Origin of the sequence: Pseudomonas sp. PSB11 (genome assembly GCF_014596605.1) — a bacterium.
Lineage (GTDB): Bacteria > Pseudomonadota > Gammaproteobacteria > Pseudomonadales > Pseudomonadaceae > Aquipseudomonas > Aquipseudomonas umsongensis.
In genome coordinates, this window is sequence record NZ_NOIO01000015.1 from 112753 (window position 1) to 153751 (window position 40999).

Genomic DNA, 40999 nt, shown 5'->3' on the forward strand with positions numbered 1-40999 from the left:
GGAAGGCATCGAGATCGTGACCCGTCCAGGCACGCCGAAAGAGAAGCGTTTCTCCGGCCAGGCTTACCTGCTGACCTACGGCCTGCCGCAGTTCTTCTTCCACGTCACCACCGCCTACGCGCTGCTGCGTCATAACGGTGTGGAAGTGGGCAAGCGCGACTACATGGGCGCGTTCTAAACCGTCCAGCTGCAAAAAAAGCCCGCCCAGGTTTGCGCCTGGGCGGGCTTTTTCGTGGGCGATCATTTTTCATGCTCACCACCGGACCTGGGGAGCGGGCTTGCTCGCGAAGGCGGTGTGTCAGGCAACGTTTATGTTGAAGCTGACGGCCCCTTCGCGAGCAAGCCCGCTCCCACAGAATCTGCAGCGTTACGCCAATCTTTGGGCTTTCTGTTCTTCGCCCAGGCAAGCAGCCGCGGTGAACAGCACATCAGTGGACGAGTTCAGCGCAGTCTCGGCCGAGTCCTGCAGCACGCCAATGATGAAGCCGACCGCCACCACCTGCATGGCAATTTCGCTCGGGATGCCAAACAGACTGCACGCCAGCGGGATCAGTAGCAACGAACCACCGGCCACGCCCGAGGCGCCACAGGCGCAGATTGCCGCAACAACGCTCAGCAGGATGGCGGTCGGGATGTCCACGGCGATGCCCAGGGTGTGCACGGCCGCCAGGGTCAGCACGGTGATGGTGATCGCCGCGCCGGCCATGTTGATGGTGGCGCCGAGCGGGATCGACACCGAATAGGTGTCTTCGTGCAAGCCCAGGCGCTTGCTCAGTTCCAGGTTGACCGGAATGTTCGCCGCCGAGCTGCGGGTGAAGAACGCGGTTATGCCGCTTTCGCGCAGGCAGGTCAGCACCAGCGGATACGGGTTGCGGCGCAGTTTCCAGAACACGATGAGCGGGTTCATCACCAGCGCCACGAACAGCATGCAGCCCAGCAACACGGCCAGCAGGTGCGCATAGCCGATCAAGGCGCCGAAACCGGAGGTGGCCAGGGTCGAGGCCACCAGGCCGAAGATCCCCAGCGGCGCGAAGCAGATCACCAGGCGCACGATCACGGTCACACCATTGGACAGGTCCCCAAGCACTTCACGGGTGGTGTCGCCCGCATGGCGAATGGCGATGCCCATGCCGATGGCCCACGCCAGGATGCCGATGAAGTTGGCGTTCATCAAGGCGCTGACCGGATTGTCGACCACGCTCAGCAGCAAGCTTTGCAGCACTTCACCAATCCCGCCCGGCGCGGTCACTGCAACGTCATGGGTCGACAGCACCAGGCTGGACGGGAACATCATGCTGGCAACCACCGCGACCACGGCGGCAGCGAAAGTCCCCAGCAGATACAAGAACAGAATCGGCCGGATATGGGTTTCCTGGCCGTGCTTATGGTTGGCGATCGATGCCATGACCAATACGAACACCAGAATCGGCGCGACCGCTTTGAGCGCGCTGACGAAGACTTTGCCGATGAACGCCGTGGATTTCGCCGCTTCAGGCGCGAACGAGGCCAGGGCGATACCGGCGATCAGGCCGATCACGATTTGCGTGACCAGGCTCAGGCGTTTCAAGGGTTGCAATATAGAAGGGGCTGAAGCAGTCATAAAACGGCATCTCGGATTTTTATAAGTGCAAGGTTTCACCGCTGCTGTAGAGCAGCTTCAGGCAGGAAACCGAAGAGGGTCGCGCCATCGACGTCATGAAAGGTCGATGAACGCTGGGTGTACGTTTTGCAGGGCGCGGACTTTATCACAGCGTAGGAAGAATCCTTCAGGCCTGTGACGAACTGCCGCTCGACTAAGCGACGCGATTTGCAGGTTCGTGCAACCGCGTGCGTTATCACTCTGTTAATATTCGCCATCCTCATTTTCATGTCTGCCAGTGGGCCTTCGGGCTATCGCTGGTGTCGTCGTTTTCTGGAGTTTTGCATGCTGTTGCCCATTCTTCTGTTGTCTGCTGCCGGCTTCACGGTGCTGACCACGGAATTCGTTATCGTCGGCCTGTTACCGGCCATTGCCCGGGACCTGGATGTCAGCATCCCGCAAGCTGGTTTGCTGGTCACCCTGTTCGCCTTCACTGTCGCCGCATTCGGACCGTTCCTCACGGCATACTTCGCCCGCTTCGAGCGGCGCAAGCTGTTTATCTCGGTGTTGATCATGTTTGGCCTGGCCAACACCCTGGCCGCACTGGCGCCGAACATCTGGGTCATGGCGCTTGCCCGGTTGATTCCGGCGCTGGGGTTGCCGGTGTTCTGGGCGCTGGCCAGTGAGACCGCGGTGGACATCGTCGGTCCCGATTACGCCGGCCGCGCCATCGCCAAGATCGGCTTCGGCATTGTCTGTGCCACGGTGTTCGGCATTCCCGTGGGCACGTTGATTTCCGATGCGTTCGGCTGGCGCAGTGCTTTCGCCATTCTGGCGGTCATCGCCTTTGCCAAGGCACTGCTGCTGTTTATCTACTTGCCGAAAACCAACCTGCACCAGCATCAGGTGAGCTTGCTGTCGCAATTGAAGATCCTGCGCAGCCCGCTGATGCTGGGTCATGTGTTGCTGTCGGTGATTGTGTTCAGCGGCATGTTCACGGCCTATACCTATCTGGCCGATATCCTTGAGCGCTTGGCCGGGTTCAACGGCACCGTGGTTGGCTGGTGCCTGATGGGTTTCGGCGCGGTCGGGTTGATCGGCAACTCGCTGGGCGGTCGTGCGGTGGATCGTCACCCGCTGATGGCGTCGATGATGTTCTGTGCGTTCATGATTGCCGGCCTGGTGGCATTGGTGCCGAACATTCATTCGCCCTTTGGTCTGGCCGCGGCGATGGGCGTTTGGGGCGTGGCCCAGGCGGCGATGTTCCTGGTCAGTCACGTGCGCCTGATGAAGGCCGCGCCTGAAGCGCCGGCGTTCGCCGCCTCGCTGAACATTGCTGGCGCCAACCTGGGTATTGGCCTGGGCGCGATGATCGGCGGGCGGGTGATCGACAGCGTAGGGCTGCAAGGCCTTGGCTTCGCGGCGGCGGCTTTTATCCTCGCCTCAATCCTGCTGGCCATCGCCCTGATGACGTTCAAGCCCCGGGAAGTCTGCGCCTGAGGCTTTACAGTTCGGTAAACAACTCGCGTCGGGCACCTTCGGTAATGGCGACAATGCCAGGGTGCTTGACCTTGCGCTCCACTGAAATGGCGTAGAACGACTCGCTGACCGCGTCGGTCTGGCCAATCACTTGCACGCCGTACTGGCGCTGTACTTCGTCGGCGATCACGCTCGGGCCGATGAAGATTCCGCTGCCGGATTGGCCGAACGCCTGCATCAAGGCACTGTCGTCGAACTCGCCGACGATCTGCGGCTGGATCTGCTGCTCGGCGAACCAGCGTTGCAAGCGGCTGCGCACCACGGTTTCCGGCCCGGGAATCAGCAGGGGCGCGCCGTGCAGGCTACGGGGGAAGTCCTGGCCATAGCGCGCCGCCAATTCGGCAGTGGCGAAGAAACTGATCCCGCATTCGCCGAGTTTCTGGCTGTAGCCCTTGATGTCCAGGTGTGAGGGCATCGGGCTGTCGGAGATCACCAGGTCCAGGCGCTGGATGGCCAGGTCGGCTAACAGCCGTTCAAGCTTGTCTTCGCGGCAGGTGATGCGCAGTGGCTCACTCAACTCCATGGTTGGCGCGATCAGTCGATAGACGATGGATTTGGGCACCACGTCGGCCACGCCCACGCGAAACAGGATCTGCTGCTCGTTGGGCTGCGCGCGCAGCATCAATTCCAGTTCGCCCCCCAACTGAAACATTTGCTCGGCGTAAGGCAAGGTTTGCCGGCCTGCCTCCGTCAACTCAAGCTGCCGACCCACCCGGCGGAACAATTCAATGCCATAGGTTTGTTCGAGCAGCGAGATCTGCCCACTGATGGTTTGTGGCGTCAGGTTCAGTTGCTCGCAAGCGCGCACGATGCTGCCCGTCTTGGCCACCACCCAGAAGTAATGCAATTGTCGATAGTTGAGCATGCGCTGCGTTCCTTTGTAGGAGCTGCCGCAGGCTGCGATCTTTTGATCTTGTTTTTAAGATCAAGATCAAAAGATCGCAGCCTGCGGCAGCTCCTACAGGGTGATTTTTATTTAGTTCGTTAGAACCGAAGTATAACCGCTAAAAATACGAATTTTACTGAAGTATTCAATTGCCTAGAATCCCTCGCTATCAACGGGCCATCGTTTCGGCTGCGTTCGTTATATCGAGGAAAAAACACCATGAAACTCAAAGCTACGGCCTTGTTGATCACCTCCTTGCTGGTGCTGGCCGGTTGCGACCAGGCAGAAAAAAGCGCCCAGCAGTTGATGGGCAAGGCTGCCGAAAGCGCGAAACAGGCAATCGACGACACCCACAAGGCCGCCGAGCAAGCGCTCAGCGATGCCACCGGTGGGTTGATCAGCAAAAAAGAGTCGTCGGAAAAAGAGGCGGAAAAATCCGCATCGTCCTCCCAGGAAATCTAAACCGTCTTACAGCGAAGCAGGACTGAGCCATGGAATACCTTTTACAGTTAGCCGCCAGCCCCACTGCCTGGGTCGCCCTGGCCACCCTGGTGGTGATGGAAATCGTGCTCGGCATCGATAACCTGATCTTCATCTCGATCCTGACCAACAAACTGCCCGAGCAGCATCGGCAGAAGGCGCGGCGCATCGGTATCGGCATGGCGTTGATCCTGCGACTGGGCTTGCTGAGTACCATTGCATTCATCGTCCAGCTGACCGCGCCGGTCATTGAGATCTTCGGCCACGCATTCTCCTGGAAGGACATGATCCTGATCGCTGGCGGCTTGTTCCTGTTGTGGAAAGCCACCACCGAGATCCATCACAGCATGGACCCGGCGCCGGAAGATCCGAAGTCGGCGACCTCGACCGTGACCCTGGGCTTTGCCGCGGCGATCGGTCAGATCCTGATGCTGGACATGGTGTTCTCCATCGACAGCATCATTACCGCTGTCGGCATGACCGAGCATTTGCCGATCATGATCATTGCCGTGGTGGTGTCGGTGCTGGTGATGTTGCTGGCGGCTGATCCGTTGGCCAAGTTCATCAATGACAACCCGACAGTTGTCATGCTGGCACTGGGCTTCCTGATCATGATCGGCATGACGCTGATCGCCGAAGGTTTCGGCGCCCACGTACCGAAGGGCTACGTTTATGCGGCGATGGCGTTCTCGGCAGCGATCGAGGTGCTGAACATGATGTCCCGCCGGGCTCGGCAGAAGCGGGTTACCGCTGAGGCTTGACCCTCGCTGAAATGAAAAGGCCGCCTGGACTCCAGGCGGCCTTTTTTTGAACCGGTTTTTTGGCTGAGCAAGGCTTTCGCTCAGTGGACAGTGGCGTGTGATGCGCTGGCTTTGTCGGTTTTTTCCAGAGGTTTCGGCTGGACAGGGTGATGGTGCCGGCGGGTAATGCGCAGAACGCCCCATAACATGGCTGCGGCTACGGCCAGCCAGCCAGAAATCAACATTACGATTGTCATTGCCAGGCTCATCGAGGCCTCCTCTTTGCCCTGCGGCGGGCACACGCGCTGTGCAAGTGACAGTCTAGTCGCTGGCGTGTTTCAGGCTATTGACCAAAGGTCGGCGGCCACCAACCAGTTTGCTCTATCGGATGCCCTCAACTGCCGGTTAAGGCTATACCGCTGTGGTGAGGAGCCCTATTATCGACGGCCAAGCCGGGAATTGGATTGCCTGGCATCTGAATGAGAGAGTGATGATGGTGCGAGTAATTTCTCGATTGCTATCGGCAGCACTGATTGTGGGCTGTGTTGCCAGTCTGGCGGGATGCGCCGGGAGCGTTTCGCCGCAGATCCAGCGTCTGCCGGAGCGCGTCGAACTCAGCGGGCGATTCTATAAGGGCGTAGCGAATCAAAGCGGGCCACAGGTGCTGGCGAGTATGCTGTCGCAACAGGGCATCGTGATCACCCCGGGCTTGCTCGACAAACCCTTGCATCTGCCGGGTGGCGAGGCGCAATTGCAACAGAGCATGCAGAACCTCGCCCGCGAGTACGGGATGATGGTTTATCCCCTCGACAGCAATCTGCCCGCCTTGCTGACCCAGGTCGCGGCCGGTTACCCGGTGATGGTGCGCTTCACTGAAGGCTCGGCGCTCTGGGCCGAACCGCGCTACGCGATTTTGAGTGGATACAACCGTCAGAAGCAGACCGTCTTGCTGCGTGCAGGCATGGAACAGCGGCTGATGATGGGTTTTGGTTCGTTCGAATCGGCGTTCAAGGACGCCGGCGGATGGGCCGTGTTGATTCAGAATCCGACCCAGCTGCCCGCTCAGGTTGATCAGCAACGCTGGCTCAAGGCGGCCAACGATCTTGCCCAAGCGGGCCAGGAACAGGCTGCCGCCAAGGCGAAAAAAGCGCTGGTGGCGCAGTAAGCCCGTTCGTCACTCGCCGGGCACCTGCGGCCGTTGCCAACCTCTTATCTTAAAGGCCCGGATTTTCCCGGGCTATCAGGAGGTGTCATGGCCCATTCCAATACCCCCGACGGCCCTCACTCATCCGAGCATTCGTCTGGCGATGAGTTGGGGTTCGATCCCGACTCCCCGGACCTTGCCGATCCGGCGGTCGACCCAATCGGGCCAGCCAAGGCCCCGAGGGATGTGAAGCCGGGTGACAACTCAAAGGCTCCGGCCAAACCCTACGATCCATTGGGTAATCTCAAACCCTAATCCTATTGGAGGTGCGTATGTCTACCGATTCGAGCTTCAACGACGAACGTCCGGAAACCGTACCGACTACGCCCGAGAAGGACATGGATCCGGTGATGGACCCGAACAGTCCGTTGCGCGATCCGCTGGCGCGGCCGACGGTGGTGCCGACCGAACATCCACAAGGCTGGCACGACCCCAGCAAGGGTGACGGTATTCCTGATGATGACCAGATGCCGCTGCCTAATGATTGATTGCGGGGAGGTGGTCCAATTTCGGCGGGTTGTAAGCCTGGAGATATGATCGTTCCCACGCTCTGCGAGGGAACGATCATATGTGATCAATCGCCCACTGCCTGCTTACTTCGAAGCCTCAACAACACCACTCTGGCGCTGCTTGAGGTTCTTGTCCGATTTGTACTGCAAGGCCGCAGAAGCCACGGCGGCGCTCTTGCCGGTTTCGACCCAATTGCGGATGCGGGCGGCGTCGGCAAAGTGTGTGTACTTGCCGTAGGCGTCCAGGAGCACCAGCGCAACCGGACGATTGCTCATCCGGGTCACCAGCACCAGGCAGTGACCTGCTTCATTGGTAAAACCGGTCTTGGTCAGCTGGATATCCCAGTCCGGCTTGCGCACCAAATGGTCGGTGTTGCGAAAACCCAGGCTATAAATGGGTTTGCGGAAGGTGACGGTTTTTTCCTTGGTGGTGCTCAGCTCTGTTAGCAGCGGGTATTTGTGCGCGGCGATCAACAGTTTACTCAAGTCGCGCGCGGTCGAAACGTTGCGCGGGGAGAGGCCGGTCGGCTCCACGAAATGGGTGTTGGTCATGCCCAGGGCCCGGGCCTTGGCATTCATCGCGGCAATGAACGCGGCATATCCGCCCGGATAGTGATGCGCCAGGGTCGCGGCGGCGCGGTTTTCCGAGGACATCAGGGCAATCAGCAGCATTTCCCGGCGTGGCAGTTCGCTGCGCAGCTTGACCCGGGAAAACACGCCTTTCATTTCCGGTGTGTCGCTGATGTTGACGTCAATGAATTCGTCCATGTTCTGCCGCGATTCAACCACGACCAGCCCCGTCATCAGTTTACTGACGGAAGCAATCGGTACCACCACGTCCGGATTGCTGGCATAGATGATTTTGTTGGTCTGCATGTCCAGCAACAAGGAGCTGCCGGAAGCGAGTTTGAGTTGTGCGGTGTCTCGAGGCGCTGCGGTGGTAGTGTCGCCCGCGGTGGCGATTGGCGTGATGAAAGTCCCTGTAACTGCAAAAAATAGGCTCAGGATGGAAAGACGGATTTTCACGCTGGCAGACTCAATGATGTGTTGATAAGCCGTTTTGTAACGGGCTATTTCTTAAAAAGCGCGACATTCTGGAGTATGGCTGAATAACTGTCGATGGTTGTTCGAGGACGGGGTGAAAGACCCTGTAAACATGAAAAAAAAGTCACTTTCCGGCGGATGGTCGATCCGGTTTCGCGGGCAAAAAGAACCCCGCCATGGGCGGGGTTCCTTGTGTCGCGGGTGACCTTTTGCCTTAAGCCTCAGCTGTGCAGGGTTTCTGCGGCGTACAGCGTGTTTTCCAGAAGGCAGGCGCGAGTCATTGGGCCGACGCCACCTGGCACGGGAGTGATCCACCCGGCGCGGGGCAGGGCGGTTTCATAGATCACGTCACCCACCAGCTTGCCGTCTTCCTGGCGGTTGATGCCGACGTCGATCACGATCGCGCCTTCCTTGATCCACTCACCTTTTACCAGGCCTGGCTTGCCAGCGGCGACGACCACCAGGTCGGCGCGGCCGACATGATCGGCCAGGTCATTGGTGAAGCGGTGGGTCACTGTCACGGTGCAACCGGCCAGCAGCAATTCCATCGCCATCGGGCGTCCGACGATATTGGAAGCGCCGACCACTACCGCGTTCATCCCGTACAGATTGGCACCGGTGCTTTCCAGCAAGGTCATGATGCCTTTTGGCGTGCATGGGCGCAGCAACGGGATCCGTTGGGCAAGGCGACCGACGTTATAAGGATGGAAGCCATCGACGTCTTTATCCGGACGAATGCGCTCCAGCAATTTGGAGGCGTCCAGGTGTTCGGGGAGAGGAAGTTGAAGCAGGACGCCATCAATCGCCGGATCGTCATTGAGGCGATCGATCAGGTCGGCCAGCGCTTGCTGAGTGGTGTCGGAAGGCAGGTCATAGGCCTGGGACAGGAAGCCGACCTCTTCACAGTCTTTACGCTTGTGCGAGACATAAACCTGAGAGGCAGGATCGCTGCCGACCAGGATCACCGCGAGGCCGGGCGTGCGCAGGCCTTGCTGGCGACGCTCGTTGACGCGTTGGGCGATCTGCTGGCGCAGGCTGGCGGCGATCGATTTGCCGTCGATAAGTTGTGCAGTCATTGCGCGTGATTAACCATCGAGAGGGGAAAAAAAGAGAGCGTATTCTCGCATGTCATGCGGTGAGGGCAAAGGCGCTTGGTCTGCAAATTCCGCTAACCCCTTTAATTAAATGAATTTTTTTCAAAAAGGATTTGACGACCTGCAGGGGGCTCTATACTATTCGTCGCACTTGTCGGGCACAGCCTAGCACTGGTTGAGAAGGTTGAGCGGGATTACGGTTCTGCAAGACTGAAAAGCACTTAGTTTGTAGTCCTCCAAGAGTACAGATTAACAAGGCGCCCGTAGCTCAGCTGGATAGAGCATCCGCCTTCTAAGCGGATGGTCGCAGGTTCGAGTCCTGCCGGGTGCGCCATTAGGCAGCTTTGGCACAAGTAACGCGATATGGTGGGCGTAGCTCAGTTGGTAGAGCACGGGATTGTGACTCCCGTTGTCGTGGGTTCGATCCCCATCGTCCACCCCATATTTCGAAGGGCGCCAGATTAACAGTCTGGCGCCTTTGCTTTAAAGGCTTCATCTCGCGGATGTGGTGGAATTGGTAGACACACTGGATTTAGGTTCCAGCGCCGCGAGGCGTAAGAGTTCGAGTCTCTTCATCCGCACCAAACAAGACTTCGTCCATGCCGCCTGGCTTGGTCGAGGTTCAACAAAGAAGTGATTTGGCTTCTTTGGCACGCAATATGGTGGGCGTAGCTCAGTTGGTAGAGCACGGGATTGTGACTCCCGTTGTCGTGGGTTCGATCCCCATCGTCCACCCCATATTTCGAAAAGGCGCCAGATTAATAGTCTGGCGCCTTTTTTGTTTCAGCGGTTTCAGCGACCGCCGGTTCCGGGTCGCAAGGGCAGGGCGTTTCGTCGTTTTTATGTTTCCCGATGATGCCGTGCTGCCCGCCGGCCTTGTTCGCAAGATCGGCTGTCAGGGAGATGCTTGGCAACCTCCTCCATATAAGGAAGGGTTGGCGCAGAGCCTTGGCGTGAATGGCTGTATTTGCCACCGGGGCGAGGTGCACTCGTGCATTCGCACCTATAAATTGCCTGCTGCGTTTTTACCCGTTTTCAGTAGGGTGACTTCTTGAGTTTGACCCACTAGAATGCATGCCCTTGATTCTGGGGTCGGAAACGGCCGGCTAACGTCTGTGCAACGAGGAATATCCATGCAAGTTTCTGTTGAAAATACTTCTGCTCTTGAGCGCCGCATGAGCATCACCGTGCCGGCTGAGCGCATCGAGACTCAGGTCAACAAGCGTCTGCAGCAGACTGCCCAAAAGGCCAAGATTGCTGGCTTCCGTCCAGGCAAAGTGCCAATGAGCGAAATCAAGCGTCGTTTTGGCGCTGAAGCTCGCCAGGAAGCGGTAGGCGACGTCATCCAGTCTTCCTTCTACGAAGCTGTGGTTGAGCAGAAGCTGAACCCGGCTGGTTCGCCTTCGATCGAGCCTAAATCCCTGGAAGCAGGCAAGGACCTGGAATACGTCGCTGTATTCGAAGTGTTCCCTGAGTTCACCGTTGCCGGTTTCGAAGGTATCACCGTAGAGCGCCTGAGCGCTGACGTGGCTGATGCCGATCTGGACAAGATGCTGGACATCCTGCGCAAGCAGAACACCCGTTTCGAAGTGGCCGATCGCGCTGCCCAGAACGAAGACCAGCTGAACATCGATTTCGAAGGCAAGGTCGACGGTGAAGTATTCGCTGGCGGTTCCGCCAAGGGCACCCAGCTGGTGCTGGGTTCCGGCCGCATGATCCCAGGCTTCGAAGACGGCCTGGTTGGCGCTAAAGCCGGTGAAGTGCGCGTCCTGAACCTGACTTTCCCAGAGGACTATCAGAATCTGGACCTGGCTGGCAAAACCGCCGAGTTCACCGTGACCGTCAACACCGTTTCCGAGCCAAAACTGCCTGAGCTGAACGAAGAGTTCTTCGCGCAGTTCGGCATCAAGGAAACCGGTCTGGAAGGCTTCCGCGCCGAAGTTCGCAAGAACATGGAGCGCGAACTGCGTCAGGCGATCAAATCCAAGGTCAAGAATCAGGTTATGGACGGTCTGCTGGCCACCAACCCGATCGAAGTGCCAAAGGCTCTGCTGTCCAACGAAGTTGACCGTCTGCGCGTGCAGGCTGTTCAGCAGTTCGGCGGCAACATCAAGCCTGACCAACTGCCGGCCGAGCTGTTCGAAGAGCAAGCCAAGCGCCGTGTTGTCCTGGGCCTGATCGTGGCTGAAGTGGTCAAGCAATTCGACCTGAAGCCTGACGAAGCCCGCGTTCGCGAGATGATTCAGGAAATGGCTTCGGCTTATCAGGAGCCTGAGCAAGTTGTGTCCTGGTACTACAAGAACGACCAGCAACTGAACGAAGTTCGTTCGGTTGTGCTGGAAGAGCAAGTTGTGGATACTGTTCTGCAGAAAGCTAGCGTGACCGACAAATCGGTCTCTTACGAAGAAGCGGTCAAGCCGGTAGAAGCTCCACAAGCCGACTGATCATTTTTGCGCTAAGAAGCACACACCATAAGCCAGCTCTCGAGCTGGCTTATGCGTATTCAAGACATAACTATTTGGGAGTGACTGCAGAGCATGTTCCGTAATTCGTATATTCAGCAGAACTCTGATATCCAGGCCGCAGGCGGCCTGGTCCCGATGGTTGTCGAGCAGTCCGCTCGTGGCGAGCGCGCCTACGACATCTACTCGCGCCTCCTCAAGGAGCGAGTGATCTTTCTGGTGGGCCCCGTAGAGGACTACATGGCCAACCTGATCTGTGCGCAACTGCTGTTCCTTGAAGCGGAAAACCCGGACAAGGACATCCATCTCTATATCAACTCCCCGGGTGGTTCGGTGACGGCGGGCATGTCGATCTACGACACCATGCAGTTCATCAAGCCTAACGTGTCGACCACCTGTATCGGCCAAGCGTGCAGCATGGGTGCGTTCCTGCTGACGGCCGGTGCCAAAGGCAAGCGTTACTGCCTGCCGAACTCGCGTGTGATGATTCACCAGCCTCTGGGCGGTTTCCAGGGCCAGGCGTCGGACATCGAAATCCACGCCAAGGAAATTCTTTTCATTCGTGAGCGTCTCAACACGCTGATGGCCAAGCACAGCGGGCGCACCCTTGAAGAAATCGAGCGCGATACCAACCGCGATAACTTCATGAGTGCAGAAGCCGCGCGTGAGTACGGGTTGATCGATGAAGTGATCAACCAGCGCCCCGCGTAAATAAGCAGCTCAAAATAAGGCTGGTCGGCAAGTCCGATCACCGGCGGGCTTGAAAAAGCCCGCAATAGCCTTCATCTTGTGTTGCAAGCCTATCGGATTTGGATCGAACGAATGACTGACACCCGCAACGGCGAGGACAACGGCAAGCTGCTCTATTGCTCCTTCTGTGGCAAAAGCCAGCATGAAGTGCGCAAATTGATTGCCGGCCCCTCGGTCTTTATCTGCGACGAGTGCGTCGACCTGTGCAATGACATCATCCGTGAGGAGGTGCAGGAAGCCCAGGCCGAAAGCAGCGCGCATAAATTGCCTTCGCCTAAAGAAATCAGCGGCATCCTTGATCAATACGTGATTGGTCAGGAGCGTGCGAAAAAGGTTCTGGCCGTAGCGGTGTACAACCACTACAAACGCCTGAACCAGCGTGACAAAAAGAGCGACGACGTCGAACTCGGCAAGAGCAACATCCTGCTGATCGGCCCGACAGGCTCGGGTAAGACCCTGCTTGCCGAAACACTGGCCCGCTTGCTGAACGTTCCGTTCACCATCGCCGACGCAACCACCCTCACCGAGGCGGGTTATGTCGGTGAAGATGTCGAGAACATCATTCAGAAGCTGCTACAGAAGTGCGATTACGACGTGGAAAAGGCCCAGATGGGCATTGTCTACATCGATGAAATCGACAAGATTTCGCGCAAGTCTGACAACCCGTCGATCACCCGGGACGTTTCCGGCGAAGGCGTGCAGCAGGCCCTGCTCAAGTTGATCGAAGGCACGGTCGCTTCCGTTCCGCCTCAGGGTGGTCGCAAGCATCCGCAGCAGGAATTCCTTCAGGTCGACACCCGTAACATCCTGTTCATCTGCGGTGGCGCATTCTCCGGTCTGGAAAAGGTCATCCAAAACCGTTCCACCAAGGGCGGCATCGGTTTTGGCGCGGAAGTTCGCAGCAAGGAAGAAGGCAAGAAAGTCGGTGAGTCCCTGCGTGAAGTCGAGCCTGACGATCTGGTCAAGTTCGGTCTGATCCCGGAATTCGTCGGTCGTCTGCCGGTTTTGGCGACGCTGGACGAGCTTGATGAGGCTGCGTTGATGCAGATCCTCACCGAGCCGAAAAATGCGCTGACCAAGCAATACGCCAAGCTGTTCGAGATGGAAGGCGTGGACCTGGAATTCCGGGCCGACGCACTGAAATCGGTCGCAAAACGCGCGCTGGAACGCAAGACCGGTGCCCGTGGATTGCGTTCGATCCTCGAAGGTGTGTTGCTCGATACCATGTACGAAATCCCCTCGCAGTCCGAGGTGAGTAAAGTGGTGATCGATGAAAGCGTCATAGAAGGCAAGTCCAAGCCACTGTATATCTATGAAAACAGTGAGCCTGCTGCCAAGGCCGCGCCAGACGCCTAAGCGTTGCGCAGTCGGTACAAAGAAGGGGCCTTCGGGCCCCTTTGCTTTTAGTACTTTTTAACACTGTCTTTGTGCTTGTTTTTTTTGAAGGCAGACCCCATCTTGGTTTCAAGCTTACTTCCATCTGTTTCCGGCCTTATGGCCGCCGTAGAGGCGAAATCATGAAGACAACCATCGAATTGCCTCTCCTGCCATTGCGTGATGTCGTGGTTTATCCGCACATGGTTATCCCGCTGTTCGTGGGGCGCGAGAAATCCATCGAAGCCCTCGAGGCAGCGATGACGGGCGACAAGCAGATCCTTCTGCTGGCCCAGAGAAACCCTGCCGACGACGATCCGGGTGAAGACGCACTTTATCGCGTGGGTACGATTGCGACCGTTCTGCAGCTGCTCAAGCTGCCTGACGGCACGGTCAAGGTTCTGGTCGAAGGCGAGCAGCGCGGCGCCGTGGAGCGCTTTAGCGAAGTGGATGGCCACTGTCGCGCCGAAGTTTCGTTGATCGACGAGGTCGATGCGCCAGAGCGCGAGTCGGAAGTGTTTGTCCGCAGCCTGCTGTCGCAGTTCGAACAGTATGTGCAGCTGGGCAAGAAAGTCCCTGCCGAGGTCCTGTCGTCGCTCAACAGCATCGATGAGCCAGGTCGCCTGGTGGACACCATGGCCGCGCACATGGCGCTGAAAATCGAGCAGAAGCAGGAAATTCTCGAAATCATCGATTTGTCGGCCCGTGTAGAGCACGTGCTGGCTTTGCTGGATGCCGAGATCGACCTGCTGCAGGTCGAAAAACGCATTCGCGGTCGTGTCAAAAAACAAATGGAGCGCAGTCAGCGCGAGTACTACCTGAATGAGCAGATGAAGGCCATTCAGAAAGAGCTTGGTGACAGCGACGAAGGGCACAACGAAGTCGAAGAGCTGAAAAAGCGCATCGATGCCGCCGGCCTGCCAAAAGACGCCCTCGCCAAGGCGACGGCCGAACTGAACAAGCTAAAGCAGATGTCGCCGATGTCCGCTGAGGCGACCGTGGTGCGTTCCTACATCGACTGGCTGGTCCAGGTGCCGTGGAAGGCACAGAGCAAGGTACGCCTTGATCTGGCGCGCGCAGAAGACATTCTCGACGCCGATCACTACGGCCTCGAAGAGGTCAAGGAACGCATTCTCGAATACCTCGCCGTGCAAAAGCGCGTGAAGAAGATCCGGGGTCCGGTATTGTGCCTGGTCGGTCCTCCAGGGGTGGGTAAAACGTCCCTGGCAGAGTCGATTGCACACGCCACCAACCGTAAATTCGTGCGGATGGCCCTAGGCGGCGTGCGCGATGAAGCGGAAATTCGTGGCCATCGCCGTACTTACATCGGTTCGATGCCAGGAAGATTGATTCAAAAGATGACAAAAGTGGGTGTGCGCAACCCGCTGTTCCTGCTCGATGAAATCGACAAGATGGGCAGCGACATGCGTGGTGATCCGGCATCGGCATTGCTGGAAGTGCTCGATCCGGAGCAGAACCACAATTTCAACGATCACTATCTGGAAGTCGACTACGACCTGTCCGATGTGATGTTCCTGTGCACCTCCAACTCCATGAACATTCCACCCGCCCTGCTGGACCGGATGGAGGTCATTCGCCTGCCCGGTTACACGGAAGACGAGAAGATCAACATCGCCGTCAAATACCTCTCGCCGAAACAGATCACGGCCAACGGCCTGAAGAAAGGCGAGCTGGAATTCGACGCTGAAGCGATCCGCGACATCATCCGCTACTACACCCGCGAAGCCGGTGTGCGGGGCCTGGAGCGCCAGATTGCCAAGGTCTGCCGCAAGGCTGTGAAAGAGCATGCGCTGGAAAAACGCTTCTCGGTGAAAGTGACGGCGGACATGCTCGAGCACTTCCTGGGCGTGCGCAAATTCCGCTACGGCCTGGCTGAACAGCAGGACCAGATCGGTCAGGTCACTGGCCTGGCGTGGACTCAGGTGGGCGGCGAATTGCTGACTATCGAAGCGGCTGTCGTTCCGGGCAAAGGCCAACTGATCAAGACCGGTTCCCTGGGTGACGTGATGGTCGAATCGATCACCGCAGCCCTGACCGTTGTTCGCAGCCGTGCCAAGAGCCTGGGGATCCCCCTGGACTTCCACGAGAAGCGCGACACGCACATCCACATGCCGGAAGGGGCGACCCCCAAAGACGGCCCGAGCGCGGGCGTAGGCATGTGCACGGCGTTGGTGTCGGCACTGACCGGCATTCCAGTACGCGCTGATGTTGCCATGACGGGTGAAATTACCCTGCGTGGCCAGGTATTGGCGATCGGCGGCTTGAAGGAAAAACTGCTGGCGGCGCATCGAGGCGGAATCAAGACCGTGATCATTCCTGAAGAGAATGTTCGCGATTTGAAGGAAATTCCGGACAATATCAAGCAAGATCTTCAGATTAAACCAGTTAAATGGATTGACGAGGTCCTGCAAATTGCGCTGCAATACGCCCCGGAGCCCTTGCCGGATGTGGCTCCGGAGATAGTCGCGAAGGATGAAAAACGCGAGTCGGATTCTAAGGAAAGAATTAGCACGCATTAGTACGTATTTGCCTGGGGGGCTTCCTTGACAGCTTTTTAGAGCCCTTGTTATAAAGCGGCTCTTAAGTGTCTGTAGGCCATTCAGCACTCGTTTTTGCTTTCACCAAAAAACTTAGAATCATACTCAAATAGATATAAGGGGACTTAGAGTGAACAAGTCGGAACTGATTGATGCTATCGCTGCATCCGCTGATATCCCGAAAGCTGCTGCTGGCCGTGCGCTGGACGCTGTAATCGAATCCGTCACTGGCGCTCTCAAGGCCGGCGACTCCGTGGTTCTGGTTGGTTTCGGTACTTTCTCCGTAACTGATCGTCCAGCTCGCATCGGTCGTAACCCACAGACCGGTAAGACACTGGAAATCGCAGCTGCCAAAAAACCAGGCTTCAAAGCTGGTAAAGCACTGAAAGAAGCTGTCAACTAAGTTCCAATCAGGTTTTTGCCTATCCGGGTCGGGGTCATGCCTGACCTGGCAGCGGAGCGGTAGTCCAGTCGGCAGGTTGCCGGTTCGAGACACCGAGGCTCGCAAGGTCGAGTCATCGGTCCGCTCCGCCAGTTACGAGAAGGCGCATCCTCGGATGCGCCTTTCTTCTATCCGGATTCTACCCACGCTCCACGGTTGCCTAATTTGAAGTTCAACCGTTTATGGGGGACGCATGCTGCAAAATATCAGGGACAATTCACAAGGCTGGATTGCCAAGACCATTATCGGGGTCATCGTTGCACTGATGGCTTTGACCGGTTTCGACGCCATTTTCCAGGCTACGACGCACAAAAACGAGGCGGCGAAGGTCAATGGTGACGAAATCAGCCAAAACGAGCTGAGCCAGGCGGTCGATATGCAACGCCGTCAACTCATGCAACAGCTGGGCAAGGATTTCGACGCCTCCTTGCTGGACGAAAAAATGCTGCGCGAATCGGCCCTCAAAGGCCTGATTGACCGCAAGCTGCTGTTGCAAGGCGCAGAAAATTCCAAATTCGCTTTCTCCGAGGCGGCGCTGGACCAGGTCATCCTGCAAACGCCTGAATTCCAGGTGGATGGCAAGTTCAGCCCTGAGCGTTTCGACCAGGTGATTCGCCAACTGGGCTACAGCCGCATGCAATTCCGCCAGATGCTGGCTCAGGAAATGCTGATCGGACAACTGCGCGCCGGTGTGGCGGGTAGCGGTTTCGTCACCGACGCCCAGGTCATGGCCTTCGCCCGTCTGGAAAAACAGACCCGCGATTTCGCCTCCCTGAGCATCAAGGTCGACCCGACAGCCGTGAAGCTGACCGACGAAGAGGTCAAGGCCTACTACGACGAGCATGCCAAGGAATTCATGACGCCGGACCAAGTGGTCATCGATTACCTGGAGTTGAAGAAGGCTTCCTTCTTTGATCAGGTCAGCGTCAAGGACGAAGACCTGCAGGCGGCGTATCAGAAAGAAACTGCGAACCTGTCCGAACAACGCCGGGCTGCGCACATTCTGATCGAAGTGAACGACAAGACGACCGAAGCGCAAGCCAAGGCCAAAATCGACGAGATCCAGGCCCGCCTGAACAAGGGCGAGCAATTCGAGGCCCTGGCCAAGGAGTTCTCCCAGGACCCGGGTTCTGCCAACAATGGCGGCGACCTGGGCTTCGCAGGTCCTGGCGTGTACGACCCGGCATTCGAGAAGGCCTTGTACTCGTTGGCCAAGGATCAGGTTTCCGCGCCGGTTCGCACCGACTTCGGTTTCCACCTGATCAAGCTGTTGGGCGTGGAAGCGCCTGAAGTGCCGACGTTCGCCAGCCTGAAAGACAAGCTGACCCGCGAATTGAAGGCCCAGCAGGTCGAGCAGCGTTTCGTTGAAGCGACCAAGCAACTGGAAGACGCCTCGTTCGAAGCGTCCGACCTGGTCCAGCCTGCGCAGGACTTGAAGCTTACCGTTCACACCTCCAAGCCGTTCGGCCGCGAGGGTGGCGAAGGCATTACGGCCAACCGTGCCGTGGTCACCGCAGCCTTCAGCCCGGAAGTACTGGATGAGGGTGCCAACAGCACCGCTATCGAGCTCGACCCCGAAACCGTGATCGTGTTGCGCGCCAAGGAGCATCTGAAGCCTGCGCAACTGCCATTGGAAAAGGTCGAGGGTCCGATCCGTGAGCAATTGGCCAGGGAGCACGCCAGCGCTGCTGCCAAGACCAAGGCTGACGAGCTGATTGCCAGCTTGCGTGATGGCAAGACGCCATTGAACAGCCCGATCGACGGTCAGAACTGGAAGGTAACCGAAGCCGCGACTCGCACTCAGGAAGGGCTGGACCCGACTGTGCTGCAAGCGTTGTTCCGCATGCCAAAGCCTGCCGCCAAGGACAAGCCGACCTTCAGCAGTGTCACGTTGCCCGATGGCAGCCTGATGATCGTGCGTCTGAACGGCGTGAACGAGGCCGCAACGCCAACTGAAGAAGAGAAGGCTCAATACCGTCGCTTCCTCGCTTCGCGCGTTGGCCAGCAAGACTTTGCGGCTTACCGCAAGCAGCTGGAAAGCCAGGCCGAGATCAAGCGTTTCTGATCTGCCCACGCGCTTTTTGCATGAAACGAAGACCCCGGCCGCAAGGCCGGGGTTTTTTTTCGGCTGCATTGCGCCATTCAGGCAATTTTCTCCCGACCATCGGGTCAACAGTGCTGTAACCGTTTTAAGACACAATCGGTGCGCCGCTAAGCATCGATCTGTTGCACAATACGCCCCGAACCGTTTCTCTCAGGATGTTCAATGTTTAAATCAATTCCCATGCGGGTTGTCGGGCTGGCCTTGGTGCTGGCTGCTGCTGCCGGTTGTTCGTCGAAGAAAGCCGCCATCTACGAGCATGAGAACTTCGATGATTCCGGAACGTTTTCCCGTAACTATCCAGTGACCGACTCGGTCTCCTGTGAAGCCGCTCGTCGGGCCTTGCTGAGCCAGGGCTATATCATCACCAGCAGTGATCCCAAGCTGGTCAGTGGGCACAAGAGCTTCCAGCAGACCGGTGAAAACCACATGGAGATCAGTTTCAGTGTGGTTTGCGCTGAAGACGGCACTTCGGCGCACCATGCCACCGTGTTCGCCAATGCCCTTCAGGACAAGTATGCGCTGAAGAAAACCAACAACTCGGCAAGCCTCGGTGTTGGCGTGCTTGGCTCGGTGTCGATGCCGATCGGCTCCTCCGACGACTCGATGGTCAAGGTCGCCAGCGAAACTGTCACCTCAGCCAAGTTCTACGAGCGATTCTTCGCCCTGGTCGAGCTGTTCCTGCCAAAGGAAGTGAAGGCAGCGGCGCACATCCCCGAGAAGCCGAAAACCGATCTGGGCGTGCCCGAGCCCAAGGCTGCACCGGCGCCATTGGCCCCGGAAGCTGCGGCACAGCCCGCGCCAGAGGCAGCCAAGGACGCCGAAGTGGCCCCTGCCGCTTCCGAGCCGGTTGCGCCGCCGCCTGAGGCTGCACCCATTACTTCGAGCTCCACTGCCGAGCCAGCGCCAGCCACCGAAGAAGTGATCACGCCACCGGCCAATCCGAGCAACATGGCGCCACCTTCGGAACCGATCCAGGCCATGCCCATCACCGGCCAGTGATGGGCGCGATGGGGCCAGGCCAGCTCATGCTCCGGGCCCCCTCGCCGTAACAAAGATTGATCCGCGTCAAACAGGTCGTCGTCCTGCGGCCTGCCGCAAAAAAAACCTGTGATAAATTCCCAACCGCCTGCTACGTTTTATCTGTAGGCGACGAAGTGTCGTGTCCGCGTCATTTTTCTTTCACGCGGGCACTTTAGGCTCAAGGCGCTGGTCATTTATTCAGACGTTTTTTTATGAGCTGTGGGGGATACGAAAATGGACGACTATCAAGAAGAACTGCTCGAGTATCAGGCGTTTGAGTTGGACCCACCTGAGCCTTCCGAAGACGCAACCGAACTTTGAAGCTTGCTGCCTGCGACTGTTTCCCTGCGACTGCGGCGAAACTCGCCGGGTGTCTGGGCGGTCCAGCGCTTGAAGGCGCGTTGAAAGGCTTCGGCTGAGGCAAAGCCCAACAGGTAGGCGATTTCTCCGAACGCCAATTCAGTGTCGCGGATATAGGTCATGGCCAGGTCGCGACGGGTGTCGTTAAGAATCGCGCGAAATTGCGTGCCTTCTTCAGCGAGTTTGCGGCGCAAGGTCCATACCGGCAGTTTCAGGCGTGTTGCCACTTCTTCCAGGTCGGGCTCCCGGCCGCCATTGAGCAATGGCCCCAGCAGCTGTGTGATGCGTTCACGCAGGCTGCGGGTGCGGGTCAATTGCTCCAGTTCCCGCTCGCACAGTTGCAGCAGGTGTCGCCAGGTGCTGGGGCAATGCTCGGGATTACGCTGGGCAAGGCTGGCCAGGCTCAGGCGCAATTGATTGTGCTCGGCGCCAAACTGGATCGGGCAGTCGCCCAGCACGTCATAGGCCGCGCGGTAGTCGGGCTCCTCGAACTCGATGTCGATACGTTCGGCACGCAGCCGGGCAGGGCTGACGCTGGATAATTGCTGCAACCAGCCGCCGAGGATCGAATCCACCACGAAGCGGTTGTAGCTGTTGTAGGGGCTGATGGAATAGAAGCGCAGCCAGGCACCCTGAGCGTCTTCGTGGAAGCTTGATTGACCGCGGTAGTTGGAGCCATACAAGGCTTCGAATCGAATCAGGCAGCGCGCCGCCTCGCGCACCGTCGGTGCCTGGGCGGCAGTGACGCCGGCAAGGCCGGCCTGGCTCAGGCGGCTGAGCTGGGCCATTTGCAAGCCGAGTGCCGGGTTGCCGGTCAACTGGATGGCCGCGTGGCCCAGGCGCATGTAGCGCGGGATCGAGAGACGGGCACCGGCTTCACTCAGTCGGGCCGCATCAAGGCCATATTGCTCGAGCAGTGGCTGCGGATCTGTGCCGTGGCTGTTCACGGCGTCGGCCAGGCTGTGAACAAAGCCCACCGACAGATCTCCCAGGCGCATCGGGGTGGGTTTCATGGCCTACAGCCAAAGGTTCAACAAGCGCGCGCCACGGGCCTTGCCATCGACGAAATGCTGGCCGTTGCTGCTGAGAAAACTCTGCCCGGCGCTGCCCTGATCCCAGAACTGTCCGCGCAGGAATACGCTCACGCCGGCGATGGCCCGGCTGGCGGGTGCCTGAGTACTCAGGTTCAGGCGCTGCCAGGCCTGGCCTTCACTGATCTCCCCGGCCTTGAGGCTGTCGGAGCCGGGTGTCGATGAGTCCTTGTAGCCACGCCACGGCTGGTCCCAGCTACCGCGGCCAACAACAAACGCCGGGACGGCGACCAGCTGTGCCTGCTGCGTGTCGAGCTTGCGGTAGTTGTCGGGGTACCAGCTGTCGCTGCCGATCAGCACGCCCAGGCGCCCGGCGGGGGTGTCGACGACATTGAGCGTATGTTCGCCGTTGGCCTTGATCGCGTCCTGCTGCTCGAAAACCGGATGCATCTGGCGCTGGGGTTGCCCGATTGGCAGGCCATCGCGGCCAAACACCACGCTGCTGTTGAACAACGCACCACGGCCGATTTTCAGCGTACCGTCGATGACACTGGGCTCGGGCAGCACGATGGAGCCTGCCACCAGGGTGACGTGAAATTCTTTAGCCAGCCCGCCAAACAGCGCCTGGTAATCCTTGGCCATGCCTTTGGCTTTCATGCGCAGGTGCGCGTCCTCGATGCGGCTGTCGCCCTCGGCGCCAATCAGCGCGCGGACGAACTTCAAAGGATTGCTCACGGCCAGCCAGTTCATGGCCTCCTTGAAAGTAGTGGCCTGGTACAACTCGTCTTTTTCGCCGCTGACCATCAACCAGGTGCCCACATGCTCCGGCAATACGACGATGGTTTTTTCATTCAGCAGCCCCTGATCCCGGGCCGTCTGCAAGTAGGCGGCGAGTTTGCGGTGCAGGCGTTCGGGGCTTTGATAGTCGGTGGGAAACAGCTCGGGCTGGATGCCCAGCAAATTGCCACGGTCAGCGGGCGTGCCCTGGTCGACGGCGACATCGATTCGCAGGTCAGAGAGGTAGAGGCCCGTCGGGCGATCCGCGGCCCACATGGCGTAGGTCGTTAGAGCGGCGATCAACGCCATGGAGACAGTCAGGTACAAAAGTTTGCGCATGGGGAACAGTCAGCAGCCGTATGCAGGATTCATGGCTTTTCATCGGATTTGCATCAAGGATAAAGCGAATCACGGGGAGGGTGGGGAAAATTGACAGCGCTCCGGGAAATTGGCCGCGTTGCACTTGCGGCGGTGCTCTGCCTGTTCGCGATAATGCATGTGACAACGTCGGTGAGTGTTTTCGTCAATTGTGCTTCGGTTGTCTCGAGGGTGTACCACTGTGACTGGCCGAACAGCATGGCAATGACTGCACTGGTGGTGGGGCAGAGGTCGCGAGCGGCTGCGCCTTTATCGCCGTACGAGTCAGTGATGATGGCGTTTAGAACAGCGGCGTATTCGTTTCTCAGCTGGATAATCTGTTGCTTCTGTTCTTCAGTCAGATTCGTGAACTCGCGGCTGATCAGGGTCAGTTTGTATTTTTCGTTGAAGTTGAAGGCGACGAAGGCTTGAATGAACGACTGAAGACGCCCGCGAGGGCTTCGTGCGCCTTTCATTCGACGCAGCGTATCCAGCAGCAAGTCCGACAACGCCGACTCGATCAGCTCGAACAACAGGGCCTGTTTGTTTTCAATGTGATGGTAGAGGGAGCCGGCTTGCAGCCCCAGGTAACTCGCCAAGTCCCGCAAGCCGATGGCCTGGTAGCCATGTGTGGCGAAGAGTTCGAGTGCCGCGTCGAGCAGTCGATCGCGGGCGCTGTGTACGGGATTGGCTGTTGCGCTGTTGGTAGGCATTGGAGCTCCGTCGACTGAACAATTAAAGCGTGGCCTTGAGCAAACCTATCCCCCGTGGCGATAGCCAGTTTTGCCAGCATGGTGCGCCGTGCGCATCAACAGCAACACCGCGCAAATCACCGGCAGATTCACCAGCAGCAGCGCATACCGCAACGACTCGTGGCCGAACAGCGGTAACAACAGGTCGCTGCACAAACCGGTCAACAATGGCCCGACGCCGATCCCCAGCAGCGTGCTGACGATGGTTTGCAGCGCCATTGCAGTTCCGCGCCTCCCGGCGGGCACCAGCTGCGTGACGAGGTTGTAGGAAGGCGCGACCCACCACACGGAAAAGAAGGCATAGAGCGCGCACCAGAGCATGGCGCCTGGAACCGGCACATCACCCAGGCGCACCAGCACGGAGTCGGACCACAGCAGATAGGGGACCAGCGCACAGGTCGCCGCAATATGGCCCACTACCGGAATGGACACCTGCCAGTGTGGATCGCGGCGGCACAGGCGGTCACTCAACCAACCACTGAGCAGGCCACCGAATCCGGCCGAGGTACCGCAGATCACGCCCGCCAGCAAGCCGGCGTGTTGCAGTGACAAGCCGTGGGAGCGCACCAGGAAACTGGTGTTCCACATCGCAATCGCATAGGAACTGAGCGTGGTCAGGCCGCCAGCGAGGATCAGGCAGCGGTAGGCCGGCAATGCCCAGAGCTTGCGGGCTTCGGCTCCCATGCCAAGCAGTGCGGGCGCTGTGTGGGTATGTGGCGTAAGGTCCCAGCGGCCACGCTGCGGTTCGCGCACGACGAAGGCCAGGATCGTACAGAACACCAGGGCCGGCATCCCCAACGCAATGAACGCACTGCGCCAGCCATAGTGCTCGACCACCCAGGCGCCGATGCTCAAGCCGATGATCGAGGAAAATGTGGGTGCGGCGGTAAAACAGCTGATGGCGAATGAGCGTCGGTGCGTCGGATACAGGTCGGCGATCAGCGACAGCGAGGCCGACGTGGTCGGCGATTCGCTGACGGCAACCAGCATTCGCGCAATGCCCAGCGCGAGGAAACTGCCCGCCCACCCGCACGCCATGGTTGCCACGGCCCAGAGCAGGCAAGACATGGCCAGCAGGCGGATACGCGGCATGCGATCCACCAGCCGCCCGGCCGGCAGGCCCATGAGTGCATAGACCGCCGCGAACGCCAGGCCCGAGATCAGGCCGATGGCGGTATCGCCGACGCCGAATTCGGCTTTGATCGGTTCGACCATGACCGCGAGTATCTGTCGCCCGACGAAGTTGTCGGCGAACACCAAGGCCAGCAGTAACAGCAGGCCATGGCTACCCCAACCGACCGTGGTCGCAGGCAGCGTCCCCTCGCGAGCGGTCATCGCGGTGCCCACAGATCAGGCAAGCCCGGGTCGCTCACGACGATCAGGCGCTTGAGCAAGACTTTCAAGGCTTGCGCATCGGCGGCGCCGAGCTTGGCCGACAGATCCTCTTCCACGGCCTTGGCCAGTGCCAACTGATGCAGGGACACTTCTCGGCCTTGGGCCGTGAGGACAAAACGTGGCGATTGCGCCGGACCCTCGAAGGCCACCAGGCGCTGGCGCTCGAGAAACCGCATGCTGGCCAGGGTCACTTCGCGGCCGGTGTAGGTCACGAAGGTGTTGATTTCCTCCAGCGTCATATCGTCGCGAATACACAAGATCGACAGTACGAAGAACGATTGTTCGTCCAGCTGCTGACTGTTCAGCAGTTGCCGCAGGGCATTGAGTGTCTGGTAATGCCCGCGTCCCAGCAAGTAGCCGAGCAAATCCTCGGTGTAGCTGCACTCGGGCGGTGGCGGCGTGGTCGCCAGGCGTAGCTCGCTGCGGGGCTTGCGCGTGGCCAGGGCATATTGGCCGCTCTGGAACGCCAGCGGGGCGCGGTCACTGTGATCGAAGGCGAGTACCTCGCCGACGAAAATCACATGGTCGCCGCCTTCGTACTGGAACGCCGTACGGCACTGGAAGCGCGCGGTGCAATCTTGCAGCAATGGCGCCTCGCTGATGCCGTTGTCCAGTTCGATCTCGGCGAACTTGTCTTCGCCCTGGGTGGCGAAACGTCCCGAGAGGTTTTCTTGCTCCGTGGACAGCACGTGCACGTTCCAATGCTTGCCGCTGCTGAAGATCGGCAGGCTGCGCGCTTGCTTGGACAAGCTCCAGAGCACCAGCGGCGGGTTGAGCGACACCGAGTTGAAGCTGTTGGCGGTGATGCCCACGGGCGAGCCGTCTTCGGTCTGGGTGGTGATGATCGTGACCCCGGTGGTGAACGTGCCGAGAGCGGCACGAAAGGCCTGGGGATCGAAGCTGATATTTTGCATTGCCATGACTGGCCTCATGGAGTGGAGGTTTTCGTATGGCCAGTATTGGGCGTTTGCAGGCGTTCAACATCGTCTCAACGGACTAACACTAATGCAGGGCCTCGTCCGATCGGACGAGGCGGCGCAGCGGTCTGCGCGGCTAGGGTGGCGCCAGGCGCATCGGGCGCTCAACGGCCATCGAGCCAACCTGCAAGGGGATAACAATGAGTTCAACGATGTCTTGCGACCAAGACCTTTCCAGCCTGCTGACGCGCCAGAAAGAGGCCTTCGCCAGCGCCGGCGGTGTCAGCGCCGACACCCGGCGCCAGCGCCTGCAGCAAGTGATCGACCTGCTGGTCGACAACCATGCGGCATTGACCACGGCCATCGACCTGGACTTTGGCGGACGGCCCGCCGGTTTTTCCTTGATGAATGACGTGCTCGGCGCCCTGGCTTCACTCAAATATGCCCGCGACCATCTGCAAGCGTGGATGCAAGACGAACCGCGCGAAGTGTTTTCCCCTTACGACCAGCTCGGCGCCAGGGCCTGGGTCATGCACCAGCCAAAAGGTACGGTGGGCATCCTGGGGACCTGGAACGCGCCGCTATACACCTTGTTCAGCCCGCTGGCCTCGGCGCTCGCGGCCGGCAACCGGGCCATTCTCAAACCCTCGGAAGTGGTGCCGCGCACCGCCGCACTGGTGGCGCGCCTGTGCGCCGAACACCTCGACCCGCTGGTGGTGGCCGTGGTCAATGGTGGCCCGGAACTGGGCGAGGCCTTCAGCAGCCAACCCTTCGATCACCTGGTGTTCACCGGCAGTACGGCGATTGGCCGGCGAGTGATGGGCAATGCCGCAAAAAACCTGGTGCCGGTGACACTGGAACTGGGTGGCAAGTCGCCGGTGATCGTTTCGGCCACTGCCGACCTGAACAAAACGGCGTTCAGTATCGCCGCAGGCAAGTCCACCAATGGCGGACAGATCTGCATCAATCCGGACCTGGTGTATGTACCCAAGGCCCGACTCGAAGCCTTCCTCGATGCGCTGCGCAGTGCTTATCGCGATCTCAACCCGACGGTAGCCGGCAACCCGGACGTGGTGGCGGTGGTCAACCAGCGTCACCTGGAGCGGGTCGAGGGCCTGGTCGAGGACGCGCAGTTGCGCGGGGCGCGCATCGAGTGCCTGCCTGAACCCCTGGCCCTGGATGCCCATGACCGCCGTCGTCCGCTACGAATCGTAGTGGACCCGGCCCCGGACAGCGAGATCATGCATGAGGAAATCTTCGGTCCGGCCATGGTCGTGCTGAGCTATGACGACCTTGACCAGGTCATCGCGCAAATCAACGCAAGGCCGCGTCCGCTGGCGCTGTACTACTTTGGCGAGGATGCGCGGGAGCAACGTCACGTGCTGGAACACACCCTGTCCGGCGGAGTCACCATCAATGACGTGATGATGCATGCCGCCCTGCACGATGCGCCGTTCGGTGGTATCGGTGCCTCGGGCATGGGTCATTACCATGGCCACGAAGGTTTTCTCGAATTCAGTCACCTGCGCACGGTGTTCAAGGCCTCGGCCCACGACCCACGCCGTGAATGGGGTCTGTTGCCGCCTTACGGCGAGCATTACCTGGCGGCGATGCTGGCCGGCGTCACTCGCGACTAATTCCAGCGTTGGGGGGCCTTGCGCACCCCGTCCGCTGCATGAGACAGGCCATTGATCATGTTCAAGGCAATTACTATCGCTCAGCGCCTGTGGCTCTGGGCGTTGTTGGCCACCTTGTTGTTTGCCCTGGCGGTGTTGTTCGGTGCCTATGGCTTGCAGCAGGCGCGCGACAGTCTGCGGGCTATCAACGAGGACAACCTGGCGACGTTGTTGATGTTCGGCGACATCAGGCAGCGGCTCGATGAAAGCCGGCGCCAGGTCTTGCTGGCGATCCAGCAGGACCCGGAAGGCCCGCTGGTGGCAGCGTTCGATCGTCCGGTGGAAGCCACCCTGAGTGCCATCGAGAGCAATGACCGGGCGCTGACCGAGGTCTGGGCGAGCTATCGCCTGCGCACGTTGAGCGGTGAGGAACAACAGGCCGCCGAGGCGTTCGACAAACACTATCTGGCCTGGCAGGAAGAGTTGGGCATCTTCCTCGATTCCTTGCGCGCCGGTGATTTTCGCCTGCCGGGCATCCTGTCCTATTTGCGCATGGCCGAGCCGGAAGGCAATGCCGCCATGGTCGAACTGAGCAAGCTGCAAGCGCTGCAGAAGGCCAGCGCCTCGCAAGCCTACGAGGCGGCGCAGCGTCGCTATCGTTCGACGCTATTGGCTTACATGGCGCTGGCGGTGGTGGGTGGGCTGGCGGGCAGCCTCACCGCGTTTTCCACTTTGCGTCGACTCAAGCGTGCGTTTGCCCAGGCGGGTGCCAGCGTGCGAGCCATCGCCAGTGGCGACCTGGTGCAGCCGATCGAGATCAAGGGCGGTGACGAATTCGCACTGATGCTGCGCGACATCGCGCTGATGCGTGACAGCTTGCACGGGCTCATTTCACAAATGCGCGAGCTGGTGCAGCGGGTCAGTCGCGAAGCGGCGCACATGGCCGAATCGGCGGAGTCGGCCTCCACGGCCACCCAGCAACAGGCGGACGCGGTGCGCGGGATTTCCCGGGCGGTGGAGGACCTGTCGGGGTCGATCGGCGAAGTGGACAATCAGGTTGGCGTGTCTCGCGACATCACCCAGCATTCGGCACAGCGTTCGGGCAAGAGCGAGGGCTTTATTCGCGACATGGCCCAGGAGATGAATCGCATTAGCGACGTAATCAGCGCTACGGCCGTGCACATTCGCCAACTCGAAGGGTTCTCCGGGGAAATCAGCCACGTGCTCAAGGTGATTCGCAGCATTGCCGAGCAGACCAACCTCCTGGCGTTGAACGCCGCCATAGAGGCTGCCCGGGCCGGTGAGGCGGGGCGCGGGTTTGCCGTGGTAGCCGACGAGGTTCGACTGTTGGCCCAACGCACCGCCAGTTCCATTGGTGAAATCGACCTCACCGTGCAGCGTATTCAAGAAGGCACACTGGCGGTGGTCGACGGCATGGGGCGGGTGGTCAGCCGGGTGCGTGATGGCGTCAACCTGGCCCATGAGGCGGGCGATTCGGTGGCGCAGATTCGCAGTGGCACCGATGATGTGATCCGCAGCGTGGACACCATCGCCACGCTGATCACCGAACAGGTGCGCGTCACTCGGGAAATGGTCGCCAGGGTCGAGAGTGTCTCCAGTGGCACCGGTGCGCTGTCGGCCAATGCCGGGCGCAGCGCGATGGCCGCCGCGGACCTGGAGCAACTGGCGCGGGCGCTGGATCAGTTGTCGGCACGCTTCAATGTCGCTTGAACACCGCAATCCCTGTGGGCGCGAGCCTGCTCGCGAAGAGGTCAGCACATTCAACATCAATGTTGACTGATCCACCGCTTTCGCGAGCAGGCTCGCTCCCACAGGGCGTAAGGCCTGAATACTCTAATAACCCACAATCAGGGCGTGATCACTACCATGGATAACCACGAAAACGCACCACTAAACTCCGCCCCCGGCTGGCCGCGCCGCAGCGTGCTCAAGGCCGGTGCCGTGGCGGTTGGCGTCGGGCTTCTGGGGCGTTTTGCCGACGCCCGCGCGCAAGGGCTTTCGGCCAGCGACTACCAGGCCATGGATGCCTGGGCCATGAGCCAGGCGATCCGCAGCGGCGAGCTGAGTGCCGAGGACCTGCTGGCGGCGGCGTTGCTCCGCTACAACGAGGTCAACCCCAAGGTCAATGCGGTGAACATGCTGCATGAAACCTACGCGCGTACGCTACTCGCCCAGCGCCGCGCCGCCGGCACCTACAACCAGGGCGCCCTGGCCGGTGTGCCACTGCTGTTCAAGGACCTGGGTACCACGCTACAAGGTACGATCACCAGTAACGGTAGCCGGATGTTCAAGGACGCACCGCCCGCTGCCCGCACCAGCACCCTGATCGCCCGCTACGAGCAGGCCGGTGCGGTGCCGTTCGGCAAGACCGCATCCCCCGAGTTTGGCTTGACCACTACCACCGAATCCCTGGCCTGGGGCCAGACTCATAACCCGTGGAACCTGGCCATGAGCGCAGGCGGTTCTTCGGGTGGCTCGGCCGCTGCGGTGGCGGCGGGGATCGTGCCTGTGGCGCATGCCACTGATGGTGGCGGCTCGATCCGCATTCCCGCTTCGTACTGTGGCGTGGTCGGGCTCAAGCCGACCCGCTATCGCACCCCTAGCGGACCACTGCATTTCGAAGGTTCGTTTGGTGCCAGCGCGGCCAACGTGGTGTCGCGCACGGTGCGCGATACCGCGTTGTTCCTCGATGCCGGTCAGGGGCATGAGGCGGGCAGTGCATACTGGTGCCCACCGTTGATTCGGCCTTATGTCGAAGAACTGCAACGTGATCCGGGCAAATTGCGCGTGGCCGTTGTACGCCAATCACTGACCGGCGCCCCTTTGGAGCCGGCGATTGCCGCCACGCTGGAAACGACCATCAAGCAACTGTCGGCCCTTGGCCATCGACTAGACGAGTTGACGCTGAACGTCGATCCGCGCCAGTTGTTCGGTGCCCATGGCACTGCGCTCGGCATGGCCTTGCGTGTGCAGATTCGCGACCGCGAGCAGGTGCTCGGGCGGGCTGCCACGGCTCAGGACCTGGAAAAGATCACCTTGGTCAATCTCGAACGCTCGAAAGCGACCACCGGCGAAGAGCTGTACCGGGCGCGGCAAGCGTTCGAGAGCATTGGCGCGACGATGGAGCAGCACTTCGAACGCTACGACGTGATCCTGTCGCCGGTCACGGGTAGCCTGACTCCGAAACTGGGCCTGTTGTCACTTGACCAGCCTTGGGACAGTTACGTCCATCACGCCATGGGCAGCGCCGGTTTCACCGTAATAGCCAATGTCAGCGGCCAACCGGCCATTTCTCTACCGCTGGGCCAAAGCGACAGCGGCCTGCCGGTGGGCATGATGTTCACCGCCCGCTTGGGTGGCGAAGACGTGTTGCTGCGCCTGGCCAGCCAGTTGGAACAGGCCCATCCGTGGGCGGCCAGGCGGGCTTCCCTGTAACCCGACACCCCCTGTAGGTGCGAGGCTTGCCCGCGAATCAGGCGCTGCGGTGTATCTGTCTCTCTGATCGTTCCCACGCGCAGCAAAGGAATGCTGCCAGGGAGGCTCCGCGTTCCACTGACGACACCTGGCGTGAGCCGTGCGCAACGGTGACGCGGAGCGTCACAGGTTGCATTGCTTTGCTGCGCGTGGGAACGATCAGGTCAAATGCGCCGTTACCGCAGCAATGGATATACACCCCCATCCAGAAGCAAATGCCCTAGTCCACTTTGACGATGAGCCCATCCCCCCGCACCCCCGATCATGGGGCTGCACTCCGCCAGCGCACCCTGCGTGGTCGGCGGTTCTTTCCTGACCTCAGCTAATGGCATAACAACAATGACGGCTCAAGTTCAGTCTCAGACCCACTACGACGTGATCGTCGTCGGTTCGGGTGCAGGTGCGATGACTTCGGCGGTATTCCTCGCCGACCAGGGTTTCAGTGTGCTGGTGGTGGAGAAAAGCAACCAGTATGGCGGCACCTCGGCGATCTCCGGGGGCGGTATCTGGATTCCCAACAACCACTATTTCGCGCGCATGAAGGGCAATGACAGCTACGCCACCGCCCTGACTTACCTGAAGTCGGCAGCGGGCGAGCATGTCGGTGAAACGCGCTTGCGTGCCTACCTGGACAATGCGCCGAAGATGATCGAACAGCTCACCCGGATCAGCCGGGTGCGCTACGCCGTGGCGGCCAAATACCCTGATTACTATCCGCACCTGCCGGGGGCTTTGCCCGGTGGGCGAACCCTGGATCCGGAGTTGTTCGACACCAGCCTGTTGGGTGATGAGGAACTGGCGAACCTGCGCAAGCCTTCGCCTTCGACCCTGCTGATGGGGCGCATCGCCTGGACGGCGCGCGATGCGCACAAGGCCATGGCCCGTAGCTTCGGCTGGCGCCTGCTGATCATGAAACTGATGCTGCGCTACAAGCTGGACTTCAAATGGCGGCGCAAGAGCAAGATGGATCGCCGCGCGTCCTTGGGCAGTTCGTTGGTGGCGTCTTTGCGCCGCTCGCTGATGGATCGCAATGTACCGTTGTGGCTCAACACCGATTTCTGCGGCCTGGTCACCGAAAACGGTCGGGTCAGCGGCGTCACCGTGCGCCGTGACGGTGCCGAGCTGCAACTGCAGGCGCGCCACGGTGTGATCCTGGCCTCCGGTGGTTTCGAACAGAACCAGGCCCTGCGTGACCAGTACCTGCCCAAGCCAACCCGCAAGGCCTGGAGCGCGACGCCGCCCGGCAACAACACCGGCGCAGCCCTGGAAGCCGGCATGGCCCAGGGTGCGGCCACCGCCCTGATGGGTTGGGCCTGGTGGGCGCCGACCATTGCCGTACCGGGAGAAGACAAGCCCCGGGGGATCTTCGCCGAGCGTGCGTTCCCTGGCGCCATAGTGGTCAACGGCCTGGGGCAACGCTTTGTCAACGAGGCCGCGCCTTACCTGGAGTTCGTCGATGCCATGCATCGTGACAACCAGAAAACCGGCGGCAAGTCGGTGCCGGCCTGGGTGATCTTCGACGCGCATTTCCGTTTCAACTATGCCATGGGACCGTTGATGCCGGGACAGATCATGCCCGACAGCCGCCTGCGCAAGGAATGGCTCAACACGCTGTACTGGAAGGCTGACACGGTGGCTGGCCTGGCCCGAGAGATCGGCGTCGACAGTCTCGGCCTGGAAGCCACCGTGGCCAAGGTCAATGACTATGCAGGCTCCGGTGTGGACCTCGACTTCGACCGTGGCGGCAATGTCTTCGATCGCTACTACGGTGACAGCAACATCAAGCCCAACCCATGCCTGGCGCCCCTGCGCAAAGGCCCGTACTACGCCATGCGCCTGGACGCCGGGGACATCGGCACCAAGGGCGGCCTGTTGACCAACGAGCATGCCCAGGTGGTGCGCGAAGATGGCACCGCCATCGCCGGCTTGTACGCCATTGGCAACTGCTCGGCGTCGGTGATGGGCACCAGCTATCCGGGAGCGGGTGGCACCCTGGGGCCGGCGATGACCTTCGGCTATGTCGCCGCCAATCACCTGGCCAGCCAGCGTTAGGAGGGGCTATGTCAATGTCCGATAACCTCCCCAGCACCGATGTGCTGCCGCCGCTGCAAGTAACCGATGGCAGCCGTGTGGACTGGGACGAAGTTTGCGACGTGCTGGTCGTCGGCTGGGGCGCAGCCGGTGCCTGCGCCGCGCTGGAAGCTCGGGCCCAGGGGGCCGACGTACTGATCGCCGACCGCTTCACCGGCGGCGGCGCCAGCGCCAAGAGTGGCGGGGTGGTCTACGCCGGTGGCGGTACGCGTCATCAACAGGCCGCGGGCTTCAACGACAGCCCCGAAGCCATGTTCGATTACCTCAAGCACGAAACCGGGGGCGTGGTGAGCGATGACACTTTGCGGCGCTTCTGCGCCGACAGCGTGAGCAACCTCGAGTGGCTGGAAAGCCACGGCGCGCCCTATGCCCACCAGATGCCACCGGGCGGGGGGAAAACTTCGTACCCGCCCGACGGCTACTTCCTCTATTACTCGGGCAACGAATTGGTGCCTGACCACGGCGGCCCCTTGCCGCCTGCACCACGAGGGCATCGCACCGTGGGCAAAGGGCAGGGCGGCGCTGTGCTTTTTGCCCACCTGAAGGCCGCGTGCCTGAAGGCCGGAGCGAAAACGCTGTTGCAGGCGGCGGCGCGACGACTGCTGGTCGACCCCCGGGGGCGGGTACTGGGTGCCGAATTTTGGTGTATGCCCGAAGGCAGCAAGCAAGCCCAGTTGCACGCACGACTGTCCGCCCGCGCCGAACGCCTGCAGAACTTCGCGCCGGGCTATTGCAACAAACTGCGCAAGAAGGTCTGCCAGCTGGAACGGGATTTCGCCAGGCCTCGTCGGGTGCAGGCACGCCATGGCGTGATCCTGAGCACCGGCGGCTTCATCTTCAATCGCCAGTTGCTCGAACAGCACGCACCGAAGTTCCGGCGCAACTTCAAGGTCGGCGCCACCGGTTGCGATGGCAGCGGCTTGCGTCTGGGCACCAGTGTCGGCGGCCAGGGCTCCGGGCTTGAGCGGGTATCGGCGTGGCGCTTCATCAACCCGCCGTACAGTTGGCACAAGGGCATCGTGGTCAATCGCGAGGGCCGGCGCTTCTGCAATGAAGAAGTCTACGGAGCCACCCTCGGCCAACCCTTGATGGAAGAGCAGGGCGGCAAGGCATGGCTGGTGCTGGATGCGCCGTTGCGCAAGAAAGCCATCCGCGAAGCGCTCTTCGGCGGCTACTGGTGGTTCCAGAGCTTTCCGGCCCTGGCGCTGATGCTGTTCAAGGTGCGCAAGGGCAAGAGCCTGAGCGAGTTGGCCAGTGCGACCGCCATGGACCCCGCCGTACTGCGTGCGTCGGTGCTGGCCGCCAACGCCGCCGCCCGTGGCGAAGCGCCGGAGCCATTCGGCAAGTCCGAGGGCGGTCGCCAGGTGCTTGAGCAGGGGCCTTTCTATGCCTGCGATATCTCCGTGACCAATCCTGTCTTCCCCCTGGGCGCCCTGACCCTGGGCGGCCTGCGCGTAGATGAACGCAGCGGCGCGGTGCTGGACCAACACGGGCAAGCCATCGGTGGCCTGTACGCCGCCGGGCGCAGCGCGTTAGGCATTCCCTCGCACCTGTACATCAGTGGCTTGTCCCTGGCCGACTGCGTGTTCTCCGGTCGACGAGCCGGTGCCGCTGTCGCGCGCAGCCAGCAAGCCGAAACGATCCATTCACACGAGATGACATGATGACCGACAACAACAATGGCCGGGTTCACGGCAAGGTCGCGCTGGTCACCGGCGGCGCCAAGGGCATCGGCGCCGCGAGCGTGCGGCTGCTCGCGGCCGAGGGCGCCCAGGTGCTGATCAGCGACCTGGACGTCGAGGCAGGCCAGGCCCTGGCGATGGAGATCGGACCGACTGCAGCCTTCATCCGTCACGACGTCAGCAGCGAAGCTGAGTGGCGCCAGGTCATCGACCATGTGCGTGAGCGCTACGGTCGCCTGGATATCCTGGTCAACAACGCCGGCATCCTCATCGCCGGCTCGATCGAGGAAACCACCCTGGCGGACTGGCACAAGATGCTGCGAGTCAATGCCGACAGCGTGTTCCTGGGCTGCCGCGAAGGCATCGCGTTGATGAAGGACAGCGGTGGTTCGATCATCAATCTCTCATCCATCGCGGCCCTCGCCGGGCGTGACGACTACCTGGCCTACAGCGCCTCCAAAGGCGCGGTGGCGGCGTTGTCGCGTTCGGTGGCAGCGCTTTGCCGACGGCGCAAATTCCGCATCCGCTGCAACACCCTGCACCCCGACGGCGTCCTCACCGACATGACCCGCGCCAGCTTCCCCCAAGGCGTCGACCCGAACCGCCTGACCATCGACAGCGACCCGATGAACCGCATGTGCTTGCCTGAAGACGTGGCGGCCAGCGTGCTGTTCCTGGCCAGCGATGAGGCGCGGGCGATCAATGGTGTGGAGTTGCGCGTTGATAGTGGGCAGATGGTGATGAGTATCTAGCGGCTGGTGCTATCCCATCCCCAAACACCCAACACCGGCTCGCTCCTACAGGCGGAGGCGTATCTGAAATTACCTTCTGATATTCACCCTGTAGGAGCTGCCGCAGGCTGCTGTTTTTCCTCTATCAGGGCTTCTCTCGATTCAAGGCACTTGAACACTGGCCGAATCACCTTGGCTGACGATTATCTCATTGTCCTTGGTGATTGATTGCTTGATGTTTTGCCCGGTGACCCCCATGACCCGACCGTCTTGCGCGTACGTTACTTCGACATGGCCCCCACCAATAAAATCCAGGCGAAAAATACGAGTTTGATCCTGTGTTCGCACAGCGAATGATTCAATCTCGGACAGGCTCCGGATCCCTACTGATTTGGGAACAAGATTTTCGATGGTCACCTCACCATCATTCAAGATAATTGTTGACCCATCCGGGCGAGTGACTTTCATGCCGCCCTTAATTTTTTCGATAACGTGACCGTGAACCTTGCCGAGAAGGACATAACCTTCGTCGTCTACTTCACTTGAGCTTTCACCCGCTGGCACCTCCATTCCCGGAGAATGCATCTCGAACGTTATTTTATCGCCTGCTTCATGCTTGCTCATTATATTGCTCCCTTTTAGTCGCCGGAATTGGCGGTGTTGTTTCTAATGCGTGAGCCTTATGTGTTTATCGGTTGCACCTGTCGATCAGGAAATACTCAGGCCTCACCGAACAGTCTCCATTCGATATTTTCCTCTTCGACGGTCACTCGGTCGGCGAGCAGGAAGCGGCTGTGGCGCCTCTGGACTCTGACGGTTGGGAGCATTTCGCCCTTCTCGAACCGGCGAATTTGTTCACCTTCGAGACGCGAGAAAAGCTGGCTGCCGATATCGGCTTTCCAGTAGCCAGTCTGCGGGCAGGCTTGGCCGCTATTGCAGGTCGGCCTGGGAGAGGTAGCTTGGATGAAGTCGGGAGATTCCGGCAGCGGTCGGCCGGTGGCGGGGGCCAGGCGTTTGGCCTTGGCCAGCTGGTTGATCAGCGCTTCGCCGGGTTTTTCTGGGGGGATGTTGGCCAGGCGGGCTTCGAGCCATTGGAGTTTGCCGTCCCAGGCGGGGAGTTTGGCGGGAGGGAGCGGGAGGATTTCGTTGATTTCGGGGACTTTGGGGTTGGCGTAGGAGTAGCCCGAGAGTATTTTCCAGATTTTTCTGTAGCGTTCGGCGCGTTCGAGGTCTTCCGTTTGCCCGAGGTAATGCATCGTGTTGGAAGGTAGTGGATCGCGAAATGTGGCTTCCAAGCGGCCGGCAGCGCTATCGCTGCCCCCCGTCACGCCCAATTGCAAGACTTCCATTGCTTCGTTGTATTTTTGCTCATCTCTCAGATAAATCGATAACATGACAGCGGCTCTACCGTGCCCCTGTTCGGCAGCACAACGGCGCATCTGCCGAGCAACGTCTGGAGCAATGTCGCTCGGTGCCAGCTTATCCCCCACGTAATACTGAGCTTCTGCATTGCCTTTATCGGCGGCCTTGCGGTAGTACCGCAAGGCCATTTCCGTATCCTGTTTCAAACCGGCCGAACCCTGTTGCAGGAAGTTGCCGACAAAGTAATACCCCGTGGCCACGCCTGCATCGATCAGTTGCTGACTCAGGCGCAGATGCTCATCACCACGCAAATTGAAATGGCCGCGCATAGCGCCGTTCTGCAGGTTGATATTGGCCTTGTAATGGCCGTTTTCTGAGGCGATGCGGTAAAGCCGCTCGATTTGGACATTGATGTTTTTGTCCTGCTTGAGCTGGTTGTTTTTTTGCAGCCAGCGAGCGTATTGAAACAGTACATCAGACTCGGTTGACGACTCAGGGATCTGTTCGTGTGCACAGGTAAAAGCCAACTTGGCTTTGATCTCGGTGAGTGGGTTCACGTGAGAATCCTTCTTCGTAGGGTTGAGGGCGCTGGAACTGTCACAGGCGACCAGCAGCAGGCAGGACAGCAGGAGTAAACGGCGCATCAGTCGATGTCCTGCAGCTTTTTATCGCCGTAGTAAAATTCCACGAGCGAAGCGCTAGGCTTATCCTTACTTTCCCTGAGCTTTTTGTTGTCATCGATGATCTCTTGCCAAGCCTTGAACGCCTGCTCCGCATCATCCTGCCCCCCCTTCTCCCCCGTATGCATGTTCCACAACCGCCGCCGCAACCCCTGGGTCACACTCGCCCACTCATGTGCAATATTCAGCTCACTATCGACCTGCATGCTGCGGGTGTTGATGTTGGCTGAGCCGTGGGTGGTGAACACGTCGTCAACAATCATCAACTTGGAGTGGATGTACACCGGCATCCAGTCCTTGCCCGCCGGTGAGTCGGGGGCGACCAGCGAGCACACGTGGACTTTCAGGCCGGGAATGTTCAGGTCCGCTTCAACGGCGTTGCGCTCGATTGCGCTGATGTTGGCGTTGAGGTCAGCCATTCGAAAATCATTGAGTCTGGCTGCATGCCGCTGAGCTTCACTGAAATCGGTTCCGCCCAGCGCATCGGTAAGATTCGTCAGCGTGAGTAAGGCGCGCTGTTCGAGCATTTCCCCCAGGGTGGGGGCCTGCTTCGCAGCGTCACGCTTTGTCTGTTCAACGCGCCGTAACTTGGTGATCACGGGGATGGTGTCGCCACGCCCGAGGCTTTCGAGCATGCGCTGGGTATTGATCGCGCCGGGCTCTACGCTGTCTTTGCTGGCATTGGTGATCACGAACAGGTGCAAGGGACCGTGTATTCCGGGGTCGCGCCCGGCCTTCGTCTGACCGGCCGCCACAGCCTTGATCAGCTCGGCCAGAGGTGGCCAGCGAAAATATTGGTTTTCGATGTAGATGAACTGGGTCGCGTTGTTCACGGCCTGCAGATACAGCGCCTCGATATCGCGCTTGCCCTCCTGCGGTTGGGTGCGTACCAGCTGGGCCATTTGCCGGGTGGCGTCCGGGGTGCATTGAAGTGTCGGTCCCACCTGCATGGCACGGCGCGAGGCGAACAGGTCCTCGCCGGTTTCCTTGCGCCAGGCGGTGGCGAAGTTGTGGTGCAGGTGTTCGAGGATGGGTCCACTGACCTGGCTGGAAATGTCCTGGCGCGGGGTATCGCCACGCGGGCCGGCGCAGGCTTTCGGCTTACTGTCCTTGGCGCGTTTCAACGCCGAATGATCGTTGGTGTCCCAATACTCGTCGAGCATGTTGTGGCCCATGACGAAGCCGGTGGCGCGATCGGCTATTTCGTAGTCGACCAGGACCGTTTTCTGATGGTGGGTCGCAGCCGCGCTCAGCGTGGCAATCGTGCTGGGGCTGAGGTGCGGGTCGAGACTTGCGTATTTCACTTGATGGGCAATTTCAGCTCTTTCATACACGCTGAAACCTCGGCTGACGAACACCGGCACATTGCGAGCGACACGCATCGCAGCCGCCGCACTGCCATTGAATGCACATCGGGAAAACCACTGACGGTCATAGGCGTATTGGTCGTCCGTGGAAGGTTGCAACTCCCGGTTGGCGATGCGGTACGGGCCTTTACCCGGCAAGTTGGCTTCCCCCGCCACGCCAGCGGCATTGAACGGCGCTTCCCAACCCAACAGCCGAACCTCGACGCCTTCCCGCGCCTTGGTCATGAGCAACTCGCCGATCCGCGGCGATACGCCATCGCGGATGAAGTACATCGACGGCTGAAACCCCCAGCAGATGATGTCGACGGTCCTCACGGCCCTGGCAATAGCCTCGTGCACGGCCCGGAAGGTTTCCTCGCCGTTGATCAAGGGTTGATAGGTCGCCTTTGCAGGAGGGTACTCGGTGTGCTGCACGTACCAGGGCGGGGTGCAGGTCACCTTGTTGGTATGCTGCAGCGCGACCGGCACGACAATGTCGGGTCTCATCATTGTATTTTTCCTTCCGGGTCGTTGATGCCCATCTGCGCGGCGTACAGCCCGCGGTGATCGGTGTGTGACGTTGGCTGGCTCACCTCGGCAGCGGCTTGCGCGGGGTGGTTATGCAGGCCGCGATTGGCGAGTGCTGCCTGCTCGGCATTGCGGTAATCGGTGGGGACCGGGATCTGGTAAGCCACACCGTTGGCCATCACCAGCCGGTAACCCCGGGTCACGACCTGGTGGTCGATCGACAGTTGCCCGCTCTTGTCCAGCACGCCTTGCTGGAGCACTGCGCCGTCGGCGTACAGCGTGTAGGGCATTCCCGCCCAGCCGAGGCCCGAGGCGTTAGGGGCTTGCGGTATCTCGAAGCGCAAGGTTTGCCTGGATTGAAGTGGCGGGTAATCCGGATGCGTAGCGGTCATGCTGGCCGGGCCGCTAAAGGCGAAGTGTGCGGATTTGGCCGTGTGGTCTCCCGCCGTCCCCGATTCGATGCCGCCCGCATCGAGGCTGAAATAGCTTCCGCCGCCATTGAGGGTGATTTTCTTTTTTGCCGTGATGCGGACTTCGTCTTCGGTGCTGGTAATCGACAGTTCGTGGCGGGCCAGCAGCTCGAGTTGGTCGTTCTGCGCCTGCACGGAGACCGGGCCCTGATTGGCGATCAGTTTGATCCCCAGCTTTCGCACGAACAGGTTCAACCCCCGCCCGACGCCGATGAACAGGCGCTTGACCACGCTGATATCGGCTTGGCCGCCAGCGTTGAGCATCAGGTTGTCCTGCGCCGCCAGTTGCAGGTGCTGGCCGCTGGTGAGGGCGATGCCCTGGGGCGCGCTTAGCAGAATCACCTGGGCCTCGAGCTCATCGAGTTGGTCGCGCATCATTGACAGTTGGGCCTCCACATCGGCAGGGTCGGCGTGGGCCGCCTGGGCATCGCTGGAGAGGCTTTGCGACTGCTCGCCGGCCTGTTGCAAGCGGCCCAGTGCGGCTTGCATGTCCAGTACCTGACCCTGGGCTTTCGGTTGTTCCTCGGCTGTGATGAACAGGCCCTTGCCCCCACGAATGGCGCCATGCCCATCGGTCCTTAGCTCAAACCCTTCCCCGCGTTTCTGTTTCTTGGCATCCACCAAATGCCCCAGGCTCAGCTGACTCTTGCCGCCATATTCCGTGCTGAGCTTGACGTGCTCCTGCCCCCGCAGGTCTTCCATGCGCAGCTTGTTGTTCGCCGGCGTGCGCAGCACGTTGCGGGTGTGGTCGCGCCTGCGCAGGGTCACGGGGTCCGGGTGTTCGCTGTCGTGCAGGGCGTGGGCGATGTAGGGGCGGTCGGGATCGCCCTGTTCGAAGGCCACGGCCACTTCGGTGCCGACCAGCATCGGCAGGTGCAGGCCGTGGGTGTCGCCGCCGTAGGGTCGGGCCAGGCGTAGCCAGGCGCTTTCCTGGCCGGGTTTCCAGATGTCGCGGTCGAACAGGAAGCGCACCCGGTAGCGGCCTTCGAGGTCGATTTCGGCGTAGCGGTCGTTGCGGTCGGGGCTGCTGAGGCGGGCCGGCAGGGTGCCGGCGATGAGTGGTTTGGCCGGGACCGGGGGGCGGAAGCAGACCATTTCGGCGTAGGGGATGGCCTCGAAATGCACTTCGATGTTGCGGTCGCGGGCGGCGCGGGTGCGCAGGCTGGTGATTACTGCGCCGAGGGCAAAGGCCTTGGGCGCGTCTTTGGGGAACTTTGGCGCCACGGTATCGCCATCGGTGATTTTCAGCACCTGCCCCGGTGCCAGGGTGGCACTGCTGCTGGCACCGCTGAGGTGGGTCTGGGCGTTGAGGTAGCGTTCGTGGCGCAGGCGTGCGTAGAAAAAGCCGCTTTCGCTTTGCAGATCTTCGTCCTGATCGAGGCGATCGCCGAGCACGCGGTAGGGTTCGGCGTAGTGGTAGGCCTCGCCGTAGGTGGTGCTCGTGGTGCCGCGGGTCTGGTCGACTTCGCCATCGAGCCAGGCCCGCGCGTCACGGTGGTGATAGGCGCGAAAGTTGATGGATTTTTCCACCACCTGGTGGCGGGTCTGCAAACCCCACACGCCGTCCTCACCGCTGGCGAAGCCGGCCGGTGAGCGCAGTGGCAATTTCACGCCAAACTGGTAG

34 protein-coding genes and 5 tRNA genes (1 of these 39 cut by a window edge) are annotated in these 40999 nt (G+C 60.2%); 25 read left to right on the top strand and 14 right to left on the bottom strand.

Annotated features, from left to right (window positions below; genetic code table 11):
• Nucleotides 1–178, top strand: partial view of a DUF1993 family protein gene (locus CGA21_RS18160; RefSeq protein WP_020800435.1) — the end only. Its footprint begins 332 nt before the window's first position; the window shows 178 of its 510 coding nt (coding positions 333–510); its start codon lies off the left edge, out of view; its stop codon occupies nt 176–178.
• Nucleotides 179–367: 189 nt separating this feature from the next.
• On the opposite strand, the gene sstT is transcribed toward CGA21_RS18160, so the two are convergent.
• On the bottom strand, nt 368–1600 hold the full coding sequence (sstT, locus tag CGA21_RS18165; protein ID WP_110749104.1) for a serine/threonine transporter SstT: 1233 nt from the start codon (nt 1598–1600) through the stop codon (nt 368–370).
• A gap of 324 nt (nt 1601–1924) precedes the next feature.
• On the opposite strand from sstT, the gene CGA21_RS18170 reads away from it, so the two are divergent.
• Nucleotides 1925–3079: an MFS transporter gene (locus CGA21_RS18170; RefSeq protein ID WP_033042886.1), complete on the top strand. Its 1155-nt coding sequence runs from the start codon at nt 1925–1927 to the stop codon at nt 3077–3079.
• Between the two features lie 4 nt (nt 3080–3083).
• Here the strand turns inward: CGA21_RS18170 and nhaR are convergent, their stop codons facing one another.
• Nucleotides 3084–3983, bottom strand: a complete 900-nt coding sequence (gene nhaR / locus CGA21_RS18175; protein ID WP_110749098.1) for a transcriptional activator NhaR — start codon at nt 3981–3983, stop codon at nt 3084–3086.
• 240 nt (nt 3984–4223) lie between these two features.
• On the opposite strand from nhaR, the gene CGA21_RS18180 reads away from it, so the two are divergent.
• On the top strand, nt 4224–4466 hold the full coding sequence (locus CGA21_RS18180; protein ID WP_110749096.1) for a hypothetical protein: 243 nt from the start codon (nt 4224–4226) through the stop codon (nt 4464–4466).
• A 29-nt stretch (nt 4467–4495) separates the two neighbouring features.
• Complete coding sequence (locus tag CGA21_RS18185) at nt 4496–5245, top strand: TerC family protein (protein WP_110749094.1); 750 nt, start codon at nt 4496–4498, stop codon at nt 5243–5245.
• A gap of 80 nt (nt 5246–5325) precedes the next feature.
• Here CGA21_RS18185 and CGA21_RS18190 read toward each other — a convergent pair whose 3' ends face one another.
• Entirely contained in the window at nt 5326–5493 is a 168-nt protein-coding gene (locus CGA21_RS18190; RefSeq protein ID WP_188264731.1) for a hypothetical protein, read from the bottom strand.
• A 167-nt stretch (nt 5494–5660) separates the two neighbouring features.
• Here CGA21_RS18190 and CGA21_RS18195 point away from each other — a divergent pair, with 167 nt between their 5' ends.
• From CGA21_RS18195 to CGA21_RS18205, 3 genes are all read left to right on the top strand, one after another.
• The gene (locus tag CGA21_RS18195) at nt 5661–6389 is read left to right on the top strand and encodes a peptidase C39 family protein (RefSeq protein WP_110749396.1); all 729 of its coding nucleotides are present in this window, start codon (nt 5661–5663) and stop codon (nt 6387–6389) included.
• An 87-nt stretch (nt 6390–6476) separates the two neighbouring features.
• The gene (locus CGA21_RS18200; protein ID WP_020800926.1) at nt 6477–6683 is read left to right on the top strand and encodes a DUF6021 family protein; all 207 of its coding nucleotides are present in this window, start codon (nt 6477–6479) and stop codon (nt 6681–6683) included.
• A 17-nt stretch (nt 6684–6700) separates the two neighbouring features.
• A complete protein-coding gene (locus tag CGA21_RS18205) occupies nt 6701–6916 on the top strand; it encodes a hypothetical protein (RefSeq protein WP_110749090.1) in 216 nt (71 codons plus the stop codon).
• Nucleotides 6917–7021: 105 nt separating this feature from the next.
• Here the strand turns inward: CGA21_RS18205 and pbpG are convergent, their stop codons facing one another.
• Complete coding sequence (gene pbpG / locus CGA21_RS18210) at nt 7022–7963, bottom strand: D-alanyl-D-alanine endopeptidase (protein ID WP_110749088.1); 942 nt, start codon at nt 7961–7963, stop codon at nt 7022–7024.
• Between the two features lie 239 nt (nt 7964–8202).
• Entirely contained in the window at nt 8203–9057 is an 855-nt protein-coding gene (gene folD, locus CGA21_RS18215; protein ID WP_020800923.1) for a bifunctional methylenetetrahydrofolate dehydrogenase/methenyltetrahydrofolate cyclohydrolase FolD, read from the bottom strand.
• Between the two features lie 275 nt (nt 9058–9332).
• Between folD and CGA21_RS18220 the strand changes: the two genes are divergently transcribed.
• From CGA21_RS18220 to CGA21_RS18275, 12 genes are all read left to right on the top strand, one after another.
• A tRNA-Arg gene (locus CGA21_RS18220) sits at nt 9333–9409 on the top strand.
• 32 nt (nt 9410–9441) lie between these two features.
• A tRNA-His gene (locus CGA21_RS18225) sits at nt 9442–9517 on the top strand.
• A gap of 57 nt (nt 9518–9574) precedes the next feature.
• Nucleotides 9575–9659: transfer RNA gene (locus CGA21_RS18230), tRNA-Leu, on the top strand.
• A 78-nt stretch (nt 9660–9737) separates the two neighbouring features.
• Nucleotides 9738–9813 (top strand) — tRNA-His (locus CGA21_RS18235).
• 395 nt (nt 9814–10208) lie between these two features.
• Nucleotides 10209–11519: a trigger factor gene (gene tig / locus CGA21_RS18240; RefSeq protein WP_020800921.1), complete on the top strand. Its 1311-nt coding sequence runs from the start codon at nt 10209–10211 to the stop codon at nt 11517–11519.
• Nucleotides 11520–11612: 93 nt separating this feature from the next.
• Nucleotides 11613–12248, top strand: a complete 636-nt coding sequence (gene clpP / locus CGA21_RS18245; RefSeq protein ID WP_008062468.1) for an ATP-dependent Clp endopeptidase proteolytic subunit ClpP — start codon at nt 11613–11615, stop codon at nt 12246–12248.
• 111 nt (nt 12249–12359) lie between these two features.
• A complete protein-coding gene (gene clpX / locus CGA21_RS18250; RefSeq protein WP_046817996.1) occupies nt 12360–13643 on the top strand; it encodes an ATP-dependent Clp protease ATP-binding subunit ClpX in 1284 nt (427 codons plus the stop codon).
• 161 nt (nt 13644–13804) lie between these two features.
• On the top strand, nt 13805–16201 hold the full coding sequence (lon, locus tag CGA21_RS18255) for an endopeptidase La (RefSeq protein WP_033040883.1): 2397 nt from the start codon (nt 13805–13807) through the stop codon (nt 16199–16201).
• Nucleotides 16202–16349: 148 nt separating this feature from the next.
• Entirely contained in the window at nt 16350–16622 is a 273-nt protein-coding gene (locus tag CGA21_RS18260; RefSeq protein WP_002552737.1) for an HU family DNA-binding protein, read from the top strand.
• Nucleotides 16623–16675: 53 nt separating this feature from the next.
• Nucleotides 16676–16753: transfer RNA gene (locus CGA21_RS18265), tRNA-Leu, on the top strand.
• Between the two features lie 101 nt (nt 16754–16854).
• Nucleotides 16855–18726, top strand: a complete 1872-nt coding sequence (locus CGA21_RS18270) for a SurA N-terminal domain-containing protein (protein ID WP_110749086.1) — start codon at nt 16855–16857, stop codon at nt 18724–18726.
• Between the two features lie 201 nt (nt 18727–18927).
• Complete coding sequence (locus tag CGA21_RS18275; RefSeq protein WP_188264732.1) at nt 18928–19764, top strand: DUF2242 domain-containing protein; 837 nt, start codon at nt 18928–18930, stop codon at nt 19762–19764.
• Nucleotides 19765–20051: 287 nt separating this feature from the next.
• Here CGA21_RS18275 and CGA21_RS18280 read toward each other — a convergent pair whose 3' ends face one another.
• The 5 genes from CGA21_RS18280 to CGA21_RS18300 are packed head-to-tail and all read right to left on the bottom strand — an operon-like array spanning nt 20052 to nt 25377.
• Complete coding sequence (locus tag CGA21_RS18280; protein ID WP_188264733.1) at nt 20052–21158, bottom strand: AraC family transcriptional regulator; 1107 nt, start codon at nt 21156–21158, stop codon at nt 20052–20054.
• Between the two features lie 3 nt (nt 21159–21161).
• The gene (locus tag CGA21_RS18285; protein WP_188264734.1) at nt 21162–22292 is read right to left on the bottom strand and encodes a carbon-nitrogen hydrolase family protein; all 1131 of its coding nucleotides are present in this window, start codon (nt 22290–22292) and stop codon (nt 21162–21164) included.
• Between the two features lie 53 nt (nt 22293–22345).
• Entirely contained in the window at nt 22346–23023 is a 678-nt protein-coding gene (locus CGA21_RS18290) for a TetR/AcrR family transcriptional regulator (RefSeq protein ID WP_110749079.1), read from the bottom strand.
• A gap of 45 nt (nt 23024–23068) precedes the next feature.
• Nucleotides 23069–24397, bottom strand: coding sequence for a spinster family MFS transporter (locus tag CGA21_RS18295; RefSeq protein ID WP_110749077.1), 1329 nt, complete (start codon nt 24395–24397; stop codon nt 23069–23071).
• Nucleotides 24394–25377 carry a flavin reductase family protein gene (locus CGA21_RS18300; protein ID WP_020800912.1) on the bottom strand — a complete coding sequence of 328 codons (984 nt, stop codon included), beginning with the start codon at nt 25375–25377 and terminating at the stop codon, nt 24394–24396. The genes CGA21_RS18295 and CGA21_RS18300 overlap by 4 nt, the downstream gene beginning before the upstream one ends.
• A gap of 170 nt (nt 25378–25547) precedes the next feature.
• Between CGA21_RS18300 and CGA21_RS18305 the strand changes: the two genes are divergently transcribed.
• The 6 genes from CGA21_RS18305 to CGA21_RS18330 all read left to right on the top strand — a co-directional run bounded on the left by CGA21_RS18305 (nt 25548) and on the right by CGA21_RS18330 (nt 35010).
• Complete coding sequence (locus tag CGA21_RS18305) at nt 25548–27011, top strand: coniferyl aldehyde dehydrogenase (protein ID WP_282487995.1); 1464 nt, start codon at nt 25548–25550, stop codon at nt 27009–27011.
• A 57-nt stretch (nt 27012–27068) separates the two neighbouring features.
• The gene (locus tag CGA21_RS18310; RefSeq protein WP_188264736.1) at nt 27069–28721 is read left to right on the top strand and encodes a methyl-accepting chemotaxis protein; all 1653 of its coding nucleotides are present in this window, start codon (nt 27069–27071) and stop codon (nt 28719–28721) included.
• A 156-nt stretch (nt 28722–28877) separates the two neighbouring features.
• Nucleotides 28878–30446, top strand: coding sequence for an amidase (locus tag CGA21_RS18315; protein WP_188264737.1), 1569 nt, complete (start codon nt 28878–28880; stop codon nt 30444–30446).
• Between the two features lie 378 nt (nt 30447–30824).
• Nucleotides 30825–32537: an FAD-binding protein gene (locus tag CGA21_RS18320; RefSeq protein WP_188264738.1), complete on the top strand. Its 1713-nt coding sequence runs from the start codon at nt 30825–30827 to the stop codon at nt 32535–32537.
• An 8-nt stretch (nt 32538–32545) separates the two neighbouring features.
• Nucleotides 32546–34240 carry an FAD-binding protein gene (locus CGA21_RS18325; RefSeq protein WP_110749070.1) on the top strand — a complete coding sequence of 565 codons (1695 nt, stop codon included), beginning with the start codon at nt 32546–32548 and terminating at the stop codon, nt 34238–34240.
• A complete protein-coding gene (locus CGA21_RS18330; protein ID WP_188264739.1) occupies nt 34237–35010 on the top strand; it encodes an SDR family oxidoreductase in 774 nt (257 codons plus the stop codon). The genes CGA21_RS18325 and CGA21_RS18330 overlap by 4 nt, the downstream gene beginning before the upstream one ends.
• Nucleotides 35011–35151: 141 nt before the next feature.
• On the opposite strand, the gene CGA21_RS18335 is transcribed toward CGA21_RS18330, so the two are convergent.
• The 4 genes from CGA21_RS18335 to CGA21_RS18350 all read right to left on the bottom strand — a co-directional run.
• The gene (locus CGA21_RS18335) at nt 35152–35613 is read right to left on the bottom strand and encodes a hypothetical protein (protein ID WP_110749066.1); all 462 of its coding nucleotides are present in this window, start codon (nt 35611–35613) and stop codon (nt 35152–35154) included.
• Nucleotides 35614–35708: 95 nt separating this feature from the next.
• A complete protein-coding gene (locus CGA21_RS18340; RefSeq protein ID WP_188264740.1) occupies nt 35709–36995 on the bottom strand; it encodes a DUF6396 domain-containing protein in 1287 nt (428 codons plus the stop codon).
• Nucleotides 36995–38887 (bottom strand): phospholipase D-like domain-containing protein, encoded by a 1893-nt coding sequence (locus CGA21_RS18345; RefSeq protein WP_188264741.1) that lies wholly within the window; start codon nt 38885–38887, stop codon nt 36995–36997. Before CGA21_RS18345 ends, CGA21_RS18340 begins: the two co-directional genes overlap by 1 nt.
• On the bottom strand, nt 38884–40999 hold a 2116-nt coding region (locus CGA21_RS18350; RefSeq protein ID WP_188264742.1), incomplete at its 5' end, for a DUF2345 domain-containing protein. The genes CGA21_RS18350 and CGA21_RS18345, both read right to left, overlap by 4 nt.

What these genes read in the sequence shown, in the direction of transcription:
- sstT (WP_110749104.1), bottom strand. Translation starts at nt 1,600, where the DNA reads ATGACTGCTTCAGCCCCTTCTATATTGCAACCCTTGAAACGCCTGAGC.
- CGA21_RS18170 (WP_033042886.1), top strand. Translation starts at nt 1,925, where the DNA reads ATGCTGTTGCCCATTCTTCTGTTGTCTGCTGCCGGCTTCACGGTGCTG.
- nhaR (WP_110749098.1), bottom strand. Translation starts at nt 3,983, where the DNA reads ATGCTCAACTATCGACAATTGCATTACTTCTGGGTGGTGGCCAAGACG.
- CGA21_RS18180 (WP_110749096.1), top strand. Translation starts at nt 4,224, where the DNA reads ATGAAACTCAAAGCTACGGCCTTGTTGATCACCTCCTTGCTGGTGCTG.
- CGA21_RS18185 (WP_110749094.1), top strand. Translation starts at nt 4,496, where the DNA reads ATGGAATACCTTTTACAGTTAGCCGCCAGCCCCACTGCCTGGGTCGCC.
- CGA21_RS18190 (WP_188264731.1), bottom strand. Translation starts at nt 5,493, where the DNA reads ATGAGCCTGGCAATGACAATCGTAATGTTGATTTCTGGCTGGCTGGCC.
- CGA21_RS18200 (WP_020800926.1), top strand. Translation starts at nt 6,477, where the DNA reads ATGGCCCATTCCAATACCCCCGACGGCCCTCACTCATCCGAGCATTCG.
- CGA21_RS18205 (WP_110749090.1), top strand. Translation starts at nt 6,701, where the DNA reads ATGTCTACCGATTCGAGCTTCAACGACGAACGTCCGGAAACCGTACCG.
- folD (WP_020800923.1), bottom strand. Translation starts at nt 9,057, where the DNA reads ATGACTGCACAACTTATCGACGGCAAATCGATCGCCGCCAGCCTGCGC.
- tig (WP_020800921.1), top strand. Translation starts at nt 10,209, where the DNA reads ATGCAAGTTTCTGTTGAAAATACTTCTGCTCTTGAGCGCCGCATGAGC.
- clpP (WP_008062468.1), top strand. Translation starts at nt 11,613, where the DNA reads ATGTTCCGTAATTCGTATATTCAGCAGAACTCTGATATCCAGGCCGCA.
- clpX (WP_046817996.1), top strand. Translation starts at nt 12,360, where the DNA reads ATGACTGACACCCGCAACGGCGAGGACAACGGCAAGCTGCTCTATTGC.
- lon (WP_033040883.1), top strand. Translation starts at nt 13,805, where the DNA reads ATGAAGACAACCATCGAATTGCCTCTCCTGCCATTGCGTGATGTCGTG.
- CGA21_RS18270 (WP_110749086.1), top strand. Translation starts at nt 16,855, where the DNA reads ATGCTGCAAAATATCAGGGACAATTCACAAGGCTGGATTGCCAAGACC.
- CGA21_RS18275 (WP_188264732.1), top strand. Translation starts at nt 18,928, where the DNA reads ATGTTTAAATCAATTCCCATGCGGGTTGTCGGGCTGGCCTTGGTGCTG.
- CGA21_RS18280 (WP_188264733.1), bottom strand. Translation starts at nt 21,158, where the DNA reads ATGAAACCCACCCCGATGCGCCTGGGAGATCTGTCGGTGGGCTTTGTT.
- CGA21_RS18285 (WP_188264734.1), bottom strand. Translation starts at nt 22,292, where the DNA reads ATGCGCAAACTTTTGTACCTGACTGTCTCCATGGCGTTGATCGCCGCT.
- CGA21_RS18290 (WP_110749079.1), bottom strand. Translation starts at nt 23,023, where the DNA reads ATGCCTACCAACAGCGCAACAGCCAATCCCGTACACAGCGCCCGCGAT.
- CGA21_RS18295 (WP_110749077.1), bottom strand. Translation starts at nt 24,397, where the DNA reads ATGACCGCTCGCGAGGGGACGCTGCCTGCGACCACGGTCGGTTGGGGT.
- CGA21_RS18300 (WP_020800912.1), bottom strand. Translation starts at nt 25,377, where the DNA reads ATGGCAATGCAAAATATCAGCTTCGATCCCCAGGCCTTTCGTGCCGCT.
- CGA21_RS18310 (WP_188264736.1), top strand. Translation starts at nt 27,069, where the DNA reads ATGTTCAAGGCAATTACTATCGCTCAGCGCCTGTGGCTCTGGGCGTTG.
- CGA21_RS18315 (WP_188264737.1), top strand. Translation starts at nt 28,878, where the DNA reads ATGGATAACCACGAAAACGCACCACTAAACTCCGCCCCCGGCTGGCCG.
- CGA21_RS18320 (WP_188264738.1), top strand. Translation starts at nt 30,825, where the DNA reads ATGACGGCTCAAGTTCAGTCTCAGACCCACTACGACGTGATCGTCGTC.
- CGA21_RS18325 (WP_110749070.1), top strand. Translation starts at nt 32,546, where the DNA reads ATGTCAATGTCCGATAACCTCCCCAGCACCGATGTGCTGCCGCCGCTG.
- CGA21_RS18330 (WP_188264739.1), top strand. Translation starts at nt 34,237, where the DNA reads ATGATGACCGACAACAACAATGGCCGGGTTCACGGCAAGGTCGCGCTG.
- CGA21_RS18335 (WP_110749066.1), bottom strand. Translation starts at nt 35,613, where the DNA reads ATGAGCAAGCATGAAGCAGGCGATAAAATAACGTTCGAGATGCATTCT.
- CGA21_RS18340 (WP_188264740.1), bottom strand. Translation starts at nt 36,995, where the DNA reads ATGCGCCGTTTACTCCTGCTGTCCTGCCTGCTGCTGGTCGCCTGTGAC.
- CGA21_RS18345 (WP_188264741.1), bottom strand. Translation starts at nt 38,887, where the DNA reads ATGATGAGACCCGACATTGTCGTGCCGGTCGCGCTGCAGCATACCAAC.